This is a genomic window from Alphaproteobacteria bacterium (assembly GCA_033762625.1).
In the GTDB taxonomy this organism is placed as follows: Bacteria; Pseudomonadota; Alphaproteobacteria; order UBA9219; family RGZA01; genus RGZA01.
In genome coordinates this window covers 230687-275949 of the sequence record JANRLI010000003.1, presented here as the reverse complement: position 1 = coordinate 275949, position 45263 = coordinate 230687, and the positions used below count along the sequence as shown (strand labels likewise).

Sequence of the window (45263 nt, the reverse complement as noted above, 5' to 3'; positions counted from 1 at the left end):
AGGCGGGGTTTTATCCCTGCAAGCGCTGGCTTTGCGAGGAACAAATAAATTTGGACTGCGACGCTTAATTATCATTTTGGGCGTTATTGGCGCAGGATTATTTTTTGGGGATATCATCATCACGCCTGCTATTTCTGTGCTCAGCGCTGTTGAAGGTATTCAAACGGTTGACCCGTCCCTTCCTAGTGAGCATGTCATTCTAATTACCATAGCAATTTTGCTGATGTTATTCTCCATGCAGCGTCATGGCACATCGTTTATTGGGCGTTTTTTTGGGCCTGTGATGGTAGTATGGTTTGTAACGCTTGGTATATTAGGGTTGGCAGCGATAATACATACCCCCATCGTATTAGAAGCACTCAACCCCTATCACGCGCTGCGGTTTTCAGCAGAACATCTTCATATCATGCTTCCCATTCTTGGCGCTGTGGTACTGGCAATTACCGGCGCCGAAACCCTTTATGCGGACATGGGGCACTTCGGCCGCAAACCTATTCAGGCAGCATGGTTTTATATTGCCTTGCCTGCGCTTGCTTTGAATTATTTTGGACAGGGCGCTGCAATTTTGCAAAACCCTGCCTCTGTTGAAAATCCGTTCTATTACCTTGCGCCAGATTGGGCACGTATTAGTCTTGTTGTTTTGGCTACGCTAGCGACGATTATCGCATCGCAAGCAACCATTTCCGGCGCATTCTCGGTTGCGCGTCAGGCTATTCAAATGGGTTATTTGCCTCGCCTGAATATTACCCACACATCCGAACATGAAGCGGGACAGATTTATATTCCCACCATCAACCTCATCATGATGATTGGCGTGGTAATGGTGGTGCTTGGCTTTAAAACATCAGCTAATCTTGCCGCCGCCTACTGTATTTCCATCACCGGCATGATGATGATTACCGTAACACTGTCATTTATTGTCGCGCGGAGAATTTGGAAATGGCCGAAATGGATGTGTGCTGCTGTGTGCATACCATTGTTCCTGATTGACCTTTTATTGTTCAGTAGCAACGTACACAAAATTGCAGATGGCGGCTGGTTAACATTGACCGTTGCAGCGTTCCTGTTCTTCATCATGATTACATGGATTGATGGCAGCCGCTTCTTGTTTAAACAGATCAGTAACGCGACTATTCCGCTCAAAGACTTCATTACGTCGCTACCGTCACTTAAATTCAATCGCGTTAGTGGCACCGGCATTTTCCTTGTGCGTACCACGGGCGATACACCGCACGCATTGTTACGCAATTTCAAGCATAACCACGTCTTGCATGAACGGGTAATTATCTTAAACATCACCACCAAAGATGTACCACGTGTGCCACGTAAAGACCGCTTCCGTATTGAGGATTTGGGCAATAACTTCCTATTGGTTGAAGCAATCTACGGGTTTATGGAATTGCCCAGCATTCCACTGCTCATGCGTCAATGCGTAGAAGAAGGCCGCTTGCAAATTGACATGGGCGATACCAGCTTCTTTGTGTCGCGTACCACGCTTATTCCTGACCCGCATGTTGGGCTACCCCTTTGGCAATCAGTCATATATAAATGGTTACACGTAAATTCAGTTCGTATGCACGATTTCTATCGCATTCCAACAAATAAGGTCTTGGAAATCGGCATTCAAATGCGCCTATAAGGAAACGGGATTTCAATGAATCTTGCAATCACGCCTAACCAGGTCACCATTTTTCGTATCATTGTTGCGCCGCTGATTGCGCTTTGCATATGTGTTGACAGCCTCACTATTGCGTTTGTCCTGTTCGTACTGGCAGGCATTAGCGACTGGTATGATGGGCATCTGGCGCGCCAAACCAACAGCACTTCGGTATTCGGCCGCGTATTTGATAGTATCGCAGATAAATTATTGGTCAGCGGCACATTACTCGCGCTCGTGTTTACAGGTCGCTGCGGCAAAGAATTGATTTTCCCTGTACTGGTTATTGTCCTGCGCGAATTTTTTATTGCGGGCCTTCGTGAATACACATTGCGTGTTGGCGAAAGCAAACCCGACATCCAGGATAAAACCATGGCAACAACCAATCTTGCACGTATTAAAACCACCTTGCAGATGGTGGCGATTGGCATGCTGATTATCCCGCGTACATTCATGTATCCCTATCTGGGCATACTGGGCGGGCTGGTTTTATGGGCAGCAGCCGGAATTAGCGTCTATACAGCTTGGCAATATTGGAAAGAAGTCCGCGCCAGCGTTAAAGCCGGCATGGCCTAACGAAGCCCGTCCACATTATGCATAATGGCTTGTCCGGGCTTTATACTGCTTACGGATTGCAACGGCGATACGACTGCTTCAAACGATTGCATCAGGCCATTTAGCTTCGTCATGCTTGCGCCAAGCCCGCCAAAACCTTCGAGTATTTTCTCAAGCCGCTCTGCAAACCCTTCTGGCGCCGGAAATTGCTTGAGCATGATGCGGTCATCTTCCGGAATACCCAGCAAGCTTTTGGTATAATTTACTGCATCAACTAATCCGCCAAGCTCGTCCACAAGGCCATTATTCAGCGCTTGGTTTCCTGTCCACACGCGGCCCTTAGCTACAGCCGCCACTTCTTCATCGGTTAAATCACGCGCGGCGGCCACATGCTTTTTAAACTGCTGGTAGGTTTCGTCCACCAGCGCATCAACCTTTGCGCGCTGCGCATCAGTAAATGGTGCGGTAGCTGTCCACATATCGGCATTTTCACCTCTCGTAATTATACCCCAATGGATGCCCAGCTTATCCCACAGTACATCCGTGCCGGTAACCTTGCCTGCAATCACGCCAATCGAACCCGTTAGCGTTGCGGGATCAGCAACAATTACATCCGCCTGCGCTGCCATCCAGTAGCCACCAGAGCCTGCCATTTCACCCATCGATACAATCACGGGCAGCCCTATATTCTGCGCTTGTTCAATGCCGCGGCGAATGGTTTCCGATGCCACTGCTGACCCGCCAGGGCTATCAATTCGCAGCAAAATCGCTTCGACTTTTTCATCATCCATCGCTTCATGAATGGCTTTCACTGTTTCATCAGCAGCTATTCCGCCGCTTTTTGTTGGTCCTTCGGAGCTTTGCACGATTTCTCCTGTTGCCTCAATGAATGCAACCACCGGCTTCTTATCGTTATCATCGTTTTGCAATTCATCGCGGCGCATGGATAGATAATCTTCCGCACTCACTACCTCGGCTTTGTCGCCAAACAATTTATCCAAGCGCAACTGCAATTCATCCTCATACCCAATATGCGTGATCAGTTTTTCGTCCAAGGCCGTCTGCGCATTAATCGGCGCCACATCAATCAAGCGCATGAGATTAACTGGTTGTAATTGGCGGTCTGCGGCAATATCATCCACCATCTGTGCATTCAAATCATCAAGGATAGACCCAAGCATTTCAGCATTTGCCGCTGTAAAATCATTTTCGGTCAGCATATCCATTGCGCTTTTATATTCTTCGCGATGAACAAAATCTGCCTTGGCGCCAATCTTCTCCAACGCTTCTTTAACAAACGGCGATTGCGCAGCAAGGCCTGTTATACCAACCAAACCAAGCGGTTGTAACCATATTTCATTAAAGGAACTGGCAAGGTAATACGCCTTGTCGGCCGCGCCAAACTCCCCGAAACTGGTCGCATAGGCATAGCTAGGCTTGCCACGTTCACGAAACCGATAAACCGCATCACGTAATTCCTGTGCGCCGGCCATGGAAACTGGATTTTCACGAAAATTTCCAACCAGTACTTTTACACGTGGATCTTTCTTTGCGTAATCAATTGCCGCAATCGCATCCTTTAAAATCAATGCTCCGGATTTGCCCAGCGCCGCTTTAATTGGATTATGCTCCGCAGCTTCTGGAATGTTACTGGTTAAATCCAGGGATAAAATAATCGTTTCCGGCAAATGCTGTTTTTCGTGTGTGAGCACTATCACCCAGCCTGTCACCGATACGGCAAATACCGCAAACCCCAGAATGGCAAAGCTACGTACAACAAATTTCAATATTTTTTGCATAAATGGTTTGTGCTGGTAAGTTGCGAGAGATGCACTAAATTAGGCGTAGCAAAGCATGAAGTCATCTAAAAGATTATGTCCTTAAAATACCATGGCACAACCTGTTCTATTTTGGTTTCGACAAGATTTACGTCTAAGTGACCAGCCGGCATTATGCGCAGCGGCAGAGCTTGGCCCCGTTGTTTGTATGTATATTTTAGACGATACACTGCCCTGGCCTATGGGCGGGGCATCACGGTGGTGGCTGCACCATTCACTCGCTTCGCTTAAAAACGATTTAGATAAACTGGGCGTTCCACTCATTCTGCAACGCGGCGCAGCTAAAACTGTTGTGCCAAAACTGGCGAAAGAAATAAAGGCACGCGCTGTCTATTGGAACCGTTTGTACGAACCTGCTGCGATTGCACGGGATACCGAATTAAAAAGCACATTGAAAAATTCTGGCATTCCGGTTGAAAGTTTTAATGGCAGCCTGTTATTCGAACCATGGGAAATCAAAAATGGTTCGGGGACACATTTCAAAGTATTCACGCCGTTTGCCAAATCATGCTTGATGGGGAAAGCGCCGCCGCTTCCCGTAGATAAAACCAAGAAAATAATTGGCGCAGAATTAAATGTGCCAAGCGATAAACTGGAAGATTGGAGTTTATTACCAACCCATCCTGATTGGGCAAAGCCGCTGAACGCCACATGGGATATTGGCGAGAAAGCCGCCCATAAACGCCTGCATGAATTTTTGAATGACGGCCTCCATAACTACGCATCAGGCCGCGACAGACCCGACAAAGATAATACATCGCGCCTTTCGCCCCATTTGCATTTTGGCGAAATCAGCCCGCGGCAAGTATTTTATGCTGCCCGCCATATCGGCGAAACCAGCACGCAATCTGGCATCACCAAACAGATTGATAAATTCATCAGCGAATTATTATGGCGCGAATTTTCTTACCATTTACTATTTGCACATCAGGATTTACCGGAAGCTCCGCTGAATAAAAAATATTCAGAGTTCCCATGGGAACCAAATGATGAATTGTTCAAAGCATGGCGCAAAGGGCAGACTGGTATTCCAATTGTCGATGCAGGTATGCGCCAATTATGGCAGACGGGGTGGATGCATAACCGCGTACGCATGGTCGTTGCATCCCTGCTTATTAAAAACATGCTGCAACCTTGGCAACGCGGGGAAAGCTGGTTTTGGGATACGCTGGTTGATGCAGATTTGGCAAATAATGCCGCATCATGGCAATGGGTCGCCGGTTCTGGTGCAGATGCCTCACCTTATTACCGTATTTTTAACCCGGTCTTGCAGGGGCAGAAATTTGACCCGAATGGCGATTATGTCCGACAATTTGTGCCGGAAATAGCAAAGCTTCCTCCCGAACTGATTCACTCCCCGTGGGAAGCCACACCATTAGAATTAAAAGAAGCAGGCATCACGCTTGGTAAAACCTACCCCCACCCTGTGGTCGATTTAAAACATAGCAGAAACCGCGCACTCGAAGCCCATAAGAGAATCAAAAACACATAAATTGTATGTGAATTCAATATTCTCGGTTAATTCTAGGGTGATGAAACTACTAAAAAGTCTGCTGTTATTGGCGTGTATTATCTTCCCCTTGGCTGTGCCTGTTTGGGGTAAGGCAAGCGCTTCGTCCAATCCTGCTATTGAAAAACTGCTAAAGGCCGGTTCGAAGGCAATCGGCGCAACCGTGGACATTGCGCTGCTATCTGATTTTTATGGACGGCGGAATTATACAACCGCATGGCAACTGCATGAAAGCAGCGCCAAAACTACAGTAAAAGAATTCGCGGCGTTTGTTCATACTACGCTGGAAGAACATGGCTTGGGCGATCGTGGTTATCCGTTTCATGCCCTTGAAGAAAGGGTCAATATCGGAACTGATGAAGCATTGGCACAGGCTGACATCATCGCATCCGACATCGTACTCCGGATGGCACGTTCCCTTTCTGGGCAAGACCCCATTCCGCGTTCAAAACTTCATACATGGCCCTTAAGCCGTGATAAAACCGACATTGCTGGCGGCCTGAATAAAGCGATTAATGATGGCCGCGTTCCGGAATATCTCGAGCATTTAGCGCCGCAAGTCAAAGCCTATGCTAAGCTCAAAGAAGCCTTAAAGCTCTACCGCGAGATTGCTGATAAAGGTGGATGGACACGGGTTAAATCTGGCGGTGTCATTCAAGAAGGGTTTGATGATGACCGTCTGCTACAAATCCATAACCGTCTGGCTCAAGAAGGATTTATGCCATTCCCGAATTCACCCGCGCCGGTGAAAACATACAGCCCTGCGCTGGTTGAAGGCATGAAGCAGTTTCAGGAAACACATGGTCTTTACCCCGATGGAAATATTGGCCCTGAAACATTCCGCGCCATGAATGTGACTGCACGTGAACGTATTGACCAAATCCGCGTCAACCTTGCGCGTATTCGTCAAAGCCCACCGGATGCGTGGGAAGATATTGTCATCAACATACCGTCTGCACAACTCAGCTATTACCGCCATGGCGAAGTGGTTTATGAGGCACCGGTGGTAGTTGGCCGCGTTGACCGCCCAAGCCCGCTGGTGAAAAGCGCGATTTATGAAATGATTATTAACCCGTCATGGTATGTGCCGAGCAGCATCGCGGAAAAAGACCTGCTGCCCAAATGGGAAAAAGACCCCGAATTTCTTGAAAAACAAGGCATTCATCATCGCGGAGGAGGCGGCGACGGGATGCTGCGCCAGGATCCCGGCCCTTTAAATTCTCTTGGACGGATCAAGTTCAATTTCCAAAATCCATTTGCTGTGTATTTGCACGGAACACCACATCAGGAATTATTCGGCAAAGATGATAGAACTCGCAGCTCAGGCTGCATTCGCCTTAAAGACCCTGCTGAACTTGCACTCATCTTCATGAAAAATAATCCTGACTGGACTCCTGACCGCCTTCAAAAACGCATCGACAGTATGAAAACACAACGCGTAACCCCGCCCGAAAAAACACCGATTAAACTTTTATACTGGTCAGCAATCGTCGATTCAAAAGACCGTGTTCAGTTCTTCAACGATGTCTATGGCCTTGATGCTGAATGGGCAAAACTCTTATGAACCGGCCCGATTATGGTTAACAAAAGATTAACCTCTATGGCCTAGCTTTAACGCTTTGCGGCAATTATCGGCGGAATGAGTCGATGTGATTCAAATTCGCAACATTGCCCATTTTTGCAATTTTTTTTGGGGTACTTTCCTTGCTTTTATCGCCCAAATCAGTGATGTTGGTCACAGTTTTTATGCGCCCTTAGGCGCTTTAAGGTTTTCAAATGCTCACCACTAAACAACGTAAGCCATCACTCAATCGGCGCAAATTTTTAGGATTATCTGCAACCGCATTAGCGGTAGGCGCATCAACACTAACCGTGCCTGCGCAAGCTATTCCATTTTATAATTATCCGGTTCGCCAGCTGACATTTGTAAACACACACACCAACGAAATCTACCGTGGTACTTATTTTTATAATGGCGGATATGACCGCGCAGTAATGAGCCAGTTCAGCTACCTCATGCGCGACCATCGTGCCGAAGAAGTCGCGCGGATTGATTACCGCCTATTCGATGTACTGCATCGTTTACAAGCAAGCTTACGGAACTTTGATGCTGTGCAACTTATTTCCGGTTATCGCTCTCCGCAGACGAATGCAATGTTGGCTTCCCGTAGCAGTGGCGTAGCCAAGAACAGCTATCACGTAAAAGGTCAGGCGACCGATATCCGCATGGATGGCATTCCAACCGAATATGTGCACCGTGCCGCATTAAGCTTGGCTGCTGGCGGCGTTGGCTATTATCCCGCAAGTGATTTCGTGCACGTAGATACGGGCCCGGTGCGCACGTGGGGATATGGCGCTGGTTAACCAGCGCCTTGGGGCTACAGCGCCAACCAAGCTTTAATAAGTTAATCCTTCAGCGCTTTAGTTTTTGCGGCAACGTAATCCATAACCGCCAAAAGCACGCCGGATAGAATGAATGCGCCATGGATAACCAACATCCACATCAAATCGCGATCAGCGGTTTTTGCAGTCTCCATAAAAACTTTTAGCAAATGGATACCTGAAATCGCCACCATGGATGCAATCAATTTCAATTTCAGTGAAGCAAAATCAACATTTCCCTTCCAATCTGGTTGATCGACATGGTGCGTGGTATCAATCTTGGAAACGAAGTTTTCATAGCCCGAAAAAATCACAATCAGCAGCAGGTTTCCGGCCAGCGACAAATCAATAAGCGACAAGATTCCCAGAATAACTTCACTTTGCGTGAGATGCGGTATCCCCGCGAATAAATGCACGAGCTCCTGAAAGAAACTTACAAGCAGCAGGATTAACCCACCCACCAAACCAATATAAATTGGGGCCATTAACCAGCGGCTTGAAAACAAACCTTTTTCAATTACTTTTTCGACATTGCGTTTTAAAGAATTGGACATGGGCATTCCTGTATGGTGGAGGGAGTTTTAAATATAGATGTGTTTATGGTTTTTGAAAGGCATTTATGCAGCAAGCATAACCAGTTCGTTCAATATTTTCTCAACACCCTTTAATCGCGCAGCCTCATCATTCCACACGCGAATACACGTAAGTTTCTGGTCAGGCCGTACCTTGATGGTACCACTGTTTTTTTGGATATAATTGACCAACCGCTCTGGTTTTGCAAAAGACGCGTTTCTAAACCCAATCACTGCGCCCTTTGGCCCTGCATCCAACCGCTCCACCCCGCTTTGCTTGCAAAGCGCTTTAATGGCGACTGTTTCCAGCAAATTCTGGACTTCAACCGGCAACGCACCAAACCGGTCAATCAGTTCAGCCGCAAAGGATTCAATTTCATCACGGCTTTTTAAATCGGCTGCGCGGCGATACAAATTCAACCGCAACCCAAGGTCAGCGACATAACTTTCGGGGATAAGGACCGACATCCCCAGATTAATCTGCGGCGTCCAGCTATCATCATTCTGGTTCGCAACGCTGCCTCCATATTTGGCTTCATCACGCGCGGTTGCCACGGCCTCTTCCAGCATCTGCTGGAACAGCTCAATGCCGACTTCTCTAATATGACCGGATTGTTCCTCGCCCAATAAATTCCCCGCGCCGCGTATATCCATATCATGACTGGCCAATTGGAAGCCTGCACCCAACCCTTCCAGCGTACTGATAACCTCCAGCCGTTGCTGCGCCGTTTGGCTAAGCGCCATGCTGTTATCATAGGTCAAATAGGCATACCCGCGCTGTTTGGCGCGCCCCACCCGCCCGCGCAACTGATAAAGCTGCGCAAGGCCAAACATATCCGCACGGTGGATGATGATGGTGTTGGCATTGGGAATATCAAGTCCAGATTCCACAATATTGGTTGATAATAGCACATCGTATTTTGCTTCATCAAACGCGGTCATCACATCTTCAAGTTCGGTAGCAGTGAGCTTGCCATGCGCTGTGACAATTTTGATTTCCGGCACCAGTTCCTGTAATTGTTCACGCAGATGCGGCATATCTTCTAAACGCGGACATACATAAAAACTTTGTCCGCCGCGATAATGTTCGCGCATTAATGCTTCGCGAATAACCATCGGATCATATGGCAACACGGCAGTTCGCACCGCCAAACGGTCAACAGGCGGTGTTGTAATCAAACTTAGCTCACGTACGCCGGTAAGCGCCAATTGCAGCGTACGCGGGATGGGCGTAGCGGTAAGGGTTAACACATGCACATTCGCGCGCAGTTCTTTCAAGCGTTCCTTTTGCTTCACGCCAAAATGCTGCTCTTCATCGACAATCAGCAAGCCAAGGTTTTTAAAATGAATATCCTTGGCCAGCAGCGCATGCGTGCCTACCACAATATCAATTTTACCATCTGTCAGTAATGTTTTGGTTTCCTTGGCTTCTTTTGCGCTCACCATGCGTGACAACTGTGCAATTCGTACGGGCATACCGTTAAAACGCGACATGAAATTGCGTGTATGCTGACGCGCTAATAATGTCGTTGGGACAACCACCGCGACTTGCAACCCCGCATGCACGGCAGCAAAAGCCGCGCGAATAGCAACTTCCGTTTTACCAAACCCTACATCGCCGCACACCAAACGATCCATCGGCTTCCCGCTGGCTAAATCATCGAATACTTGGCTGATAGCCCGTTCTTGATCCGCTGTTTCGGCATAGGGGAAACGCGCCGCGAATTCCTCATATAATCCAGATGGCAACGTAATTTGTTCACCTTCTTGCACCTGACGTTCGGCAGCGATTTTTAATAATGCTTCCGCCATATCCTTCAGGCGCTTTTTAACCCGCGCTTTACGCCCCTGCCATGAAACGCTGCCCAACCTATCCAGTTGCACACCGTCTGTATTGGAGCCATAGCGCGATAACACATCCAGATTTTCAACAGGCACAAAGAGTTTATCACCGCCCTCATACACAATGCGCAGGCAATCATGCGGCGCGCCCGTAACATGCATGGTCTCCAGCCCCATGTAGCGGCCAATTCCATGTTCGCCATGCACCACCAAGTCGCCTTCATTCATTGCAGATAATTCAAGTGTGAATTTATCCGACTTACCGTGGCGCGGTTTAGGGCGCTGCAAACGGTCGCCCAAAATATCTTGCTCTGACAATACCAATAAATCTGGGGATGCAAAACCACGTTCAACAGCAAGAACGCACACCGATGGCGCGCGCTTATCGCGCTTGGTGGCTTTTTCGAAGTTATCCACCATTTCCAGTTGGTTCAGCCCATGTTCACGCATCACATGGATGATGCGCTCGGCAGAACCCTGACTATAACAGGCAATCAACACACGTCTGTCTTGCTGCGCTTGAATAAAATCACGCACGGTTTGGAATAAATTGGACGCATCTTTTGCACGGGTATCCGCGAAATCACGCGTCCTTATGCCCCCACAATTTACTGGGCAATCCACCGCATTCTGCGCAATATCGGCGATTGGAAAAGGTGAGAAATTACCCGTGGTATGGCTGATTAGCAACGCATCCCACTCTTTGCGATTTAAATAAAGACGTTCGGGCGGCAATGGGCGATACACAATCTGCCCTGCCTTCTTATCTGCCTGCTGCAATGCTTTGCGCGCCGAATAAAAATCATCAATATGGGAAAGGCGCGCGTTGACTGCTTCATCCAGCTGTGCATCAAGCAGCAACACGCCGTCTTGCACATATTCGACAAAGGAAACCATCTCCGTATAAAATAGTGGCAGCCAATGTTCCATTCCGGGATATTTACGCCCAGCGCTCACGCTTTCATACAGCGGGTCTTTGGCACTTACCCCAAACGCATCGCGGTATGCACTGCGGAAATGCGCAATCGTCACATCATCAAAAACGATTTCCGAAACTGGTTTTAAATGAACGCCATTTTGCGAATTTAATGTGCGCTGACTAATTGGATCAAAGGAACGAATGGTTTCGATATCATCACCAAACAAGTCTAGACGCAGCGGCTCATCAACACCCGGCGGAAAAATATCAATAATACTACCACGGAATGCATATTCCCCTGGTTCGCGCACCGTTTCCGCGCGCGTGAAGCCATTGCGCGCCAGAAACACTTTCAGCTTTTCGATATCCAGCATATCGCCCGGCTGTAATGACAACGACACATCACGAAATACCGACGGCGCGGGTACTTTCTGTAACATCGCCTGCACAGTGGTGATAACAAGGCGCGGTTGCTTAGGCGTTTCCAATAATCGACTTAAACAATCCACACGCGCAGCCAAAATGCCTGCACTTGGCGAAACGCGGTCATACGGCAAGCAATCCCATGCAGGGAAATTCAGAATTTCAACATGCGGATTGAAGAAGGCAACTAATTGTGCGGTTACCGCTGCCGCTAATTCATCCCCCGCAACATATACAGCACTGCGTGGGCGCGACCCGCCTGCTACTTCTGCCAATATCCGCGCATGATGACCAAAAGGTGCACCTGCCAGCGTAACCGTTTTTTTCTCATCAAGATTAAAGGTAGATGCAAACATGTTATTTCTTATTATAAAACGCGATGAGTTCCTTAAGGGCAGTATTACCCTGCACGTGTTCAGGTAGTGCTTCCTGTAAGGTTATCCAGTTATAAATATCCGGGTCATTTTCATGCATAAGCTCTTCATAGGCGCACAATTGCTCGGCGGTATAATTTGGCAAACTTGCGTCGGCAAATTTTCCCATCATCAAATCCATCTCGCGCGTACCCCTGTGCCACGAACGGAAGATAAGTTTTTTGCGTAAATGCTCTAATGCTTCAGCCATATTTTTACCTACATGAAACGCCAAACGCCGCCTTGCCCCCATGTAACTTGGTACATATCGGGCGCAGCGGGTCATATAATACGCTTCAAGCTAGCAAAATTGTCAGACCGATAAAAGCGCCTTATACATTATAGGTATGCGCCCATCCTTGCTCGATCCGTTATTTACATCACTCCAAAGCCTGAAAGGGATTGGACCGCGCTTTGCCATATTTATCGCCAAATTATGCGGGCCATTGGTGGTGGATTTGATATGGCACCGCCCCTTCCGCGTGATTGATCGGCGCGCGGCCCCGCCCATCATGCGCGCAACGCCAGGTCAAACCGTCACCTTGGAAGTTGAAGTTGAACATATCGATATGGGGAAGCACGGCAAACCATCACGCGTACGCGTTAGCAATAACACTGGATTTCTGGATATCGTTTATTTCAAAGCGTATGAAGCAACCTTGCAAAAGCAATTTCCGATTGGCGAAAAGATAATTGTCAGTGGCACATTTGATGATTTCAACGGCAAGAAACAAATCACCCATCCAGAATATGTTGTGCCAGTCTCTCGCAAACATGAAATTCCTGCTGTTGAACCCGTTTATAATCTAACTGCTGGCCTTCCATCCAAATCGCTACGTAAAAGCATTCAGCTTGCACTGGCACGTGCTCCAGAATTGCCCGAATGGATTGATGCAAGTTATTTGAAAAAACAAAGCTGGACAACATGGCGAAATGCGCTGCAAACACTGCATAACCCGCAATCGGACATCGAGTGTGCACCACAAAACCCCGCACGTTGCCGTCTTGCCTACGATGAACTGCTGGCGAACCAGCTTGCACTTGCATTAACACGCGAAAAAACCCGTGTATTGAAAGGCCGCAGCTTGATAGGCAACGGGATGTTGCAAAAAAAATTGCTGGACCAATTGCCCTTTGCGCTAACGGGTTCGCAAACCATCGCCATAAAAGAAATCAGCACCGATATGCAAAAAGGTGACCGCATGCTGCGCATGTTACAGGGTGATGTGGGCAGCGGAAAAACCTTGGTTGCACTCATGGCGATGTTGCAAGCCGTGGAAGCAGGTGCACAGGCCTGCTTAATGGTGCCCACCGAAATTCTGGCACAACAACATTTTGCCAGCATCGGCAAACTTGTCACGGGATTACCTATAACCGTCACTTTGCTTCACGGCAAATTAAATACGGCTGCGCGGCGCGAAACATTGGATGATATGGAACGTGGCAAGGCTAATATTATTATCGGCACCCATGCCGTATTTCAGGATGATGTGTGCTTTAACAACCTTGGCCTCATCGTTATTGATGAACAGCACCGTTTTGGCGTCCATCAACGCCTCGCCTTATCCGATAAAGGCATCACGCCTGACTTATTGGTCATGACCGCAACGCCTATTCCGCGCACACTTACGCTGACTACCTACGGCGACATGGAAGTGTCACGTTTAACGGAAAAACCCGCAGGGCGGCGCACGATTGATACGCGCACCATCCCGCTTGGCCGGCTTGATGAAGTTATAGAAGCAGTCGCACGCAAACTAAAAACCGGTGAGAAAGTTTATTGGGTTTGTCCATTAGTTGAAGAATCCGAATTAATTGATTTGGCTGCGGCAACAGACCGCTATGCCAAAATGAAACTGCATTTGGGCGAAGCGAATGTTGCACTCGTGCATGGGCAAATGAAATCGGCCGAACGCGAAAAGGAAATGGAACGCTTTGCCAAAGGCAATGCAGGTTTGCTGATTGCCACCACCGTTATCGAAGTGGGCGTAGATGTTCCCGATGCCACATTAATGGTGATTGAACATGCAGAACGGTTTGGTCTTGCGCAACTCCATCAATTGCGTGGACGCGTGGGGCGCAATGACAAACCATCCGCTTGTCTGTTATTATTTGCGGAGCCTTTAGGCGAAATCGCCAAAGCGCGTTTAAAAATGATGCGTGAAACCGATGATGGTTTTAAAATAGCGGAGGAAGATTTACGCCTACGCGGTCCTGGCGAATTATTGGGCAAGCGCCAAAGCGGTTATCCTGACTTTAAGCTGGCCGATTTATCGGCACATGGCGAATTACTGCAAACCGCACGCGATGATACCAAGCTGATTATCAACAAAGACCCTGAATTAGAGAGTGAGCGCGGGAAAGCCTTGCGCCACCTGCTCTATTTATTCCAGTATGATAAGGCAATTAAAACACTTCGCTCAGGATAGCCGCCATGTTCATCAATGAAGCTGCTCTTACTCTTGCCATTCTCACCGGCGCCTTTCGTGTCGGCGAAATTGTTTATGGGGAAATCAAGACCAAAACAATGCGCAGCGAAGGTGGGAAAGAATTCGCATCATGGCAACGCTGGCCTATTTTTGCTGTGTATGCATTGTGGCTAATTGCCCTACCTATTTTTACGCTCAAAAATACCCCGGTCAATTTTATTTGGCTTACCCTATACATCGGAATGCAAAGCTTGCGCTGGTGGGCAATTGTTCATCTGGGTAAATACTGGACAACACGCATCATCATTGTGCCCGGCAGTAAACCTGTTGCAGGCGGGCCCTACCGTTTCATCGCCCACCCGATTTACATTGCCTTGTTTGGTGAAGTGATTGCACTTTCCATGACATTCGGGCAATGGCCACTTGCTGCTTTTTTTGGCGGGTTGACCGCTTTGTGGATTTTCGTGCGAGTGCGTGAAGAAAATGCTGCATTGGCGCAATTGCGTTAAGGATAGGGCCCGCTGGCCCGCCCGCTTATGCGGACGAAGCCCAGCAGCGTTTGAGCGATAATTAAGAATCTCCCTTTCATCAAAATGCCATATCGCTAGACTACCGTTTACCTTTCAACCACGGGGACTTTTCATGCGCTCATTTTTCGCTTTTCTTTTGACCGTTTTTCTATCACTTTCCTCCCTCGCTATCGCACCCATGTTTGCAAACGCTCAAGGGGTGATGGTTGATAAAACTGCACCGAAAGGAACACCCACCGTGACCGCACCAGCACCCGCAGCAAATCCTGCGATTAAAGATCCTGAAAATACCTTGCTGCTTGATTTGAAGGATGGCCGTGTCATCATCGCATTGCGTCCTGACCTTGCGCCAAAACATGTCGCGCGCATCAAGGAACTGGTTCGCCAGAAATTCTATGACGGTCTTGCATTCCATCGTGTAATTGATGGCTTCATGGCCCAGGGCGGCGACCCAAAGGGTGACGGCACCGGCGGTTCGGGCAAAAATATTCCTGCTGAATTTTCATCTGAGCACCATGTGCGCGGCACAGCATCCATGGCACGCGCATCTAATCCTGATAGCGCTGACAGCCAATTCTTCATTTGCCTTGATGCTGCTCCGTTCCTTGATGGCCAATACACCGTATGGGGTCAGGTTGTGTCAGGTATGGAGTTTGTTGATCACATTAAAAAGGGCAACAAGGCCAATAACGGCACTGTGATTATTCCAGACAAAATCGTGAAAATGCAGGTTGCAGCCGACGCAAAGGAATAAGCCTATCGTCAGCTATTTTGGATGCGGGGCTTTTTTCATTTTTTTATGATATTCCTCTATAATTGTTTCACCGGATTTTTTTGCCAAATCTTCGGTGATATCGCGCAGCCGTCTGGCAACGGGTCCTTCGGGGACACCAGATGGGGTTGAAGGATGAATACGGGTGTCATTATTAGCCATGACAATCCCCCCATCTCTTTTAATAACCTCATCCGTCTTCGAAGAATACGCCATTAACTGCTATTGCACAAAAAAAACACGTCATAGGGTGGCGATATAACAGTTCTAGCACTCGCCTATGTATGAATACTTTAAATGTATGGTTAACATTTAATTACCAATATAAAATGCTATTTCGCGTGCGGCGTGAGCGACTGGCGTTTCTCACGAACCGCCGTAATCAGCGTTTCGAGTTCATCAAGCTCCGAGAGCACTCTGTTGGCTGAATCCCAGTCTTGGGTACGCAACACCGACAACAGACGAATGATGCCCATTTCAATTTCCTGACCCGTGCGCTGCGCCAACCTATCAAGTGCAACCGTGTCCAATGCGCCTTCATACATGCCATGCAATTCAGAGATAATGGCGGAGTTCTGCTGGGTTGAACTTTCTTTGGCTTCTTGTTTGTTTAGCATCAACCAATAACGGCTGCGACTAACGGGGTCGCGCAAATTATCAAACGCCATTTGCACGGCTTCGCGGTGCTTGGCCGCATAGGTTTTTTCCTGCTGGTTTCTAATTATGAAGCGTTCGGGATTAAAGGTGCGTTGCAGTGCGGCGTAGTTTTTTTCAAGCGCCTGCAAATCAAGATCAACTTTCTTCTCAATACCCATGCGTTGAAAATGATCAATATCACGCACCGGTTGAATGCTGCCGCAATGGTTACAAAACATGGCGCGAACAGATAAATTCTGATGGCACGACCAGCACAGGAAATCCTGCTGGTTTGACGAAAGGTCAATCACCTTATCAATGTCCACATTATCCATAGGGAGAATCCTTACGCTGCCTTCGTTTTGCTGCTTCGTTGATATAGGTTCAACCAAAGTTCTGCAAGTTTTTCTAACTCGGCGATGCTGGTTCCCCAGCCGAAACTAACCCTAATCGCCGATGTTGCATCGGCTTCGCTCGCGCCCATGGCTTTTAATACGGGTGATGGCTGCACTTTTCCGCTGGAACAAGCCGAACCGCTGCTCACCGCCACACCTGCTAAATCAAACGCCATTAATTGGGTATCATTGCGCACCCCCGGCATAGTGATGCAGGAGATTCCGGCAACGCGCGGCGCGTCTGCGCCAAACACTTTGGCTTGCGGTACACGCTGTGTAATCAGCATTTCAAACATACCGCGCCATTTTATCCATTCACTTGCTTTTTCCAAATCTGCATCGATTAATTCAACGGCACACCCAAATCCGGTTATCGCTGCCACATTTTCCGTGCCAGCACGTTTGCGTGATTCTTGACTACCGCCCGTAATCATCGGTGCCAGTTTGATGGTGTCATTTGCAATCAATGCGCCAATACCCTGCGGCCCGCCAAGTTTATGCGCGGAAATGCTCATCATATCTACGCCCAAATCCTTGAAATTTATTGGCATACGGCCTGCGCCCTGCACAGCGTCGCAATGAATGATTGCACCATATTCCTTCGCAAGTGCCGCTGCTTCCTTTACAGGCTGAATAACGCCCGTTTCATTATTGACCAGCATGATACTTACAAAGGCATGAGGATTTGCTTTAAGAAGCTCTTCCAAGCTATTGAGATTTATCGCGCCATCTTCCTGCACATCAATAATCAGCGGAGCATGCGCCGTTTGCATAATGGATGGATGTTCAATCGCAGAAACAATATGGGGGCGTCCCACAAATTGATGAAACGCCAGATTGTTGGCTTCGGTTGCACCGCTGGTGAACGTGATTTGTGATGGCTTGGTATGGTACCGCTTGGCAATGAGCGCCCTTGCCCCCTCCACTTTATGGCGAGCATCGCGGCCAAACCCATGCACCGACGATGCATTGCCATGACTTTCAAGTGCCAGCGTCATTGCCTTAATCACCTCAGGCTTCACGGGCGTGGTTGCGGCATAATCCAGATAAACTGATGTATTACTCATTGGGCGGTCATTAATCCCTCTATATATAAGCGCCCAAACTACCACAAACCAAAGCAGTTGTTTTTAATTTCAAACCTGTCTGCTACGTTGCCTTTATAAGCGGATTTCTGAGTTTTTTGTTCATTTATGCCTTTCATTAAAGGATTTTTTTGGGCTTGATGCACGAAAACCTTGAAAATTAACGATTTAATCCGCTATAGTGAATTTATTAACAAATTGTAAACAGCCAATTTAAGGGTGTGCAGTATGCCAGAAGTCCTATTTAACGGCCCAGCCGGACGTCTCGAAGGCCGTTATAGCCCAGGTAAATCACCAACCGCGCCCATCGCGCTGGTTTTGCACCCTTCCCCGCAACATGGCGGCACGATGAACAACAAGGTCGTGTTCAACGTCTATCAATCATTCACCAGCCGCGATTTCGCAACATTACGCTTCAACTTCCGCGGCGTTGGCCGTTCCCAGGGTTCATATGACCGCGGCGAAGGCGAATTGGCCGATGCAACCTCCGCGCTCGATTGGTTGCAAACCATCAACCCCGCCGCGCGCAGCGTGTGGGTTGCAGGCTTCTCCTTCGGTTCATGGATTGGCATGCAATTGCTGATGCGCCGCCCAGAAATCGACAGCTTCATTTCCATCGCGCCGCCCGCCAACATGCTCGACTTCACCTTCCTTGCCCCATGCCCCACCAGCGGCATGATCATTCAAGGCGATCAAGATGAAATCGTGCCCGAACCAAGCGTTGCCAAACTGGTGCACAAGCTTTCCTACCAACGCGGCATCAAAATCGATTACCGCGTCATTCAAGGCGCAGACCACTTCTTCACCGACAAAACCGACCACATGCAAAAGGCCGTTGAAAGCTATCTCGACCAAGCCCTATTCAACCCGGCAAGCATGGGCTTTGCGATGGCGGGGTAGCCAACTAAGGTTCTTAACTAATTAGAAAAACCGGCCCTGATTAATGAATGGAGCCGGTTTTTTCATGCCTTGAACTGGCAGTTCCAAGCGATAACTGTTAATAACTGGTTACCATTTAATAAAATGTGAAGTATTTTCCGCGAAAATATGCGGATGGCAACTCAAGCACAAAAAAATGCGGCAGCAGCAGCGCAAGCCGAATTAAACGAAATCAACGCTGCTAGCGGTAATTTAGGCCAGCAGATTTTCAATAATTCAGAATATCAAGCCGCATTCAGAAAAAAAGATGGATCAGTATACACGCTTGCTGAACTAGATAGTGTTTCATTGCTAAGTGATGCTGAAGCGTATGCAAAAAGTGCGTTCATTCTGAGTAGAACGCGTTCAGGCTTAGAAGCGGCAATGGCCGAAGCCGCAAAAAAAGGAACAACTGTTTTTATCAATGGCGCTTCGGTTCCTGCTGGCGCAGACCCTCTGGCAGGTATCACCAAACTGGACCAACTTAATGGCATAAATGTTGGACCAGACCCCGCTTATATTGCGCGACTACAAGCTATTATTGACGCAGGAAACGCACCCGACCCAGTGGTGGTAACACCAACCAGAGCAACCACCGCTATTCGAACAACAACCTTTATTCCCACCACAGCACCTGTTGCACGGCCAAGCTCAGCGCCAATCGCAACACCAAGCGTAGTTTCAACACCATCATTACCGCATGGTGAACCAAAAGCATTTACCACAACCAGCTTGCCAATGCAGATTGCAACACCTTCAGCGGCGCCAACATCTACTCCATCTGCGCTTCTGCAAGCCGATGAAGTTATTACGTTGCAAAATAATACATTTGTAACACGGCAGAACGATGCAGGCACAACTATAGTTACAACAAGCAAGCTTGAAACGATTGCTACTGTACCGCGATCAGCTACCTTGGCGCCCACACTGACTGCCCCGCGCCCAACCTCCGCAACTTCTATGCCGACAAGAGCAGCGCCAACACAAGCTGCAACAGCTGCTGCGCCATTCTCAATGGGCAGAATAACACCGCAAACAACTGTGCTGGATTTGATTGTAAACGGCATTCAAACATCCTCGGATCCAGAAGCAGCACTGTTAAGAAAAACAGCTACCGATAAACTGACCGAAGAATTGAAAAAAACTAAGCCGGAACTTGCGAATAATCAGCAAGCGTTAGAAGCCGCGATCAGACAAGGATTGCCCATATCCATTCGCGGACTTGTTGTTGCACTTAGTGCAGATAAAGCCGTTCAACAAAAAATTGCGAGTGGCTTTCTGGATGGGATGCGCCGTGAAAGCCCTGGTGCCGAGCACTCATCATTCTACAAACACCTCAAAACGCTTTCCAGCGAACCCGCCACGTTTAGTGCTTTTCTCAACGCCAATATGCTGGATGGTATTTCGCGCGATTACGAAGCACGCATACGTGCAGAAAATAACGGACAAGTGCCACACCGCGTGAGTGACGCTGTGGCGGCCAATATCATGCGCGTCAAACCTGAAATCAAAAAATACAATGATCAGGTCGGGCAGGACATTCATGACTTCGTGCGTAATCCTGAAATATCGCGCCAGCGCCTTTTGCAAAGTCCAAAGACGCAAGCTGAAATTCGCGCTGGTCTTGCACAATACAAAAAAGACCATCCATTCCAAACCTTTTTTGCCGGTATGTTTGGCGTCAATATGGAACAGCGGGCGCAGGAAGAAGCCAGAAAACGGATTGCACGCGAAGTAAAAAATAAAAACTATTCACATGAAATTCAATCAGGCTTCGTGGATGAATTAAACCGCCGGACCGAAGGCGAATTGCGCGGCGAACAACTTGCGAATATGCGAGCATTCACGCGCTATCTCGGTCATCTGCCCTATAGCCGCTTCATTCAGGAAGATATCAGCCCGCGCCGCATATCATCAATTATTCTTGGCATCGAACAGCCTGGCGAACAAAATGCACCATCGCGGCATTTGATACCGCCACAACTTGTGTCCAGAGCGCAAAACCCGTATGTGAATGTGGCGGCAACGCCAACCCAGCCCCTGCTGATGCAACCCCATGGTTCGCCATCGCGTGCGCCATCGCCGCAAAGCGCCGCGTAACCTATCTTCTTCCGGTTGTTGTCTTAAAACTGATAGGCAAGCCCAGTACTTCGCGCACGGCCATATAAGCAAACGCCTGCGCTTCGATGGCGTCGCCATTCAGCTTTATCCATTCAACCGGCATGGTTTTGATACGCGTTGCCTTTTGTAGACGGTGCAACAATTCAATATTTTTTCTTCCGCCGCCGCATACGATTATTGTCTTTGGTTTTTTGGGGCAAAACTTCAACGTCTGCGCAATCGCTTCCACGGTCATTTGCGTAAGCGTTGCCGCGCCATCCTCTGCATTCAGATGGCCTGGCATGTATTTCAAAAACGTATTTCTGTCCAACGATTTGGGCATGGGCTCTTTGAAATACGCATTGGCTAAAAAGCGCTTAACCCACTTCGCATCAACTGTGCCCTTTGCAGCAAGCTTACCGCCATTATCATATAGCCCTTTTTTATGACGTTGGACCCAATCATCAATCAGCGCATTGCCAGGGCCCGTATCGCAGGCCAGCAATTGTCCTGCGCCGATATACGTAATATTCGCAACCCCACCAATATTCAAAAATACGATGGGTGTCTTTTGGCTTGCTGACAAAGCCCGATGATACACAGGAACCAATGGCGCACCCTGCCCGCCCGCTTTAACATCATCACTGCGGAAATCATAAACAACAGGAATACCCGTAAGCTTATGCAATAATTTTCCATCGCCAATCTGCACCGTCACTTTTTTAGCGGGTTCATGGTGCAGTGTGTGTCCATGAAACCCGACGCAATCGATATCCTTCGCACGTAATTCGAATTGTTTTAAAAATGCCTTTACCGCCCGTGCATGAAGCTTTGTTAATTCTTTTTCAAGGGATGGCGCTTTGCGCTTGCCCAATGCCGCTTTCAATTTTTTACGAAACCCGGCGCTGTAAGGATAACTTGCAAAAGCTCCGGTTTTGACGTGTTTCTTGCCATCGGTTTGCAACAACGCAACATCAATCCCATCCATGGATGTGCCGCTCATCAGCCCAATTGCACTAAATAGGCGCTTTTTAGAACGATTGATTGATTTGGAGAATTTAGCCATAAATATAATGCTAGTTACATCTTACCAAAACTGAAACAAAAAATGACTGCTTCGAATTCAACTTTCCTGCAAACGCTTCATTCACGCGGCTATATCCACCAAATCACCGATGAAAAGGGATTGGATGCAGCAGCAGCCAATAAAACAATTACCGCCTATATCGGCTTTGACGCGACCGCAGATTCGCTTCATGTCGGCAATCTTGTTTCAATCATGCTGCTGCGCCGCCTGCAACAGGCCGGCCATAAACCGATTGTGCTTATGGGCGGCGGCACCACCAAAGTCGGCGACCCATCAGGCAAAGATGAAACCCGCCAATTGCTGAATGATGAAAAGATTGCATCAAACATTGCATCCATCAAAACTATTTTTGGCAATTATCTGAAATTCGGCAACGGCCCAACAGATGCTATCATGGTCAATAATGCCGACTGGCTTGATAAACTCGAATACATTTCATTCCTGCGCGATGTCGGCCGCCATTTTACCATCAACCGCATGCTAGCCTTTGATAGCGTGAAACTTCGCCTTGACCGCGAACAACCGCTAACCTTCCTTGAATTCAATTATATGATTATGCAGGCCTATGATTTTGTGGAATTGCACAAGCGCTATGGCTGCCTACTGCAAATGGGCGGTTCCGACCAATGGGGTAATATCGTCAATGGTACAGACCTTGGCCACAAAATGGCGCAGGCGAATTTGTTTGGTTTAACAACGCCTCTGATTACCACATCATCCGGCGCAAAAATGGGCAAGACTGCCGCAGGCGCTGTTTGGCTGAAGGCTGATAAGCTCAGCCCCTATGATTACTGGCAATTCTGGCGCAATACCGAAGATGCAGATGTAGGCAAATTCCTAAAACTATTTACCGATTTGCCGCTTGATGAAATCGCACGGCTATCAGCATTACAGGGAAATGAAATCAATGACGCAAAAAAGGTTCTAGCGTTTGAAGCAACCAAATTATGCCATGGTGAAAAAGCAGCCCATGACGCCGCCGAGACCGCGCGCAAAACATTCGAAGAAGGAAGCGTCGGCGATAATTTGCCTATTATCACTTACTCAAAAGAAGATTTGCAGATCGGCATTCCCGTATTAGACGCATTGGTGAAGGCTGGTTTTGCAACTAGCAAAGGCCATGCTCGTCGTTTAATTGAGGGCGGTGGCGCTAAAGTTGATGACACGCGTTTGCTTAACATAAATTATATTTTAAAAAGCGATGGCGCAGATATCAAACTTTCTGCCGGAAAAAAACTGCACGCGCTGATTAAAGCGGTGTAATCAAGGCCTTTGCCCAAAACCATAGTTAAAAATGGTTAACTGCCGTTAATCAAAGTAAGGGTTTGTTATTCAAATTAGCGAATAATAATCGCTTATTTGATGATGATTCCGAGCAACCGATGAATAATATTTTTTATGACGCAAGGACGAATGTATCGCCCGATGGCGTATTGCGCGCTGCCGGACTGGAATTATCAACCGTAACCCAGCAACTTTATTCCAACCCGCGCGCACTTTTCTGGAACAACAAAGCTAATCTGTTTGAGCAACTTCGCAACTATGCAGCTACGCATGGGATCCACGATACATTTGTCAGCCGCGAGACATTAAACGGGCTTCTATCCACACGCGATCCAAATGACAAGGCGATTGCCGACCGCTTGATGACCGAAAGCATCATGCGCACAGCACAAGAAATTACCCGAAGCAATGGCAGCGATTTTGCCCAAACATTCAAAAATGCAATGCTATTGCCTGCACAAATGACTTCGCCAAATGCAAAAACGCCTGCGCAGTTGCAAATTGAAGCCGCATTAGATGCCGCTGGCCCACAACACCCGATATACAACAGCATGCGAGAGCAATACGCACACCTTGCTGCACGCGGCAATTTGGACCACCCGAAACTGGTCAGCCTGCGTGTAGCGATGGCAAAAGTTCGTAAGGAAGGATTTGATGATTCAGTTCCTAATAACATGATTAGAGTAAACATCCCCGAACGCAGAGCACATTACAGCATCAACGGGGTTCAGGGCGATTCAGCCGTTGTCATTGGTGGTGCCCTGCGACCCGATGGCACCATGAAAACGACCCCGATTGCGACTGGGGAAGTTAAAAGCGCCATCTTGCAGCCGGTCTGGGATATACCGCCATCTATAGCTGAATCCAAAGGGCTAATGAACCCTGAGCTTATCACCAATTTGCGCAGACAATATCTGGCCTCTGGCGGTACAGGCAACACCTATGACTTTACACACACAAATGGTGAACGCTACACGATCGATTTCTCAAGGCAGAATATTCCTGGCGTTAGTCCATTTTCACAAAAAACCAGTCCTTCCAATCCACTTGGCGGCATCAAACTAATTTTAGGCGGGCAATTCGCCGCCAACAGTATCCGTATGCACCATACGGCAAACGGATCATCCTTCAATCAATCGCAACTCAGCTCTGGCTGCATTCGCGTAGAAAAAGTTGCAGATATTGTTGCCGCATTATCAACAAATCCTAACCTTGGCGCCGGGTATGGCTATGCAAATAACCGCGATTTGATTCAAGCCGCGATGACACCCGGCAATTTAGACCAGAATGGCCGCCAGCAATGGGCGCACCCTGAATTTGCCAATATGCGTATTCCGATTAATCAGGGCATCAATGTACGAACAACCTATAATACCGTGACATGGGATGCGCAGAATAACCGTGCGGTCGTGCACCGCGATATTTACCGCCGTGACAAGTATGCGGATGTGCCATCACGCTTTGCCATGCCGCCTATCGCATTCCAGAATGGCGCAATTATTCCAGCCGTTGATAATTCACGTCAGGCACATACCGCCGCGCCGCGCTATCAACCGGTTCAAACATAATTCTGATGAGTTTTTTTATGTGGTGCCCAACTGAAGATGGCGCTGTTGGGGGGTGAACCCCATCGCAACATCCTGTCTGCGGGTTTCGTTGCGTGCTGCAACCAAATCTTGATTTAAGCTGGCAAGATCTTGAGCAAAACGTGCGGTGGTACCTTCTTGCTGGTATCCTGACAAATTGTCATTCGGGAATGCGGTTCTGATTTCTGCGTAGAGCTGCTTGGAATAGGCTTGCGCTTGCGCTGATGTGATGTCGCCGGCTTCCACCAGCTTTTTTATGCTCTCCGCATCAATTACTATACTAGTATCCTTACCTTCAATCGCACTCACAAGGTCGGATTTTCTATACCCATTACTGTAACCATCAGCCCCGACAACGCCGTCTTGATATCCTACTCAAACCACCGTTCTATGCTTACCGCCTATCCACTGGTTATCCAACGGATCTCTGGTAACTTTTGTATCAAACGCGGATGAGTAAGACATGCACGGCTACCCTTGAGTAACATTATCTAAAATAGATACGACCAGAATAAACTGCGGCGCTTATCAACTTGCTAATATACGTAACTAATTTTTCATTAGCTTTCGCGGAGAATTATTTCAATTTTTATTGAAATCTTATGCAATCTAAAAAAGTGGCGTAATCACTGCTTCTTGCCGCCATCAATCTTCGTAATATCCTTATCCATGAACAGGATATTTCGCAAAATACCAGGGGCCAGCACCGATACCGGATTAACCGATACTTTTGCTTTCGCAATGGGCCCTTCCACACGGTAGGTTGCGGCAAATACCCCTTGCCCGTCGCCACCCGTTAAAATATCGCCTACAATTGGAATGGCTGACAGAATCCGGCTAATAAAATACACCGGGATTACCTGTCCCTCCAGTTCCAGCGCACTGTTTTGTAGATCAATTTTACCGGCAACCGTCAGCCCCAACGAACCGCTAGATGTGTTCGCTTTATCAATAACGATCGTATCTTTGCTCCAGATATATTCCGCGTTTAATTCGCCAAATCCCAATCCTTCGCCGCCCAGCATCGCCGCCAAGCCATCCGGCGAAATCGCACTAATCAGCTGCGCCAGCACAGGCATATTAGTAATTCGATAATTATCCAGTTTGATATGACCAAATATGTTACGCAGCTTATCGCCCGGCTCGCTCTTGCCATCAATCGCTAGTTTACCGCCAATCATAGTGTCGGTGACATCAAGCGAACTTAGGATATTGCCAAAGTTCGGCGAGGTTGCCGAAAGCACAGTGTAGTCGCCCGTAGGTTTGATACTGAAATTAAACGGTGTTTTATTTTTTGCCATGGCGGATGCTTCCAAAACCGCCCAGCCGAATTCATCACGCCGTCCCTTGATCCTGACATCATCCAACTGCGCCTTCGCGCCCGTCAAAACACGCTTCAGCTGGATATCCACTGCAAGCGGCGCAGATGGTTTTCCAGATGCTGGCGGTGTTTTATTATCTACTGGCGTTGCATCAAAGCTGTGGCGGATATCCAGCACATCACCTTCCAATTGGAAACTCGGTACACCGTCTGCGCCGCGGGTAAATTCAGCCTTGCCGCGCGTTTCACCAAGCTCTAATGGACTAATCACCAGTTTCGATAAATGCTGGCTGGCATCAAAGCTTCCTTTGCCATCAATGGTTACATCTTTGCCGCGAACCCTTAATTCGCTAAGCTCCATCGGCTTGCTACCGCCCCATTCCAGTACGGTTGTAAAATTAAATGCCGAATTGGCTGGCTTGCTATAAAACAAATCGGGCAAGTCCAATTGCGGTGCGCTGGCATCGCCACTAACCGCCAATTTGGAACGCGAAACACTGCGCTCATACGTCACATCAACCGGAAACGCGGCCGCGCTGTTCATTGTCAAATCAACTCCGAATTTCTTTATATCCTGCGCCTTGGCATTGCTTTTGATGCTTGCTTTGCTAAGCAATTCAGTTGGACTGCTTGCAGCAAAACGCTCCACCCAATCCACCGTTGATGGCACATCATTTAATACGCCATCACCTTTGAACGCCAACCCTTCCTTGGTCACCTGCAATGCGATATTGCCTTTGGTCACATCCACCAATCCTGCAACATTCTTCATTGCGCCATCAGTAATTTTGGTGTCCGCTTTTAATTCAATCTGGTCGAACAACAAATCTTTGAGTAACGGGAATGCGATATGCAGTGTTCCATCCACATTGCCTCCGGTCTCTTTGGGGTTGATGCCAATTTTTTTTGCATACCCCATGGGTGGACGATCCAATATCTCGAGCAATACAGACGCAGGCGATGTCAAATTAGCATCAAGCGTCAATATTTGTTCCTCGGCGCTTAGGCCATCAATCACAACATGCGATTGTCCTAGCTTAACCTCACCCATTTCACCGCCAGTTACGGTAATATCAAACCCGTTTGCCGTGAATGGCCCACTTCCATCTACTTTTTGCAAATTGGGCAAGGGTTTCCACACGGTCATTTCAATACCACTGACCTTAATAGTGCCATGCACATCTTTCAGCGTTGCTGCGCTGACATCGTTTTCAGGAACCGTCATCCCGAGATTGACAACTACTTCATCCAGCCTGCCTTTGTGGACATTCTCCAAAATCCAGTCGCGCGCATTTTTACCCGCGTTTTCCGGCCACAACTGCGGCAATTGCTCAACAGGGATATCGGATAATTTGAATGTCGCGGTCATATCACGCGGGGTTGACCCCACATGAATACTGGCATCGCCCTGCAATATCATTTTTTCAAAATCAAAGCGTAATGGCTCAACGCGTAAAATATTATCTTTCTTGTTATATCGGGCTACAATCTGCCCTGATTTGAAGGGTAATGGTTTTGGGTATAAGTCAGGGATGTTGATGTCACCCCTATCAAGATTCAGATTAAGCCCGCCATCAATCACATTGACTTCTTCATCCACACTCAAGGTCACAGAACCCGTTAAAGGGGATGAAACGAAATTAAATGCTTTTAACTGTGGAATGCTGTCTGCAAACAGGGCAGGGTTTAAATGGTCAAATGACCCAGTGGTCGTAAATACCCGCTTTGCTGCATCGTAATTCAATTGGAAATCGAATGCGGTTTGCATCCCGTTTTTGCTAACCGTTAATCCGGCCTTACCTGCATAATTACCCCTGCTTCGCTTTAATGACAATTCAGGCATTACCACATTCCATGTGATTTGCTTGTTTTCGTCATTGATAGTAATGCCGCCATTGGCGATATTGAGGTTGGCGAACAATCCAAGCCCAGCCGAGCGTGTATTAGGCGAGCGCAAGATATCGCTGGCTAACGCCAGCAGTTCATCTGTTGAAATATCATCTTTTGGTTCGCTTTCAGATGGCGGGACGACCGCATTCTCACTTCCCGTTCCCATCGCGCCCAAATGGAATACCCCTGCGGGGTCAATACGGGCATGAAGATGCGGGTCTTTTACCACGACATTCCAGGGCGAGCGGGCTTCATCAAAATAACCCATGGGGCGTAGCCCCAGTGTGATAAGCGGAACCGTCGCGATGCGTTGGTCAAGCTTGTCTTGAAGTCTCACATCCGTCAGAACCAGCATGGCACGGTGACGTTCTTTATCCCATGTCAAAGCGCTGGTGGCGATTTTTGCAAAGACACCATGTTCTTTTGAGCTAAACACATTTTCAAATGCAGGCGTAAGCTCGGTAATAGTGAGCGGCCCTTGCGTTAAACGAAGCGCCAGCAAAAAAACGCCGATGAAAACGACAGCACCACAAAATGCTAAACCATGCAGGGCTAATGCGAATGTAGTTTTGATTGTCTTTTTTACGCGGGGCATCAAAAAACGAATGGATTAGAAAATGGGTGGGAAACGCTTGACTCTTATCAATCGTATCATCATTTTCATCATTGCTTCCATAGTTTTAACATTCACCGGAGTATAAAATGGCCCTTGCTAAAAAGAAACTTGCTAAACCTGCAACCACAAAAACAATCAAAACAGGTGCGAAATCACCCAAGGCCGCATCAAAGTCTGCAACAAAAAAAGTTCCGGTAAAAGCATCTGCAAAATCTGCGCCAAAAAGTAAACTATCGGTTGGCAGCAAAGCTCCTTCCGTGTCTTTACAAACATTGGAAGGCAAAGTCAGTCTTGCCAATCTTAAAGGCAAGAATGTGGTGCTTTATTTTTATCCAAAAGACGACACGCCCGGTTGCACCAAGGAAGCCTGCACCTTCCAGGATAATCTTCCTAAATTCAAAAAAATGGATGCGGTTGTCATTGGCGTTTCAAAAGACAGCCTTGCTTCCCATCAAAAGTTTGCAAAGAAATACAAACTGAACTTTAATCTTGCATCCGATGACGACGTCAGCATTGCAACAGCTTTTGGTGCATGGATTGAAAAAAGCATGTATGGTAGAAAATACATGGGTATTGACCGCTCGACTTTTTTAATTGATGGCAAAGGTGTTGTTCGCAACGCGTGGCGCAATGTAAAAGTTCCGGGTCATGTCGAAGAAGTTATGGAAGCCGTAAAAAAGTTGAAGTAAGGCATGAATTCACCCACCCTGCTCAACCTTCATGCCGCCCATCCTGAAAAGGAGCCCGATAAAGAATTTATCGTGCGCGCGGCTGAAGCGTTGCGCGCGGGCAAGCTTGTCGCATTTCCTACCGAAACCGTTTACGGGCTTGGCGGGGATGCAACGAACGAACAAGCCGTTGCTGCGATTTTTGCTGCAAAAGGCCGCCCTAGCTTTAATCCGCTCATTGTCCACATGGCGGATTTTTCTCAACTATCCGCTTATGTTGAAATTACGCCACTAGCTGAAAACCTTGCGGCGCATTTCATGCCGGGCGCGCTTACGCTTGTATTACCACGAAAAAAAGACTCTGCGCTATCATGGCTTGTTAGTGCAGGCATGGATAGTTTAGCTGTGCGTATTCCATCGCATGCGGTTGCGCGCGCTTTATTGCGTGAAGTGAACCGTCCGATTGCTGCGCCAAGCGCCAACCGCTCTGGGAGTGTCAGTGCAACTTCGCCGCTGCATGTGTTGGAATCACTTGGCAATAAAGTCGATTTAATTTTGGGTGCAGGCCGTTCGCCCATCGGTCTTGAATCCACCATTCTGGATGTTACAGGCGACGTTCCGATAATTTTGCGTCAAGGCGGCATCACGCAGGCGGAAATCGAAGTGGTAATCGGCAAGGTAAAGGTGTTTACAGGGCATAGTGAAACACCCACTGCCCCCGGCCAGTTGCAAAGCCACTATGCGCCGAATGCGCGTGTGCGACTTAATGCAACCCATGCCGATGCTGACGAGGCATTACTCGCTTTTGGCCCCGAAATGGGTATAAAAAGCGGTAAAATGAAGCTGAATTTAAGCGAACGCGGCGATTTGCACGAGGCAGCGGCCAATCTTTTTGCTATGCTGCGTGAACTGGATAAACCCGAGATAACAACAATCGCCGTGATGCAAATTCCTGAAACGGGCCTTGGCCTTGCCATGAATGACCGTCTGCGCAGAGCCGCCGCCCCCAGAGACGATGCGTGATGAATGACGTCATAAAAAAACTGACTACGCTGCTAGGCCCATCTGGCATTCTGACCGAACCTTCAGATAAAGAAGCTTATCTGCACGAATGGCGTGGACGCATCCAATCAAAAAGTCCGGCTGTGCTTTTACCAAAAAATACGCTGGAAGTTTCCGAAATTGTAAAGCTATGCGCTGCACACAACACGCCGCTTGTTCCGCAAAGTGGCAACACCGGTCTTGTTGGCGCATCTGTTCCATCTGAAGATAATTCATCGCTCTGTATTAGCTTAAAGCGCCTCAATAAAATCCGCAGTTTTGATGCCGCTGATTTCAGCATGGTTGCCGAAGCGGGTTGTATTTTGCAAATTGTACAAGAAGCGGCATTTGCACAAAACCGGCTATTCGCAATGACATTGGCATCGCAAGGCTCGGCTTGCATTGGGGGGCTAGCAGCGACAAATGCGGGCGGGTCCTATACGCTTCGCTATGGCAATATGCGCGAACAAATTCTTGGGCTTGAAGTGGTATTGCCCGATGGCAGCATTTGGAATGGTCTGCGCAGTCTACGCAAGAACAATTCTGGGTATGATTTGAAACAATTGTTGATTGGGTCAGAAGGCACGCTTGGCATAATTACCGCGGCCACCCTTAAATTATTACCGAAACCAGAACGGGTTGAAACAGCCCTGATTGCACTTGCCTCTCCGCAAGCGGCGATTGACGTATTGGGCAAACTGCGCAGTGCATCACAAGATACACTTGCGGCATTCGAATTGATGCCACGCCTTGCTATTGATAGCGCGGTCAAGCATTGCAATGCCCGCAAACCGTTTGATGACGCCAATAATTATGAATGGATAGCGCTGATTGAAACCCATGTCACATCTGCTGGCGGCGAAAGCCTATCCAGCATTTTAGAACCATTTCTGGAAAAGTCACTCATTCAAAACGCTGCGATAGCCGAGAGCATAGCGCAAAACCGTGAATTCTGGGCGTTACGCGAAGCGATTGTCGAGGCACAAAACCGCATGGGCGCATCGCTAAAGCATGACATTTCCATTCCCATCAGCCAGATGCCTGCATGCATCGATCAGGGCAGCAGGCTGGTGGAAAAGCTTATACCAGGCGCCCGCCCCTATACCTTTGGTCACATTGGTGACGGCAACATTCATTTTAATATCAGCCAACCGGAAGATGGCGATAAAGACGCATTCATCGCCAAGCGTGAATTGGTTGCCAGCGCACTCCATGATTTAGTGATTAGTCTTGGCGGATCCATCAGCGCAGAGCATGGCATCGGCCGTTTTAAAAAAGCGGAATTTCACCGCACCATATCACCGATTGAATTACAAACGATGCGCAGCATCAAACAAACGCTTGACCCCAAGGGGATTATGAATCCAGGTGTATTGTTCTAAATTGCAGTCGCGGTTACGCCGTCAGGCGCAGAGCAGTCGCGAAAAATAATACTTAAGCAGCGAAGGATGATTTATATTCTTGGCGCTTTGTACCAACGCTAGTCAATGCATCATTCATATGCATTTGTGCTAAAATCATCGTGTTAAATAGCGTATCGGAGGTGCCATTTGTTTGCTTTAACACTTGCTGCATTACATCCATATCTACAGTCACATTGCTTGCCACGCTTTGCTGGCTTGGGCGTGTAATGGATGCCGAAGACGACAACTCACGGCTCGAATTCATAACGGGCACGGCCGAAGCCACCATGGTTGCGCTTGCTGGTTCGCTATCAAACTTCTTGGCAAAGCGGTTGTAAATTTCTTTTAGGCTTAATGCACGACCTGTTTTGGAATAAAACACACTTGGATTTGCATCCGCTGCTTCCGGCAAGAAGTCTGCCGCAGGGGCATTTGGCGCTGCATGCATTTTTTTCAAGAAGGTTGATGCACCGCCCGCGCCTAAAAAATGCGCCATGTATAATTCAGTGTTTCCAATGGTTCCACCGACTGATGCATCGAGATAATCTTTATTTTCTTTAGTGAATTCTGCTGCCATCGCCGATGATAAAACCGGGTCATGCCGCAAATTTAAAATCTTCTTGCGCATTTCTGGGTCGCTGACACTTAACTGACCATTCTTTTCCGTAATTGCAGCAGCTTCATCCGACAGGCCATAGTCACTGCCATGTTCTTTGACCATCTTCAGCCAGGTTGATTTAATGAACTGGAATAATCCGCTTGCGGAAGAAGTGCTTGCCTTGGCGTTTGGATTTAAACTGCTCTCTTGGTCGGCTTTATTAAGCAGGTAGGCAAAATCCACCCCGGTTCGGGCGCTGGCAACCTGAATAGCCGCAACTACACTGCTTTTACCAACAGATTGATTTTGCTGGTTTTTTGAAAGCTCTGTAATGGCACTTTGCAATATATCGGTCATTCCGCACATTCCTTCCCTTAACCCTTTATTGGCAAAGACCGTGCCAAATTTTTAGGGCAGATCGCGATTAGACAAAAACGACCGAAAAAATTTAATCGCGTGAATCTGCCCGACCCATAAGAGTGACTATGACATACACCCCCCCGATTAATGACATTTTATTTGTCCTCACCCGTTTGATAGGTATCGAAAAACTGGCCGCACTTCCCGGCTTCGATTCGACAAGCGAAGACCTCACGCGCTCCATTTTGGAAGAAGCAGGAAAGTTAGCCGCAGGAACTTTCGCGCCGCTTAATCATACGGGCGACAAACAGGGTTTAAAATTTTCGAATGGCGCCGTAACAATGCCCGATGGATTTGCGGCAGCGTATAAAGAATATGTTGATGGTGGCTGGAATGGTTTGTCATTCGGCGAAGATATTGGCGGGCAAGGATTGCCAGCAACGCTTGCCATGCCCGTACAGGAAATGCTGCAAACTGCAAACCTTTCCCTTGCCTTGTGCACACTACTGAACCAAGGCGCAATTGAATTGTTAAATGTGCATGGAACCCAAGCACAGAAGAAATTATACCTGCCCAAGATGGTTTCCGGCGCATGGTCTGGCACTATGAATTTAACAGAACCACAAGCTGGTTCCGATGTCGGCGCAGTGCGCTGTAAAGCGGTTAAAGACGGCAATCATTACAAACTGAGCGGTCAGAAGATATTCATCAGCTATGGTGAACACGACATGACCGAAAACATCATCCATCTGGTGCTGGCACGCTTGCCCGATGCACCGGAAGGCACAAAAGGTTTATCCCTATTCCTTGTTCCAAAATTTCTGGTCAATCCAGATGGCACGCTCGGGCCACGCAATGATGCTTATGCCATTTCGATTGAACATAAACTTGGTCAACATGCCAGCCCCACGTGCACCATGTCGTATGGCGATAAGGGCAATTGCTATGCTGAACTTGTCGGGGATGAAAACCGCGGTATCGAAGCAATGTTCGTGATGATGAATAATGCCCGCATCGGTGTTGGCCTACAGGGCCTAGCATTATGCGAACGCTCCATGCAGCACGCGGCAGACTTTGCGCGCGCCCGTGTACAAAGCAAACCGCTTAAGAAAGGGGCGGATAAACCCGTAACCATCATTCATCATCCCGATGTGCGCCGCATGTTGATGATGATGAAATCGCAAACCGAAGCAGCGCGGGCCCTTGCCTACAGCGCAGCGTTTGCCATTGACGCGAAGCATCAGGAACGCGTGGAGCTGCTGACACCTCTTGTAAAAGCATGGATTACCGATTTATCAAACGAACTCACATCCACTGCCGTTCAGGTCTTTGGCGGTATGGGGTTTGTGGAAGAAACCGGGGCTGCGCAGCACATGCGTGATGCACGCGTATTGGCAATTTACGAAGGAACCAACGGCATTCAGGCCAATGATTTGGTGTTCCGCAAATTGGCGAGGGATGATGGGAAGGCATTTAATGCCTATGTAACGGAGATGAAAGAAATTTCCAAAGCGCTCGGCGCAGAAAACGGTGATGACGCGGCGGCAATTGCCACAAGCCTGAATACTTCGCTTGGGCATTTGGAAAAAGCTGCTGCTTATTTATTGCCGCTTGCAAAAACAGATATGAATGCTGCTGCATTTGCAGCTGTGCCATTCTTGCGCTTATTTGCAGTTACCGCTGGCGGGGCCCGCATGGCAGAATCAGCGCGCATCGCGCATAACGAGCTTAAAGCTCCACAAGATTTTTCGGCAGATTTTTTGGAAAGCAAACTTATCACTGCGCGGTTTTATGCCGAAAGCATTCTGCCGCAAACTGCTGGGCTTTTACCTGTCATACTTGCAAAACAGCATGGCGTAATGACGATGCCGGAAAACTGGTTTTAAGCCGGTTTGACTTTAGCAATACGCATTCTTACACTGCCTGCATGGTAACCACTACGCCCAAACAAATGATATTTTCTGACAATAACCACTGGCAATTCGGCTGGGGCAGAAGAAAAAATCGTTATAACTTTGATGAACAAGGCCAACCATTATGGGTCACATTTGGCCCTTGCGCTTCGCAACCAAAATCATTCGACATTGAAATGGCGGTGGCGGCCAAAAAAATTGCAAATGCCGCAACCAAACCGATTTATGTAGCGATGAGTGGTGGCATTGATAGCGAGCTGGTTGCCCGCACCATGGTGCAGGAAAAAATTCCATTCACCCCGTTGATTTTGAAATACGATAACGATGTCAATAAAATGGACATTGCCTATGCGTTCGAGTTTTGCAAACAGCACAATCTTACCCCTGAAGTACCAACGCTGGATATCGTCTCGTTCTTTCAAGGAAGTGTTGAAACGCCTTATATTCTTGCCAATTGCGCACACATTATGCACATGCATTTAATGCGCTATGCGGCAAGCAAAGGCGGCATGGCAGTGATTGCCGTAGGTGAGCAGCGTTATGAACGCATTGACGGCAAAATAGTCATTCCCGTCCCTATCGAACGCATTGCCGTGACACATTTCATGCAAGCGGAGCAAGTCGAAGGCGTTTCAGCTTTTTATTGCTATACCCCCGAACTGATGCTCAGCATTCTTTTGGAAGCAAAAGCGCATGGATTTGAAAACATGGATAAATTTGCGCACAACATCAAAGACACGCTGTACCACAAATTCTGGCCCGACTTGACCCATCGGCCAAAATATTCCGGTTTTGAGAATGTCGAACAGGAACGCCTGAAAGCACAACGCATGTTAAGAAAAAAATATGGCTCTAAAGTAGCCAAATACACGATACCGATATTTGAATTCGAGCATCAGCTCAACGGCGGCGCAAACGCGTTTAGTATAAAATACTAATTAAGAGTGTTTGCCGTATTTGGTGGTTTGCCATGCAAAGAAGGCAACGCCCGCAAGTACAAGGATAAGATCAATACCCATAAAAAACTCCTGTCAAAAAACCCAGATCAAGCCTGAACTGGTTTTTGCACAATACACCCATACCAGCCAAGCCCCTTATATGTCTCATAACCCGGGGTTAAAGCAAAGCCAATCGTATTTCCTTCGCTATCGGCATAACTGCCTGCGGTTTTCCCCTCGGTTTGCAATGGTATGGTTTGCTGTAAAACACCTTGACCATCGCTTGATGCAATAACCCGGTATCTACTATCGAGCAACAGACAGCGCGTGCGCGTCCGTTCATCATCGGTGAGATTGATGGAATTCACCACCGCCTGACTTTGCGTCTGCCAATCAAAGAAGATGCCTAAAACACCAACAATGTCGCCTTTGCTGTCCCCGTCTTTGCGTATAGCAGCCGAATAGGTTGCAACCAGCTTATCCTCAAGAAGCGGGTTCGACGCAACATCGACCACCGCATATTCATCACCCGTATGCGTACGCATGGCTTGCTGGAACCAGCTTTCACCTGCAACCGACGAGCCTTGAACATTACCATATTTTTCAGGACGACCCGATGCGATAACAATCCCGTTCTTATCTGCCACCCATAAATCAAGATAAACTGTGTAAGCGCCCAAAATGACGCCCAAACGACGGCTTGCGTGGTCACGAATAATGTCGGTTGGGTTTTGCGCGCAATCCACCACCGCACTATCGGTTGCCCACCAACGCACATCGCATGAACGCTCGTATAAATTACGATCAATAATATCGATCATGTTAAGCGATAAATCGGCCAAACGCTGGCCGCGCACATGGCTTACAAGGCGCTGGCCAAGTTCATTGAGCTCGCCAACGCGTTCCGCCATTTCTTCAGTCAAACTCTTGGAAATGGTCCGGATTTGTTCTGATATTTTGCGTACTTCTTCAGCAACAATTGAAAAACCCTTGCCTGCTTCGCCTGCCCTTGCCGCTTCTATCATCGCATTGAGTGCGAGGATTCGTGTAGTCGCAGTAATAACCTGAATTTCGCCTACACGTTTACTGGCAAGGTCCGAAACAGCTTGAGAAAGCTTGAGAATCCGCTCTGGCATGGATTTATCCTCAGGTTGGGGATTATTTTATGACACACACCCATAACTAAGCAAAAATTATAAAATAATAATTAAGGTTGTAAAATCATTTTTTTTAAGCCAGTGTTAGCTCCCGTGTCTTCAGGTGATGTTTTTTCACAAAACCTGTCTTTGTCCATCCTCTACACGACATGGGAAATAAAAAAATGGGAAATACAACAACAAATAAGCTGGTTGGCGGCTTGGCGGCAATTGCTGCGCTGGTCTTCACCCCACTGCAAGCGTTTGCTGAAACCGCAGCAGCGGCTCCAAATCCACTCAATAGCGGTGATACAGCATGGATGCTGTGCGCAACTGCTCTTGTTCTGATGATGACGATTCCCGCACTGGCACTGTTTTATGGCGGTCTGGTTCGCAAACAAAATGCCTTGGCAACTTCAATGCAAAGTTTTGCAACGTGCTGTCTCGTTGCAGTGCTTTGGGTTGTGGTTGGCTACAGCCTTTCCTTCACCAATGGCACTACCACCTTGCCTGATGGTTCAACTTTCATCGGTGATTTCAGCCGTCTGTTTTTTGCCGGCGTTGATCACACGGTTGCGTTTGTTCTCGGCTCCGGCCTTGATAACGCAGTCAAGACAACCATTCCCGAGCCTGTGTACATGATTTTCCAAATGACCTTTGCGATTATCACGCCGGCCCTGATTGCAGGTGCATTTGCTGACCGTATTAAATTCTCGGCATTGCTCGCATTCATGGGTGCATGGTCAATTCTGGTGTATGCACCGATTGCCCACTGGGTATGGTCACCTGCGGGTTGGCTGTTCAAGATGGGCGCGCTTGACTATGCTGGCGGTACCGTTGTGCACATCAACGCTGGTGTAGCAGGTCTTGTTGCTGCAATCATGATTGGTCGCCGCAATGCGAACAATGCGCAGCACGCTCCTTACAACGTGATTTTCAGCCTCATCGGTGCATCCTTGCTGTGGGTAGGTTGGCTTGGCTTTAACGCTGGCTCAGCCCTTGCTGCGGATGGCCGTGCTGCGATGGCTGCAACGGTTACCATCGTTGCTGCTGCAACTGCCGCGATCAGCTGGATGGCTGTGGAATGGTCCGATCGTGGCCGCCCCAGCATCTCCGGGAAAATCACCGGCGCGGTTGCTGGTCTTGTTGGCATCACCCCGGCTTCGGGCTTCGTTGATGTAACCGGCGCACTTGCAATTGGTTTTATCACTGGCGTTCTGTGCTATCTCTCTGCAACACGTTTGAAGAATATCTTCAAATACGATGACAGCTTGGATTGCTTTGGCGTTCACGGTGTGGGCGGTATTATCGGTGCAGTCTTGACCGGTATCTTTGCTTCGAAGGCGATTGGCGGCGTTGCAGGCGGCATGGATCAAGTACTCATCCAGTTGGCTGCAATCGGCGCAACCATCGCCTGGTGCTCGATTGTGTCCTTCATCATCCTCAAGATCGTCGATATGACCATCGGCCTTCGCGTGGATGCTGAAACCGAACAGCGCGGCCTTGATGAAATGCTCCACGGCGAGCAAATCCACTAATTAGTCCTTATAAATCAAGGACTTTAGCTTTAAACCGGCCTCCCCCATCGGAGGCCGGTTTTTTGTTAAGAAATACGCTAATTCATTGACTTATGCGGCCTATTTTCAGTATGGTCTGCGCCTAAAATCAATTTAGGACAGTAATAAAATGGCAAAAGTTAAAAATGCAATTCAGATGGTAAGCTCCGAAGGCACGGGCTTTTTTTACACAACCAAAAAGAACCCACGCAAAGCTGAAAAGCTGAAACTGAAGAAGTATGATCCGGTAAAGCGCAAGCACGTTGAATTTACCGAAAGCAAGATCTCACGCGCGAAGAAGTAAGCTTCTTCTGCCAGCATGAATTAGCTTTATGAATTATAGGCATCATTTTCATGCTGGCTCGCTTGCCGATATCGTCAAGCATATCACCCTATCCCATCTTTTAATACGGCTTCATCAAAAGCCGGCGCCGTTTTGCGTGATTGATACCCATGCGGCAGCTGGCCTTTATGACCTAACCCATGCGAATGCAGAAAAGACAGGCGAAGCGCAAGCGGGTATCATCCCCTATTTAAAACTGCCGCCAGAGCAAACCCATGCGCCATTTCGCGCTGTATTAGACAAATATGGTAAAAACACCTATCCCGGTTCGCCTGCCATCGTTCAACATTATCTTCGTGAACAGGATAAATTAGTAGCGATTGAAAAACACCCTGAAGAAGCTGCAAAACTTCAATCCATGCTGGGTTATGATAAACGCATGACCATTCATACGCGTGATGCGTGGGATGCCATGCGTGCGCTCATCCCCACGCCGGAAAAACGGTTATTGGTGTTTATTGATCCACCTTATGAGCAGCCGGATGAAAACGAACAGGCCTTTGCCGCCATCAAAGGAGCGCATGCGAAAATGGCGCATGCGGTATTTGCCCTGTGGTACCCATTAAAAGACGCGGTGGAAACAGGGATATTGCAGGAACGATTTGCCGCCAGCGGCATCAAGAAGATATTACGCGCTGATGTCCCATTCTCGAACAAGACACTCCCGAACAAAATGAATGGTAGCGGGATGATCATCATTAACCCGCCCTATCAAATTGAAAATGATTTACGCGCAGCCTATGCAGCACTTATGCCGCTATGTGCGCCAGATACCAAGCCAGCAATTATCGATTGGTTGGCCGGCGAATGATTACGGAAACATCGCTACGCCATCAATGCCTGTGGTCTCCGGCAATCCGAACATCACGTTCATATTCTGCACAGCTTGGCCCGATGCACCTTTCACAAGGTTATCTTCGGCGGCGATAATAATCGCTCTGCCCGAAATGCGGTCTGCCGCAACGCCGATCATGCACAGGTTGCTGCCGCGCGTATGCCGCGTTGCAGGGATACTGCCGAACGGCAGCACCTTCACGAATGCCTCGCCCTTATAGGTTTTTTCAAGCTCCGCATGTAAATCCTGCGCGGTTTTACCTGCCGCCAGCTTTACATAAATGCTTGATAAAATACCGCGGTTCATCGGCATCAAATGCGGCGTAAAGTTCACCGTAACAGGTGTTCCCGCAGCATCGCTTAAACCCTGTTCGATCTCCGGCGTGTGACGATGATTGGCAAGACCATAGGCATGAATGCCCTCGCCCACTTCGGCATATAGACTGCCCTGCTTGGCTTCGCGGCCTGCGCCCGTTACGCCCGACTTGCTGTCGATGATGATATCATCCTTGGAAATCAGCTTGGCTTTCAGCAATGGGATAAGCGGCAATTGCGCGGAGGTTGGATAACATCCGGGGTTTGCCACCAGCCGCGCCTTTTGAATTTGCGCACGATAAACTTCGGTAAGCCCATATACGGCTGATTTTTGCAATTCCACCGCCCGGTGCGCATGCCCATAGGTGGATGCATAGGTTTCCACATTCGAAAGCCGGAAATCTGCCGATAAATCGATGATTTTTACGTTTTTGGGCAATGCTGCGATGACTTCCTGCGTAGTGCCATGTGGCAAACAGCAGAACACCAAATCAATCTTGGTAAAATCCACTGCATCAATCTTTACCAGCGTGGGCAGGTTTTCAAACGCCAGATGCGGCAATACCGCAGCGATATTCTGGCCTGCATTCTTTTCAGCCGTTAATGCTACAATATCGGCATTCGGGTGACGTACCAGAAAACGCAGTAGCTCCGCGCCCGTATATCCACTTGCACCCAAGATTGCGATTTTGATTTTCTGAACTGTTCCCATAACCCTATTCCACATAATAAATTTTCGAATGCCCAAAAGAAAAGGGCGCCATTTCTGACGCCCTTTTTTCCAGATCTGGAAAGATACGCGTCAGCGTTTGCTGAACTGGTAGCGGCGACGTGCTTTCGCGCGGCCGTACTTCTTACGTTCAACCATACGTGAATCGCGGGTCAAGAGACCAGCTTTCTTCAAAACGGTACGCAATTCAGGGTCAAGATAGGTCAATGCGCGGCTGATACCGTGCTTAACGGCACCTGCTTGGCCTGAAAGACCACCGCCAGCAACCAATACTTCAACATCGTATTGGCCAGCGCGGTTTGAAACACCGAATGGCTGTTGCACAATCATCTGCAACACGGGGCGTGCGAAATATACCTTCACATCGCGGCCATTGATGGTGATCTTGCCTTTACCTGGCTTTACCCATGTACGAGCGGTTGCATCTTTGCGGCGGCCGGTTGCGTAAGCACGGCCTTTTGCATCAACGCGGATTTTGGCGATCTTGGCTGGCTCTTCCTTTTTGGGGCGGAGCGCTTCGATTTCAGTGATAGCTTTAATAGCAGCGGTCATTTAGCGATCCTCTTATTCTTGGGATTAGCAGCAGCAAAATTGTACACGGTTGGTTGTTGTGCTTCATGGGTATGCTTAGGACCCTTGAACAAACGCAAATTGGTCATTTGCTTACGGCCAAGTGGACCGCGTGGCAACATGCGTTCAACCGCCTTTTGAATGGCGCGCTCCGGGAAACGGCTGTTCAGGATGTAGCCCATGGTGCGCTCCTTGATACCGCCCGCATAACCGGTGTGGTAATAGAACACTTTCTTCTTCAGCTTATCACCAGTCAACTTCACCTTTTCAGCATTGATGATGATGACGTTATCGCCGCAATCAACGCTTGGAGAAAAAGTTGGTTTATTCTTGCCGCGCAAAATGGTTGCAACTTCAGCAGCAAGACGGCCCAGAACAACGCCGTCGGCGTCAATCAAGATCCACTTTTTTTGCGCAGGCGCGTCTTCAACGCGCATCGCAAAAGATTTCATATCGTTTATTTTCATATGTTTACACCTGTGTTTTAAAACGTGCAGTGTTTATAGGGGATAATTGCGGCTCACGTCAATAAAAACATGCATTTTTAGTGTGTGGTAATATAATACCGCACACTGTGATGCTTTTATTGGGTTATTATAGCGCTGCGGTTAAACGTGGCGGTCTTGTTTATGAATTTTAATGGTCGCATAGCCGCCGCGCTTCGGGTCAAACGAAACCGTGCAACGTGTGCCGACTTTGGCAATTTCTGCGCCCGCTTCCTGAATCATGCGGTGCAAAACAGCAAGCCCGCCAAATGGGCGGCCATTTTCACATAAATCTGTGGGTCTATCGAATTTGATTGAAATAGCATTGCGTCTTTCACCAACTGCGACGCGTGCATTTGCACCTACTTCATCAAACGGAACAATATGCTCTTCCAATACAACTTCGCCCTCTACAACATTCATTGATAAGCCCCATAAAAATGTGTTTGCAGAAGAAGAATATCACAAAAAAATGAAAGTATTCGCAAGCTTCACTTCATCGATGACGTTAACCACGTGCGGTAAGCATCGTTAACTTCACTGACGTTTAACGCAACAATACACGGCGTTTCATAGGAATGCAGCGAAAGCACAGCCGCCTCCACTGCTTTGAATTTATCATGGGTGGTTTTTAAAATAAGCACCGCTTCGTCATCGCTGCGCATGTGCCCTTCCCATGTGTAAACCGATTTCATCGCGGGGAATATGTTGGCGCAGGCTGCCAATTTATTCTCCACAACTGCACGGGCAATGCTTTCTGCCTCGCTGGCATCTTTGCAGGTTACATAAATGAAGATGATGCTGGATGTATTATCAGACATTTACGGCTTATGTATTAGGTCTTATTGTAGTCGTTATTCTAATCTATCATACGTGTTCAGGCCAGAACTCTTCTCGGAGAAACCTCATGAAAAATGCTCTTCTGATTACAGCATTACTGATTGCATGCGGGGGCATATCTGGTTGCACACAGCAGCCATCTGCGATTGATTGGGTGGATATGTGTTCACGCCAGAACGCAAAGTTTTCTGATATTGCCGCATGCGCCAAACAAAATCGCACTGCAAGCTGTATCCAAAGCGGCTATTGCTCCACCGATGATGATGCGATCATCGCCTATGCCGATAGCCTTGCGGCATCTGTGAAGAAACGCAACCTGAGTGATGAAGAAGCCAAACGCAAATGGCTGGATTTCCGGTTTAACCGCAAAGAAGCGCAACAAAGCCGGATGTTACAAGAACGCGCTATCATGGAAGCGCAGCGCCCCATCACCTGCACCCGCAACGGGCCCTATACGCATTGTTTTTGAAATAAATGGTCGGAACGACAGGATTTGAACCTGCGACCCCAAGTCCCCCAGACTTGTGCGCTACCAGGCTGCGCCACGTTCCGAATTGGTAAGGCTTTTTAGTTAAGCGAGGGTTGTTATAGCCAAAAGAACGGGTTCTGGCAAATGGCTTACAAAATCAATTAAATTCGCATGTCCCAGCGAAAGCTGGGACCCAGTTATTTCCATAATAATACTGGACGCCAGCTTACGCTGGCGCATGCCAGACTAGGCGGTAATCCCGACATTCAGCATATCGCGCAGCGCCATCATCTCCGCCAAAATACCCAGCAATTCCTTTTTCTTTTCGGCTGAAATGGCGGGAACTTCCGCTTCTTCCGCATCAAGGCGTTTAACCGGCCCTTCATCATCGCCATCATCTTGACTGAAATCTTCTTCTTCGAATACTTCAAAAGACGCTTCAACGCTGGCTTCAACAGCTGGCGCAGCTGCTGCCACAACTGGCTCAACCACGGGTAATGATAACATCGGCAACCCTTCCACGACTGGCGGTTGCAAATCGAATTCCAGCGCTTGAGCTGCGGGTTGTGCCATTACAGCCTTGGCATCTTCCACCATATCATCTGCCATATCATCCAAGCTTGGCGCGGCAGGATTGATGATGCGAATAGGTTCGATGGGTGATGCGATTTCCTGATGGATTTGCGTTACCGCAAACAGGCTTTTTTCCATCTGGTCGGTGGATGTGTTTTGATCTTCCTCGATACGAACTGTGCTTTGTTCAAATGCGTCGCCGAATTGAATTTCGCCCGCACGTTCCGCAATCTGCCCGCCAATGGAGCCATAAGCCATGGCAAGCGCCGATGGCGCAGCCGATGCGGCTTGCAGGAATGATGTAATCGAAAGCGGCGCTGCCGCCTGCAATGCTTGCTCAAACGGGAAGTTTGGTATACCGGCACCCGCATTATTATATTGGGGGTTTGCATAAGGCACAAAGTTGGCAACGGCGGCGGCGCGTTTTTCTTTTAATAAACGCTGCACGCCCTTAATCGTATAACCCTGCTTATACAGATAGTTTTTGATGCGCTTTAAAAGTTCAATATCTTCGGGGCGATAATACCGGCGGCCACCCCCGCGCTTTAACGGACGGATCTGGCCAAATTTGCTTTCCCAAAAACACAGCACATGCTGCGGCACATCGATCTCTTCGGATACTTCGCTGATGGTGCGAAACGCGTGAGAAGATTTTCGTTCAGAATGTTCGTGACCATCATGGACAACATCACCGAAATCGGTGGATGCTTCGTGTGCTGATGATGACAGATCCATTGAACGACCTCCTTGATTTCTTATTTTTTAATTTTTTTAGGCTTTGGTTTCTGTGTTTTTCTGATTGATGCGGTCTTTCAAAACATGCGATGCGCGGAACACCAATACGCGGCGTGGCTTGATGGGCACTTCTTCCCCTGTCTTGGGGTTGCGACCAACACGTTCGTTTTTCTGGCGAACAGCAAACGTGCCAAAGGATGACAGCTTCACCGTATCATCGGCGATGAGCGCAAGGCTGATTTCCTCAAGAACGGTTTCCACCAGCACAGCGGATTCATTGCGCGACAGGCCAACTTCCTGATACACAGACTCGCTTAAATCCGCGCGCGTTATGGTTCGTTCTGTTTGATGTTCGGTCATATCAGCACCTCTCGATTCAGGTATATTTATCAAGATGGTAAACTGATTTGGGTGATTTGGAGAAGAAAAAAACGCGGCTCGGCTAAACCCTAGGATTTACCAGCGGAGCAGCACGGCGCCCCATGTGAATCCCCCGCCCAAGGCTTCCAAAACCATGAGCTGCCCCGGCTTGAACTTGCCCGCCGATACTGCGCTGGCAATCGCCAGGGGGATGGATGCGGCGGAGGTATTGCCGTGTTTATCAACGGTCACAATAACCTTTTCCATCGGCATAGAAAGTTTCTCGGCAGTAGCGTTCAGAATACGCAAATTGGCTTGGTGCGGCACCAGCCAATCAAGGTCGGCAATCGACATATTATTTGAACCAAGCGCATGCAGCACCACATCGGCCATATGGTCAACCGCATGGCGGAACACTTCGCGGCCCTGCATTTTTATGCTGCCAACATTTTTGCTGGTGGATGGACCGCCATTCACATACAGCAAATCATGCTGACGCCCATCAGAGAACAAGTGGGATGATAAAATACCGCGATCATTCATATCGCCCTTGCCGCTTTCGGCCTGCAGCACTACCGCGCCCGCGCCATCGCCAAACAGAATACAGGTGGTGCGATCATTCCAATCGAGCAAACG

General features: G+C 48.3%; 40 protein-coding genes, 1 tRNA gene and 1 pseudogene (1 of these 42 cut by a window edge). 21 read left to right on the top strand and 21 right to left on the bottom strand.

The features are described 5' to 3' along the window. The coding region (locus SFW65_02025; protein MDX1921894.1) for a KUP/HAK/KT family potassium transporter at window positions 1-1639 on the top strand (1639 nt) is incomplete at its 5' end. Window positions 1640-1654: 15 nt separating this feature from the next. Further along, window positions 1655-2233 carry a CDP-diacylglycerol--glycerol-3-phosphate 3-phosphatidyltransferase gene (gene pgsA / locus SFW65_02020; GenBank protein ID MDX1921893.1) on the top strand — a complete coding sequence of 193 codons (579 nt, stop codon included), beginning with the start codon at window positions 1655-1657 and terminating at the stop codon, window positions 2231-2233. Here pgsA and sppA read toward each other — a convergent pair. After that, complete coding sequence (sppA, locus tag SFW65_02015) at window positions 2230-3999, bottom strand: signal peptide peptidase SppA (GenBank protein ID MDX1921892.1); 1770 nt, start codon at window positions 3997-3999, stop codon at window positions 2230-2232. The two genes, pgsA and sppA, sit on opposite strands and share 4 nt — an antisense overlap. A gap of 103 nt (window positions 4000-4102) precedes the next feature. Between sppA and SFW65_02010 the strand changes: the two genes are divergently transcribed. The 3 genes from SFW65_02010 (at window position 4103) to SFW65_02000 (ending at window position 7924) form a co-directional block, all read left to right on the top strand. Further along, window positions 4103-5542 (top strand): deoxyribodipyrimidine photo-lyase, encoded by a 1440-nt coding sequence (locus SFW65_02010; protein MDX1921891.1) that lies wholly within the window; start codon window positions 4103-4105, stop codon window positions 5540-5542. A gap of 40 nt (window positions 5543-5582) precedes the next feature. After that, a complete protein-coding gene (locus SFW65_02005) occupies window positions 5583-7124 on the top strand; it encodes a L,D-transpeptidase family protein (GenBank protein MDX1921890.1) in 1542 nt (513 codons plus the stop codon). A gap of 212 nt (window positions 7125-7336) precedes the next feature. Beyond that, window positions 7337-7924, top strand: a complete 588-nt coding sequence (locus tag SFW65_02000; protein ID MDX1921889.1) for a YcbK family protein — start codon at window positions 7337-7339, stop codon at window positions 7922-7924. 41 nt (window positions 7925-7965) lie between these two features. Here SFW65_02000 and SFW65_01995 read toward each other — a convergent pair whose 3' ends face one another. The 3 genes from SFW65_01995 to SFW65_01985 form a co-directional block, all read right to left on the bottom strand. Then, window positions 7966-8496, bottom strand: coding sequence for a TIGR00645 family protein (locus SFW65_01995; protein MDX1921888.1), 531 nt, complete (start codon window positions 8494-8496; stop codon window positions 7966-7968). A gap of 63 nt (window positions 8497-8559) precedes the next feature. Further along, window positions 8560-12054 (bottom strand): transcription-repair coupling factor, encoded by a 3495-nt coding sequence (gene mfd / locus SFW65_01990; GenBank protein MDX1921887.1) that lies wholly within the window; start codon window positions 12052-12054, stop codon window positions 8560-8562. A gap of 1 nt (window position 12055) precedes the next feature. Beyond that, window positions 12056-12322 (bottom strand): succinate dehydrogenase assembly factor 2, encoded by a 267-nt coding sequence (locus tag SFW65_01985; protein ID MDX1921886.1) that lies wholly within the window; start codon window positions 12320-12322, stop codon window positions 12056-12058. Window positions 12323-12458: 136 nt separating this feature from the next. Here SFW65_01985 and recG point away from each other — a divergent pair, with 136 nt between their 5' ends. The 3 genes from recG to SFW65_01970 all read left to right on the top strand — a co-directional run bounded on the left by recG (window position 12459) and on the right by SFW65_01970 (window position 15824). Then, window positions 12459-14540, top strand: coding sequence for an ATP-dependent DNA helicase RecG (gene recG, locus SFW65_01980; GenBank protein MDX1921885.1), 2082 nt, complete (start codon window positions 12459-12461; stop codon window positions 14538-14540). Window positions 14541-14545: 5 nt separating this feature from the next. Continuing rightward, a complete protein-coding gene (locus SFW65_01975) occupies window positions 14546-15049 on the top strand; it encodes an isoprenylcysteine carboxylmethyltransferase family protein (GenBank protein MDX1921884.1) in 504 nt (167 codons plus the stop codon). 223 nt (window positions 15050-15272) lie between these two features. After that, window positions 15273-15824: a peptidylprolyl isomerase gene (locus SFW65_01970; GenBank protein MDX1921883.1), complete on the top strand. Its 552-nt coding sequence runs from the start codon at window positions 15273-15275 to the stop codon at window positions 15822-15824. Window positions 15825-15836: 12 nt separating this feature from the next. Here SFW65_01970 and SFW65_01965 read toward each other — a convergent pair whose 3' ends face one another. The 3 genes from SFW65_01965 to SFW65_01955 form a co-directional block, all read right to left on the bottom strand. Next, window positions 15837-16004 (bottom strand): hypothetical protein, encoded by a 168-nt coding sequence (locus tag SFW65_01965; protein MDX1921882.1) that lies wholly within the window; start codon window positions 16002-16004, stop codon window positions 15837-15839. A 170-nt stretch (window positions 16005-16174) separates the two neighbouring features. Beyond that, a complete protein-coding gene (hscB, locus tag SFW65_01960) occupies window positions 16175-16813 on the bottom strand; it encodes a Fe-S protein assembly co-chaperone HscB (protein MDX1921881.1) in 639 nt (212 codons plus the stop codon). Window positions 16814-16824: 11 nt separating this feature from the next. Beyond that, window positions 16825-17940, bottom strand: coding sequence for a cysteine desulfurase family protein (locus SFW65_01955; protein MDX1921880.1), 1116 nt, complete (start codon window positions 17938-17940; stop codon window positions 16825-16827). Between the two features lie 246 nt (window positions 17941-18186). Between SFW65_01955 and SFW65_01950 the strand changes: the two genes are divergently transcribed. Both SFW65_01950 and SFW65_01945 read left to right on the top strand, forming a co-directional pair. Beyond that, window positions 18187-18858: an alpha/beta hydrolase gene (locus tag SFW65_01950; protein MDX1921879.1), complete on the top strand. Its 672-nt coding sequence runs from the start codon at window positions 18187-18189 to the stop codon at window positions 18856-18858. Window positions 18859-19005: 147 nt separating this feature from the next. Beyond that, window positions 19006-20976 carry a hypothetical protein gene (locus SFW65_01945; GenBank protein MDX1921878.1) on the top strand — a complete coding sequence of 657 codons (1971 nt, stop codon included), beginning with the start codon at window positions 19006-19008 and terminating at the stop codon, window positions 20974-20976. 1 nt (window position 20977) lies between these two features. Here the strand turns inward: SFW65_01945 and SFW65_01940 are convergent, their stop codons facing one another. Further along, a complete protein-coding gene (locus SFW65_01940) occupies window positions 20978-22042 on the bottom strand; it encodes an anhydro-N-acetylmuramic acid kinase (GenBank protein ID MDX1921877.1) in 1065 nt (354 codons plus the stop codon). 42 nt (window positions 22043-22084) lie between these two features. Here SFW65_01940 and tyrS point away from each other — a divergent pair, with 42 nt between their 5' ends. After that, window positions 22085-23326, top strand: coding sequence for a tyrosine--tRNA ligase (gene tyrS, locus SFW65_01935; protein MDX1921876.1), 1242 nt, complete (start codon window positions 22085-22087; stop codon window positions 23324-23326). A 119-nt stretch (window positions 23327-23445) separates the two neighbouring features. Further along, window positions 23446-24915, top strand: coding sequence for a L,D-transpeptidase family protein (locus tag SFW65_01930; GenBank protein ID MDX1921875.1), 1470 nt, complete (start codon window positions 23446-23448; stop codon window positions 24913-24915). Window positions 24916-24930: 15 nt separating this feature from the next. On the opposite strand, the gene SFW65_01925 is transcribed toward SFW65_01930, so the two are convergent. After that, window positions 24931-25242, bottom strand: a complete 312-nt coding sequence (locus tag SFW65_01925) for a hypothetical protein (GenBank protein MDX1921874.1) — start codon at window positions 25240-25242, stop codon at window positions 24931-24933. Between the two features lie 317 nt (window positions 25243-25559). Next, window positions 25560-28739: an AsmA-like C-terminal domain-containing protein gene (locus SFW65_01920; GenBank protein MDX1921873.1), complete on the bottom strand. Its 3180-nt coding sequence runs from the start codon at window positions 28737-28739 to the stop codon at window positions 25560-25562. 155 nt (window positions 28740-28894) lie between these two features. Here SFW65_01920 and bcp point away from each other — a divergent pair, with 155 nt between their 5' ends. From bcp to SFW65_01905, 3 genes are read left to right on the top strand one after another with little or no spacing between them, the layout of a single operon-like run. Then, a complete protein-coding gene (bcp, locus tag SFW65_01915; protein MDX1921872.1) occupies window positions 28895-29449 on the top strand; it encodes a thioredoxin-dependent thiol peroxidase in 555 nt (184 codons plus the stop codon). A gap of 3 nt (window positions 29450-29452) precedes the next feature. Continuing rightward, the gene (locus SFW65_01910; GenBank protein ID MDX1921871.1) at window positions 29453-30451 is read left to right on the top strand and encodes an L-threonylcarbamoyladenylate synthase; all 999 of its coding nucleotides are present in this window, start codon (window positions 29453-29455) and stop codon (window positions 30449-30451) included. Continuing rightward, window positions 30451-31851: an FAD-binding oxidoreductase gene (locus tag SFW65_01905; protein ID MDX1921870.1), complete on the top strand. Its 1401-nt coding sequence runs from the start codon at window positions 30451-30453 to the stop codon at window positions 31849-31851. Before SFW65_01910 ends, SFW65_01905 begins: the two co-directional genes overlap by 1 nt. Before the next feature lie 52 nt (window positions 31852-31903). On the opposite strand, the gene SFW65_01900 is transcribed toward SFW65_01905, so the two are convergent. Then, the gene (locus SFW65_01900; GenBank protein MDX1921869.1) at window positions 31904-32827 is read right to left on the bottom strand and encodes a transglycosylase SLT domain-containing protein; all 924 of its coding nucleotides are present in this window, start codon (window positions 32825-32827) and stop codon (window positions 31904-31906) included. 128 nt (window positions 32828-32955) lie between these two features. Between SFW65_01900 and SFW65_01895 the strand changes: the two genes are divergently transcribed. Both SFW65_01895 and SFW65_01890 read left to right on the top strand, forming a co-directional pair. Then, window positions 32956-34716: an acyl-CoA dehydrogenase gene (locus SFW65_01895; protein MDX1921868.1), complete on the top strand. Its 1761-nt coding sequence runs from the start codon at window positions 32956-32958 to the stop codon at window positions 34714-34716. A gap of 65 nt (window positions 34717-34781) precedes the next feature. Further along, complete coding sequence (locus tag SFW65_01890) at window positions 34782-35681, top strand: hypothetical protein (protein MDX1921867.1); 900 nt, start codon at window positions 34782-34784, stop codon at window positions 35679-35681. 107 nt (window positions 35682-35788) lie between these two features. Here the strand turns inward: SFW65_01890 and SFW65_01885 are convergent, their stop codons facing one another. Beyond that, complete coding sequence (locus SFW65_01885; GenBank protein MDX1921866.1) at window positions 35789-36817, bottom strand: methyl-accepting chemotaxis protein; 1029 nt, start codon at window positions 36815-36817, stop codon at window positions 35789-35791. Window positions 36818-37002: 185 nt separating this feature from the next. On the opposite strand from SFW65_01885, the gene SFW65_01880 reads away from it, so the two are divergent. From SFW65_01880 to rlmJ, 3 genes are all read left to right on the top strand, one after another. Then, a complete protein-coding gene (locus tag SFW65_01880) occupies window positions 37003-38355 on the top strand; it encodes an ammonium transporter (protein ID MDX1921865.1) in 1353 nt (450 codons plus the stop codon). Window positions 38356-38503: 148 nt separating this feature from the next. Then, window positions 38504-38677: a 50S ribosomal protein L33 gene (gene rpmG, locus SFW65_01875; protein MDX1921864.1), complete on the top strand. Its 174-nt coding sequence runs from the start codon at window positions 38504-38506 to the stop codon at window positions 38675-38677. Between the two features lie 28 nt (window positions 38678-38705). Further along, window positions 38706-39527, top strand: a complete 822-nt coding sequence (gene rlmJ, locus SFW65_01870; protein ID MDX1921863.1) for a 23S rRNA (adenine(2030)-N(6))-methyltransferase RlmJ — start codon at window positions 38706-38708, stop codon at window positions 39525-39527. On the opposite strand, the gene argC is transcribed toward rlmJ, so the two are convergent. The 5 genes from argC to cutA all read right to left on the bottom strand — a co-directional run bounded on the left by argC (window position 39528) and on the right by cutA (window position 42471). Next, window positions 39528-40577: an N-acetyl-gamma-glutamyl-phosphate reductase gene (gene argC, locus SFW65_01865; GenBank protein ID MDX1921862.1), complete on the bottom strand. Its 1050-nt coding sequence runs from the start codon at window positions 40575-40577 to the stop codon at window positions 39528-39530. Between the two features lie 90 nt (window positions 40578-40667). Beyond that, complete coding sequence (gene rpsI, locus SFW65_01860) at window positions 40668-41147, bottom strand: 30S ribosomal protein S9 (GenBank protein MDX1921861.1); 480 nt, start codon at window positions 41145-41147, stop codon at window positions 40668-40670. Then, the gene (gene rplM, locus SFW65_01855) at window positions 41144-41617 is read right to left on the bottom strand and encodes a 50S ribosomal protein L13 (protein ID MDX1921860.1); all 474 of its coding nucleotides are present in this window, start codon (window positions 41615-41617) and stop codon (window positions 41144-41146) included. The genes rpsI and rplM overlap by 4 nt, the downstream gene beginning before the upstream one ends. Before the next feature lie 156 nt (window positions 41618-41773). Further along, the gene (locus SFW65_01850) at window positions 41774-42073 is read right to left on the bottom strand and encodes a hypothetical protein (GenBank protein ID MDX1921859.1); all 300 of its coding nucleotides are present in this window, start codon (window positions 42071-42073) and stop codon (window positions 41774-41776) included. 68 nt (window positions 42074-42141) lie between these two features. Beyond that, a complete protein-coding gene (gene cutA / locus SFW65_01845; GenBank protein MDX1921858.1) occupies window positions 42142-42471 on the bottom strand; it encodes a divalent-cation tolerance protein CutA in 330 nt (109 codons plus the stop codon). 86 nt (window positions 42472-42557) lie between these two features. Between cutA and SFW65_01840 the strand changes: the two genes are divergently transcribed. Next, complete coding sequence (locus SFW65_01840; protein MDX1921857.1) at window positions 42558-42959, top strand: hypothetical protein; 402 nt, start codon at window positions 42558-42560, stop codon at window positions 42957-42959. A 6-nt stretch (window positions 42960-42965) separates the two neighbouring features. Here SFW65_01840 and SFW65_01835 read toward each other — a convergent pair. From SFW65_01835 to SFW65_01820, 4 genes and pseudogenes are all read right to left on the bottom strand, one after another. After that, window positions 42966-43042, bottom strand: a tRNA-Pro gene (locus tag SFW65_01835). A gap of 916 nt (window positions 43043-43958) precedes the next feature. Further along, window positions 43959-44267 (bottom strand): annotated as a pseudogene (locus tag SFW65_01830) (MerR family transcriptional regulator). Between the two features lie 36 nt (window positions 44268-44303). After that, window positions 44304-44627 (bottom strand): integration host factor subunit alpha, encoded by a 324-nt coding sequence (locus SFW65_01825; protein ID MDX1921856.1) that lies wholly within the window; start codon window positions 44625-44627, stop codon window positions 44304-44306. 96 nt (window positions 44628-44723) lie between these two features. Then, window positions 44724-45263: the 3' portion of a beta-ketoacyl-ACP synthase III gene (locus SFW65_01820; GenBank protein MDX1921855.1), read on the bottom strand. It continues 438 nt past the right edge of the window; only the last 540 of its 978 coding nucleotides appear in the window; its start codon lies beyond the right edge, outside the window; the stop codon is at window positions 44724-44726.

Excerpts from the sequence above, each read along its gene's own strand:
- pgsA (MDX1921893.1), top strand. The coding sequence starts at position 1,655 with ATGAATCTTGCAATCACGCCTAACCAGGTCACCATTTTTCGTATCATT.
- SFW65_02010 (MDX1921891.1), top strand. The coding sequence starts at position 4,103 with ATGGCACAACCTGTTCTATTTTGGTTTCGACAAGATTTACGTCTAAGT.
- SFW65_02005 (MDX1921890.1), top strand. The coding sequence starts at position 5,583 with ATGAAACTACTAAAAAGTCTGCTGTTATTGGCGTGTATTATCTTCCCC.
- SFW65_02000 (MDX1921889.1), top strand. The coding sequence starts at position 7,337 with ATGCTCACCACTAAACAACGTAAGCCATCACTCAATCGGCGCAAATTT.
- SFW65_01995 (MDX1921888.1), bottom strand. The coding sequence starts at position 8,496 with ATGTCCAATTCTTTAAAACGCAATGTCGAAAAAGTAATTGAAAAAGGT.
- mfd (MDX1921887.1), bottom strand. The coding sequence starts at position 12,054 with ATGTTTGCATCTACCTTTAATCTTGATGAGAAAAAAACGGTTACGCTG.
- SFW65_01985 (MDX1921886.1), bottom strand. The coding sequence starts at position 12,322 with ATGGCTGAAGCATTAGAGCATTTACGCAAAAAACTTATCTTCCGTTCG.
- recG (MDX1921885.1), top strand. The coding sequence starts at position 12,459 with ATGCGCCCATCCTTGCTCGATCCGTTATTTACATCACTCCAAAGCCTG.
- SFW65_01975 (MDX1921884.1), top strand. The coding sequence starts at position 14,546 with ATGTTCATCAATGAAGCTGCTCTTACTCTTGCCATTCTCACCGGCGCC.
- SFW65_01970 (MDX1921883.1), top strand. The coding sequence starts at position 15,273 with ATGGTTGATAAAACTGCACCGAAAGGAACACCCACCGTGACCGCACCA.
- SFW65_01965 (MDX1921882.1), bottom strand. The coding sequence starts at position 16,004 with ATGGCTAATAATGACACCCGTATTCATCCTTCAACCCCATCTGGTGTC.
- hscB (MDX1921881.1), bottom strand. The coding sequence starts at position 16,813 with ATGGATAATGTGGACATTGATAAGGTGATTGACCTTTCGTCAAACCAG.
- SFW65_01955 (MDX1921880.1), bottom strand. The coding sequence starts at position 17,940 with ATGAGTAATACATCAGTTTATCTGGATTATGCCGCAACCACGCCCGTG.
- SFW65_01950 (MDX1921879.1), top strand. The coding sequence starts at position 18,187 with ATGCCAGAAGTCCTATTTAACGGCCCAGCCGGACGTCTCGAAGGCCGT.
- SFW65_01945 (MDX1921878.1), top strand. The coding sequence starts at position 19,006 with ATGCGGATGGCAACTCAAGCACAAAAAAATGCGGCAGCAGCAGCGCAA.
- SFW65_01940 (MDX1921877.1), bottom strand. The coding sequence starts at position 22,042 with ATGGCTAAATTCTCCAAATCAATCAATCGTTCTAAAAAGCGCCTATTT.
- tyrS (MDX1921876.1), top strand. The coding sequence starts at position 22,085 with ATGACTGCTTCGAATTCAACTTTCCTGCAAACGCTTCATTCACGCGGC.
- SFW65_01930 (MDX1921875.1), top strand. The coding sequence starts at position 23,446 with ATGAATAATATTTTTTATGACGCAAGGACGAATGTATCGCCCGATGGC.
- SFW65_01920 (MDX1921873.1), bottom strand. The coding sequence starts at position 28,739 with ATGCCCCGCGTAAAAAAGACAATCAAAACTACATTCGCATTAGCCCTG.
- SFW65_01910 (MDX1921871.1), top strand. The coding sequence starts at position 29,453 with ATGAATTCACCCACCCTGCTCAACCTTCATGCCGCCCATCCTGAAAAG.
- SFW65_01905 (MDX1921870.1), top strand. The coding sequence starts at position 30,451 with ATGAATGACGTCATAAAAAAACTGACTACGCTGCTAGGCCCATCTGGC.
- SFW65_01900 (MDX1921869.1), bottom strand. The coding sequence starts at position 32,827 with ATGACCGATATATTGCAAAGTGCCATTACAGAGCTTTCAAAAAACCAG.
- SFW65_01895 (MDX1921868.1), top strand. The coding sequence starts at position 32,956 with ATGACATACACCCCCCCGATTAATGACATTTTATTTGTCCTCACCCGT.
- SFW65_01890 (MDX1921867.1), top strand. The coding sequence starts at position 34,782 with ATGATATTTTCTGACAATAACCACTGGCAATTCGGCTGGGGCAGAAGA.
- SFW65_01885 (MDX1921866.1), bottom strand. The coding sequence starts at position 36,817 with ATGCCAGAGCGGATTCTCAAGCTTTCTCAAGCTGTTTCGGACCTTGCC.
- SFW65_01880 (MDX1921865.1), top strand. The coding sequence starts at position 37,003 with ATGGGAAATACAACAACAAATAAGCTGGTTGGCGGCTTGGCGGCAATT.
- rpmG (MDX1921864.1), top strand. The coding sequence starts at position 38,504 with ATGGCAAAAGTTAAAAATGCAATTCAGATGGTAAGCTCCGAAGGCACG.
- rlmJ (MDX1921863.1), top strand. The coding sequence starts at position 38,706 with ATGAATTATAGGCATCATTTTCATGCTGGCTCGCTTGCCGATATCGTC.
- argC (MDX1921862.1), bottom strand. The coding sequence starts at position 40,577 with ATGGGAACAGTTCAGAAAATCAAAATCGCAATCTTGGGTGCAAGTGGA.
- rpsI (MDX1921861.1), bottom strand. The coding sequence starts at position 41,147 with ATGACCGCTGCTATTAAAGCTATCACTGAAATCGAAGCGCTCCGCCCC.
- rplM (MDX1921860.1), bottom strand. The coding sequence starts at position 41,617 with ATGAAATCTTTTGCGATGCGCGTTGAAGACGCGCCTGCGCAAAAAAAG.
- SFW65_01850 (MDX1921859.1), bottom strand. The coding sequence starts at position 42,073 with ATGAATGTTGTAGAGGGCGAAGTTGTATTGGAAGAGCATATTGTTCCG.
- cutA (MDX1921858.1), bottom strand. The coding sequence starts at position 42,471 with ATGTCTGATAATACATCCAGCATCATCTTCATTTATGTAACCTGCAAA.
- SFW65_01840 (MDX1921857.1), top strand. The coding sequence starts at position 42,558 with ATGAAAAATGCTCTTCTGATTACAGCATTACTGATTGCATGCGGGGGC.
- SFW65_01825 (MDX1921856.1), bottom strand. The coding sequence starts at position 44,627 with ATGACCGAACATCAAACAGAACGAACCATAACGCGCGCGGATTTAAGC.